General features: G+C 73.8%; 53 protein-coding genes (1 of these 53 running past the window's edge). 14 read left to right on the forward strand and 39 right to left on the reverse strand.

Translation table 11 applies throughout. The features are described from left to right. Window positions 1–31: 31 nt before the first annotated feature. From ACPFP2_RS25475 to hrcA, 3 genes are all read right to left on the reverse strand, one after another. Window positions 32–766 carry a 16S rRNA (uracil(1498)-N(3))-methyltransferase gene (locus ACPFP2_RS25475; RefSeq protein ID WP_424092133.1) on the reverse strand — a complete coding sequence of 245 codons (735 nt, stop codon included), beginning with the start codon at window positions 764–766 and terminating at the stop codon, window positions 32–34. A gap of 1 nt (window position 767) precedes the next feature. Then, window positions 768–1,910, reverse strand: a complete 1,143-nt coding sequence (gene dnaJ / locus ACPFP2_RS25480; protein WP_424092232.1) for a molecular chaperone DnaJ — start codon at window positions 1,908–1,910, stop codon at window positions 768–770. Window positions 1,911–1,986: 76 nt separating this feature from the next. Continuing rightward, window positions 1,987–3,009, reverse strand: a complete 1,023-nt coding sequence (hrcA, locus tag ACPFP2_RS25485) for a heat-inducible transcriptional repressor HrcA (RefSeq protein WP_424092135.1) — start codon at window positions 3,007–3,009, stop codon at window positions 1,987–1,989. A 250-nt stretch (window positions 3,010–3,259) separates the two neighbouring features. Between hrcA and ACPFP2_RS25490 the strand changes: the two genes are divergently transcribed. After that, on the forward strand, window positions 3,260–3,868 hold the full coding sequence (locus tag ACPFP2_RS25490) for a DUF4870 domain-containing protein (RefSeq protein WP_424092137.1): 609 nt from the start codon (window positions 3,260–3,262) through the stop codon (window positions 3,866–3,868). Window positions 3,869–3,908: 40 nt separating this feature from the next. On the opposite strand, the gene hemW is transcribed toward ACPFP2_RS25490, so the two are convergent. Beyond that, window positions 3,909–5,132 (reverse strand): radical SAM family heme chaperone HemW, encoded by a 1,224-nt coding sequence (gene hemW, locus ACPFP2_RS25495; RefSeq protein ID WP_424092138.1) that lies wholly within the window; start codon window positions 5,130–5,132, stop codon window positions 3,909–3,911. A gap of 19 nt (window positions 5,133–5,151) precedes the next feature. Here hemW and ACPFP2_RS25500 point away from each other — a divergent pair, with 19 nt between their 5' ends. Next, window positions 5,152–5,934 carry an enoyl-CoA hydratase-related protein gene (locus ACPFP2_RS25500; RefSeq protein ID WP_424092140.1) on the forward strand — a complete coding sequence of 261 codons (783 nt, stop codon included), beginning with the start codon at window positions 5,152–5,154 and terminating at the stop codon, window positions 5,932–5,934. A 94-nt stretch (window positions 5,935–6,028) separates the two neighbouring features. Continuing rightward, window positions 6,029–6,892 carry a hypothetical protein gene (locus ACPFP2_RS25505; RefSeq protein ID WP_424092234.1) on the forward strand — a complete coding sequence of 288 codons (864 nt, stop codon included), beginning with the start codon at window positions 6,029–6,031 and terminating at the stop codon, window positions 6,890–6,892. Here the strand turns inward: ACPFP2_RS25505 and ACPFP2_RS25510 are convergent, their stop codons facing one another. The 8 genes from ACPFP2_RS25510 to ACPFP2_RS25545 form a co-directional block, all read right to left on the reverse strand. Then, window positions 6,893–7,537, reverse strand: a complete 645-nt coding sequence (locus ACPFP2_RS25510) for an MOSC domain-containing protein (RefSeq protein ID WP_424092142.1) — start codon at window positions 7,535–7,537, stop codon at window positions 6,893–6,895. A gap of 77 nt (window positions 7,538–7,614) precedes the next feature. Continuing rightward, window positions 7,615–8,445: a carbohydrate ABC transporter permease gene (locus tag ACPFP2_RS25515; protein ID WP_424092143.1), complete on the reverse strand. Its 831-nt coding sequence runs from the start codon at window positions 8,443–8,445 to the stop codon at window positions 7,615–7,617. Beyond that, window positions 8,445–9,428 carry a carbohydrate ABC transporter permease gene (locus tag ACPFP2_RS25520; protein WP_424092145.1) on the reverse strand — a complete coding sequence of 328 codons (984 nt, stop codon included), beginning with the start codon at window positions 9,426–9,428 and terminating at the stop codon, window positions 8,445–8,447. Before ACPFP2_RS25520 ends, ACPFP2_RS25515 begins: the two co-directional genes overlap by 1 nt. Continuing rightward, the gene (locus ACPFP2_RS25525; protein WP_424092147.1) at window positions 9,425–10,714 is read right to left on the reverse strand and encodes a sugar ABC transporter substrate-binding protein; all 1,290 of its coding nucleotides are present in this window, start codon (window positions 10,712–10,714) and stop codon (window positions 9,425–9,427) included. The genes ACPFP2_RS25520 and ACPFP2_RS25525 overlap by 4 nt, the downstream gene beginning before the upstream one ends. A gap of 206 nt (window positions 10,715–10,920) precedes the next feature. Beyond that, window positions 10,921–11,208 (reverse strand): GlsB/YeaQ/YmgE family stress response membrane protein, encoded by a 288-nt coding sequence (locus ACPFP2_RS25530; RefSeq protein ID WP_210778208.1) that lies wholly within the window; start codon window positions 11,206–11,208, stop codon window positions 10,921–10,923. A 215-nt stretch (window positions 11,209–11,423) separates the two neighbouring features. Continuing rightward, window positions 11,424–11,711: a GlsB/YeaQ/YmgE family stress response membrane protein gene (locus ACPFP2_RS25535; protein WP_334615312.1), complete on the reverse strand. Its 288-nt coding sequence runs from the start codon at window positions 11,709–11,711 to the stop codon at window positions 11,424–11,426. Window positions 11,712–12,027: 316 nt separating this feature from the next. Further along, window positions 12,028–13,905: a translation elongation factor 4 gene (lepA, locus tag ACPFP2_RS25540; protein WP_424092149.1), complete on the reverse strand. Its 1,878-nt coding sequence runs from the start codon at window positions 13,903–13,905 to the stop codon at window positions 12,028–12,030. A gap of 306 nt (window positions 13,906–14,211) precedes the next feature. Beyond that, window positions 14,212–14,748, reverse strand: coding sequence for a DUF4240 domain-containing protein (locus ACPFP2_RS25545; RefSeq protein ID WP_424092151.1), 537 nt, complete (start codon window positions 14,746–14,748; stop codon window positions 14,212–14,214). A gap of 148 nt (window positions 14,749–14,896) precedes the next feature. Here ACPFP2_RS25545 and ACPFP2_RS25550 point away from each other — a divergent pair, with 148 nt between their 5' ends. Beyond that, entirely contained in the window at window positions 14,897–15,913 is a 1,017-nt protein-coding gene (locus ACPFP2_RS25550) for a phosphotransferase family protein (RefSeq protein ID WP_424092153.1), read from the forward strand. A 115-nt stretch (window positions 15,914–16,028) separates the two neighbouring features. Then, on the forward strand, window positions 16,029–16,295 hold the full coding sequence (gene rpsT / locus ACPFP2_RS25555; RefSeq protein WP_088975602.1) for a 30S ribosomal protein S20: 267 nt from the start codon (window positions 16,029–16,031) through the stop codon (window positions 16,293–16,295). A 165-nt stretch (window positions 16,296–16,460) separates the two neighbouring features. Here rpsT and ACPFP2_RS25560 read toward each other — a convergent pair whose 3' ends face one another. Then, window positions 16,461–16,937, reverse strand: a complete 477-nt coding sequence (locus tag ACPFP2_RS25560; protein ID WP_424092155.1) for a hypothetical protein — start codon at window positions 16,935–16,937, stop codon at window positions 16,461–16,463. Then, entirely contained in the window at window positions 16,934–17,914 is a 981-nt protein-coding gene (holA, locus tag ACPFP2_RS25565) for a DNA polymerase III subunit delta (RefSeq protein WP_424092236.1), read from the reverse strand. Before holA ends, ACPFP2_RS25560 begins: the two co-directional genes overlap by 4 nt. A 219-nt stretch (window positions 17,915–18,133) precedes the next feature. Here holA and ACPFP2_RS25570 point away from each other — a divergent pair, with 219 nt between their 5' ends. Beyond that, window positions 18,134–18,733, forward strand: a complete 600-nt coding sequence (locus ACPFP2_RS25570) for an NAD(P)H-dependent oxidoreductase (protein ID WP_424092156.1) — start codon at window positions 18,134–18,136, stop codon at window positions 18,731–18,733. Between the two features lie 129 nt (window positions 18,734–18,862). Here ACPFP2_RS25570 and ACPFP2_RS25575 read toward each other — a convergent pair whose 3' ends face one another. The 6 genes from ACPFP2_RS25575 to nadD all read right to left on the reverse strand — a co-directional run bounded on the left by ACPFP2_RS25575 (window position 18,863) and on the right by nadD (window position 25,473). Next, complete coding sequence (locus ACPFP2_RS25575) at window positions 18,863–21,253, reverse strand: ComEC/Rec2 family competence protein (protein WP_424092158.1); 2,391 nt, start codon at window positions 21,251–21,253, stop codon at window positions 18,863–18,865. Further along, complete coding sequence (locus tag ACPFP2_RS25580) at window positions 21,250–22,122, reverse strand: helix-hairpin-helix domain-containing protein (protein WP_424092237.1); 873 nt, start codon at window positions 22,120–22,122, stop codon at window positions 21,250–21,252. Before ACPFP2_RS25580 ends, ACPFP2_RS25575 begins: the two co-directional genes overlap by 4 nt. Before the next feature lie 713 nt (window positions 22,123–22,835). After that, entirely contained in the window at window positions 22,836–23,693 is an 858-nt protein-coding gene (locus ACPFP2_RS25585; protein WP_424092160.1) for a DegV family protein, read from the reverse strand. 48 nt (window positions 23,694–23,741) lie between these two features. Further along, window positions 23,742–24,371: a histidine phosphatase family protein gene (locus tag ACPFP2_RS25590; RefSeq protein WP_424092161.1), complete on the reverse strand. Its 630-nt coding sequence runs from the start codon at window positions 24,369–24,371 to the stop codon at window positions 23,742–23,744. Next, window positions 24,368–24,766, reverse strand: a complete 399-nt coding sequence (gene rsfS / locus ACPFP2_RS25595) for a ribosome silencing factor (RefSeq protein ID WP_088975607.1) — start codon at window positions 24,764–24,766, stop codon at window positions 24,368–24,370. The genes ACPFP2_RS25590 and rsfS overlap by 4 nt, the downstream gene beginning before the upstream one ends. A gap of 110 nt (window positions 24,767–24,876) precedes the next feature. Next, window positions 24,877–25,473: a nicotinate-nucleotide adenylyltransferase gene (nadD, locus tag ACPFP2_RS25600; protein ID WP_424092163.1), complete on the reverse strand. Its 597-nt coding sequence runs from the start codon at window positions 25,471–25,473 to the stop codon at window positions 24,877–24,879. Window positions 25,474–25,637: 164 nt separating this feature from the next. Between nadD and ACPFP2_RS25605 the strand changes: the two genes are divergently transcribed. Further along, window positions 25,638–26,276, forward strand: coding sequence for a PadR family transcriptional regulator (locus tag ACPFP2_RS25605; protein ID WP_424092166.1), 639 nt, complete (start codon window positions 25,638–25,640; stop codon window positions 26,274–26,276). 157 nt (window positions 26,277–26,433) lie between these two features. After that, complete coding sequence (locus ACPFP2_RS25610) at window positions 26,434–27,636, forward strand: FAD-dependent oxidoreductase (protein WP_424092168.1); 1,203 nt, start codon at window positions 26,434–26,436, stop codon at window positions 27,634–27,636. A gap of 109 nt (window positions 27,637–27,745) precedes the next feature. Here ACPFP2_RS25610 and pepN read toward each other — a convergent pair whose 3' ends face one another. Continuing rightward, the gene (gene pepN / locus ACPFP2_RS25615) at window positions 27,746–30,262 is read right to left on the reverse strand and encodes an aminopeptidase N (protein WP_424092169.1); all 2,517 of its coding nucleotides are present in this window, start codon (window positions 30,260–30,262) and stop codon (window positions 27,746–27,748) included. 66 nt (window positions 30,263–30,328) lie between these two features. On the opposite strand from pepN, the gene ACPFP2_RS25620 reads away from it, so the two are divergent. After that, window positions 30,329–30,547, forward strand: coding sequence for a DUF397 domain-containing protein (locus tag ACPFP2_RS25620; protein ID WP_088975611.1), 219 nt, complete (start codon window positions 30,329–30,331; stop codon window positions 30,545–30,547). A 14-nt stretch (window positions 30,548–30,561) separates the two neighbouring features. On the opposite strand, the gene ACPFP2_RS25625 is transcribed toward ACPFP2_RS25620, so the two are convergent. Beyond that, window positions 30,562–30,969, reverse strand: coding sequence for a hypothetical protein (locus tag ACPFP2_RS25625; protein ID WP_424092171.1), 408 nt, complete (start codon window positions 30,967–30,969; stop codon window positions 30,562–30,564). A gap of 224 nt (window positions 30,970–31,193) precedes the next feature. Here ACPFP2_RS25625 and ACPFP2_RS25630 point away from each other — a divergent pair, with 224 nt between their 5' ends. Beyond that, entirely contained in the window at window positions 31,194–32,441 is a 1,248-nt protein-coding gene (locus ACPFP2_RS25630) for a cytochrome P450 (RefSeq protein ID WP_424092173.1), read from the forward strand. Window positions 32,442–32,606: 165 nt separating this feature from the next. Here ACPFP2_RS25630 and ACPFP2_RS25635 read toward each other — a convergent pair whose 3' ends face one another. Together ACPFP2_RS25635 and ACPFP2_RS25640 are read right to left on the reverse strand one after the other, a co-directional pair. Beyond that, window positions 32,607–33,782 carry a zinc-dependent alcohol dehydrogenase gene (locus ACPFP2_RS25635; protein WP_424092175.1) on the reverse strand — a complete coding sequence of 392 codons (1,176 nt, stop codon included), beginning with the start codon at window positions 33,780–33,782 and terminating at the stop codon, window positions 32,607–32,609. Beyond that, window positions 33,779–34,420 (reverse strand): cyclase, encoded by a 642-nt coding sequence (locus tag ACPFP2_RS25640; RefSeq protein WP_424092177.1) that lies wholly within the window; start codon window positions 34,418–34,420, stop codon window positions 33,779–33,781. Before ACPFP2_RS25640 ends, ACPFP2_RS25635 begins: the two co-directional genes overlap by 4 nt. A 136-nt stretch (window positions 34,421–34,556) precedes the next feature. Here ACPFP2_RS25640 and ACPFP2_RS25645 point away from each other — a divergent pair, with 136 nt between their 5' ends. Further along, window positions 34,557–35,735: a glycosyltransferase gene (locus tag ACPFP2_RS25645; protein WP_424092179.1), complete on the forward strand. Its 1,179-nt coding sequence runs from the start codon at window positions 34,557–34,559 to the stop codon at window positions 35,733–35,735. 75 nt (window positions 35,736–35,810) lie between these two features. On the opposite strand, the gene ACPFP2_RS25650 is transcribed toward ACPFP2_RS25645, so the two are convergent. Genes ACPFP2_RS25650 through ACPFP2_RS25660 form a run of 3 tightly spaced genes read right to left on the reverse strand, consistent with a single transcriptional unit; the run spans window position 35,811 to window position 37,751 of the window. Then, window positions 35,811–36,461: a DUF3618 domain-containing protein gene (locus ACPFP2_RS25650; protein ID WP_424092180.1), complete on the reverse strand. Its 651-nt coding sequence runs from the start codon at window positions 36,459–36,461 to the stop codon at window positions 35,811–35,813. Further along, a complete protein-coding gene (locus ACPFP2_RS25655) occupies window positions 36,458–36,919 on the reverse strand; it encodes a phage holin family protein (RefSeq protein ID WP_424092182.1) in 462 nt (153 codons plus the stop codon). Before ACPFP2_RS25655 ends, ACPFP2_RS25650 begins: the two co-directional genes overlap by 4 nt. Window positions 36,920–36,950: 31 nt before the next feature. Beyond that, on the reverse strand, window positions 36,951–37,751 hold the full coding sequence (locus ACPFP2_RS25660) for a hypothetical protein (RefSeq protein ID WP_424092184.1): 801 nt from the start codon (window positions 37,749–37,751) through the stop codon (window positions 36,951–36,953). Between the two features lie 203 nt (window positions 37,752–37,954). Here ACPFP2_RS25660 and ACPFP2_RS25665 point away from each other — a divergent pair, with 203 nt between their 5' ends. Both ACPFP2_RS25665 and ACPFP2_RS25670 read left to right on the forward strand, forming a co-directional pair. Then, window positions 37,955–38,437 (forward strand): DUF4383 domain-containing protein, encoded by a 483-nt coding sequence (locus tag ACPFP2_RS25665; RefSeq protein ID WP_424092186.1) that lies wholly within the window; start codon window positions 37,955–37,957, stop codon window positions 38,435–38,437. Window positions 38,438–38,544: 107 nt separating this feature from the next. Continuing rightward, a complete protein-coding gene (locus ACPFP2_RS25670; RefSeq protein WP_424092187.1) occupies window positions 38,545–39,204 on the forward strand; it encodes a DUF6766 family protein in 660 nt (219 codons plus the stop codon). Window positions 39,205–39,223: 19 nt separating this feature from the next. Here ACPFP2_RS25670 and ACPFP2_RS25675 read toward each other — a convergent pair whose 3' ends face one another. The 12 genes from ACPFP2_RS25675 to ACPFP2_RS25730 form a co-directional block, all read right to left on the reverse strand. Then, window positions 39,224–39,673: a GNAT family N-acetyltransferase gene (locus ACPFP2_RS25675; protein WP_424092189.1), complete on the reverse strand. Its 450-nt coding sequence runs from the start codon at window positions 39,671–39,673 to the stop codon at window positions 39,224–39,226. Window positions 39,674–39,743: 70 nt separating this feature from the next. Then, a complete protein-coding gene (gene obgE / locus ACPFP2_RS25680) occupies window positions 39,744–41,222 on the reverse strand; it encodes a GTPase ObgE (protein ID WP_424092191.1) in 1,479 nt (492 codons plus the stop codon). A gap of 90 nt (window positions 41,223–41,312) precedes the next feature. Next, window positions 41,313–41,567 carry a 50S ribosomal protein L27 gene (rpmA, locus tag ACPFP2_RS25685; protein WP_088975624.1) on the reverse strand — a complete coding sequence of 85 codons (255 nt, stop codon included), beginning with the start codon at window positions 41,565–41,567 and terminating at the stop codon, window positions 41,313–41,315. 11 nt (window positions 41,568–41,578) lie between these two features. Beyond that, complete coding sequence (rplU, locus tag ACPFP2_RS25690) at window positions 41,579–41,893, reverse strand: 50S ribosomal protein L21 (RefSeq protein ID WP_018787289.1); 315 nt, start codon at window positions 41,891–41,893, stop codon at window positions 41,579–41,581. Window positions 41,894–42,059: 166 nt separating this feature from the next. After that, complete coding sequence (locus tag ACPFP2_RS25695) at window positions 42,060–42,551, reverse strand: hypothetical protein (protein ID WP_424092193.1); 492 nt, start codon at window positions 42,549–42,551, stop codon at window positions 42,060–42,062. Between the two features lie 117 nt (window positions 42,552–42,668). Next, window positions 42,669–45,746, reverse strand: a complete 3,078-nt coding sequence (locus ACPFP2_RS25700) for an Rne/Rng family ribonuclease (protein ID WP_424092194.1) — start codon at window positions 45,744–45,746, stop codon at window positions 42,669–42,671. Between the two features lie 132 nt (window positions 45,747–45,878). Next, a complete protein-coding gene (locus tag ACPFP2_RS25705) occupies window positions 45,879–46,598 on the reverse strand; it encodes a TIGR03936 family radical SAM-associated protein (protein WP_424092239.1) in 720 nt (239 codons plus the stop codon). 318 nt (window positions 46,599–46,916) lie between these two features. Then, window positions 46,917–47,498 carry a hypothetical protein gene (locus ACPFP2_RS25710; RefSeq protein WP_424092196.1) on the reverse strand — a complete coding sequence of 194 codons (582 nt, stop codon included), beginning with the start codon at window positions 47,496–47,498 and terminating at the stop codon, window positions 46,917–46,919. Then, window positions 47,410–48,894, reverse strand: coding sequence for an FAD-binding protein (locus tag ACPFP2_RS25715; RefSeq protein WP_424092198.1), 1,485 nt, complete (start codon window positions 48,892–48,894; stop codon window positions 47,410–47,412). The genes ACPFP2_RS25710 and ACPFP2_RS25715 overlap by 89 nt, the downstream gene beginning before the upstream one ends. Before the next feature lie 149 nt (window positions 48,895–49,043). Further along, window positions 49,044–52,448, reverse strand: a complete 3,405-nt coding sequence (locus ACPFP2_RS25720) for a BTAD domain-containing putative transcriptional regulator (RefSeq protein ID WP_424092200.1) — start codon at window positions 52,446–52,448, stop codon at window positions 49,044–49,046. 14 nt (window positions 52,449–52,462) lie between these two features. Next, window positions 52,463–52,948, reverse strand: a complete 486-nt coding sequence (locus tag ACPFP2_RS25725) for a GNAT family N-acetyltransferase (protein ID WP_424092202.1) — start codon at window positions 52,946–52,948, stop codon at window positions 52,463–52,465. A 109-nt stretch (window positions 52,949–53,057) separates the two neighbouring features. Next, window positions 53,058–55,049, reverse strand: coding sequence for a TIGR03960 family B12-binding radical SAM protein (locus ACPFP2_RS25730; RefSeq protein ID WP_424092204.1), 1,992 nt, complete (start codon window positions 55,047–55,049; stop codon window positions 53,058–53,060). A gap of 151 nt (window positions 55,050–55,200) precedes the next feature. Between ACPFP2_RS25730 and ACPFP2_RS25735 the strand changes: the two genes are divergently transcribed. After that, window positions 55,201–56,321, forward strand: partial view of a hypothetical protein gene (locus ACPFP2_RS25735; protein WP_424092206.1) — the 5' portion only. 463 nt of this gene lie beyond the right edge of the window; the window shows 1,121 of its 1,584 coding nt (coding positions 1–1,121); the start codon lies at window positions 55,201–55,203; its stop codon lies off the right edge, out of view.

A 56,321-nucleotide genomic window follows, 5' to 3' on the forward strand; every position in this document is an offset into this window, starting at 1 on the left:
GTGGGGGGTGGGGGGTGGGGGGTGGGGGGGGTTACCAGCGGGAGAGGCGGGTGGCGAGGACGGTGAGGGCGGCGACGCCGGCGGTGGAGGTGCGTAGCACCGACGGGCCGAGGCGGACGGGGCGGGCGCCGGCCTCGGTGAAGGCGGTCAGCTCGACCGGGGCGATGCCGCCCTCCGGGCCCACCACCAGCACGATCTCGCCGGTGGCGGGCAGCTCCACGGTGGTCAGCCGCTCGTCGGCCTCCTCGTGCAGCACGAACGCCGCACCCGCGCCGGCGATGCGGCGGGCCACCCTGGCGGTGGACTCGTCCGGTGCGCCGGCCACCACCGGCAGCCACGGGCGGCGGGCCTGCTTGGCGGCCTCCCGGGCGGTCGCCACCCACTTCTCCCGGGCCCGTACGCCCCGGTCACCGCGCCACTGCGTCACCGACCGGGACGCCGCCCACGGCACGATCTCGTCGACCCCGACCTCGGTCATCGCCTGCACGGCCAACTCGCCACGGTCCCCCTTGGCGATGCCCTGCACCACCACCAGCCGGGGGACGTCCGCATCGACGTACCCCCGGGAGGTGACGGTGAGGTCGAGGGCGCCCCGGCCGACGGCGCGGACCACCGCGGCGGCCGTGCCGCCCCGACCGTCGGCGAGCAGCAGCTCCTCGCCGACGCGCAGCCGCTGCACGGTGGCCGCGTGGTGGCCCTCCGGGCCGTCCAGGGTCAGCGTGTCACCGGTGGGCAGCGCCTCGACCAGGAACAGCGGCGCGGACACCTCAGGCGTGCCCGTTGAAGGCGTCGCGCATCCGGGAGAAGAAGCCGCCCTGCTTGCTCAGCTCGGCGACCTCCTCACCGCGGGTCTTGGCGAAGTCGCGGAGCATCTTCTCCTGGTCGGCGTCGAGCTTGGTCGGGGTCCGCACGTCGAGGTGGACGTAGAGGTCGCCCCGGCCGGTGCCGCGCAGGTGCGGCACGCCCCGGGCGCGCAACCGCAGCGTGCTGCCGGGCTGGGTGCCGGCCTTGACGTCGACCGTCTCCTCGCTGTCGAGGGTCTTGATGGTCAGTCGGGTGCCGAGCGCGGCGGCGGTCATCGGCACGGTGACCCGGCAGTGCAGGTCGTCGCCCTTGCGGGAGTACACGTCGTGCGGCCGCTCGTGGATCTCCACGTAGAGGTCGCCGGCGGTGCCGCCGCCCGGGCCGACCTCACCCTGCTGGGCGAGCCGGATCCGCATGCCGTCCTCGACCCCGGCGGGGATCTTCACGGTCAGCGAGCGGCGGGTACGCACCCGGCCGTCGCCGGCGCAGGTCGGGCAGGGGTGCGGGACGGTGGTGCCGTACCCCTGGCAGACCGTGCACGGGCGGGCGGAGACCACCTGGCCGAGGAAGGTCCGCTGCACCGACTGCACCTCGCCCCGGCCGCCGCACGCCTCGCAGGTGGCCAGGTGGGTGCCGGCCGCGGTGCCCGCGCCGGAGCAGGTCGTGCAGAGCACGGCGGTGTCGACGGTGATCGGCGCCTCGACGCCGAACGCGGTCTCGTGCAGGTCCAGCTCCAGCCGGAGGATCGCGTCGGCGCCCGGCCGGGTACGCGGACGCGGCCCTCGACCGGCGCCACCGGCGCCGCCGAAGAAGGCGTCCATGATGTCCTGGAACCCGACGAACGGGCCCGCCCCGCCCGGGCCGCCCGGGCCCGCGCCACCGCCGCCCGGGGCCAGTGGGTCGCCACCCAGGTCGACGATCTGCCGTTTCCGGTCGTCCGAGAGGACCTCGTACGCGGCGTTGATGTCCTTGAACTTCTCCTGTGCCTCCGGGTCCGGATTGACGTCCGGGTGGAACTGCCGCGCCAACTTGCGGTAGGCGCGCTTGATCTCGTCGTCGGAGGCCTCCCGGCTCACGCCGAGAATGCCGTAGTAGTCCCTGGCCACTGCGTTCGGTGTCCTCATGTTCGTCTCGCGTTGCGCCGGTCGTCGGCCGGAGCCGGCCACCGGCCCCTGCCCTGGGTCAGTTCTGGGCCAGCAGCTCGCCCACGTAGCGTGCCACGGCCCTCACCGTGGCGATGGTGCCGGGGTAGTCCATCCGGGTCGGGCCGAGCACCCCGAGGCCACCGACGATGGTCGCGCCCGGGCCGTACCCGGTGCTGACCACGGAGGCGGCGCGCAGGTTGTCGACCTCGTTCTCGTCGCCGATGAGCACCCGGGTGGTGCTCGGCTCGGCCTCGCCGATCAGCTTGAGGAGCACGACCTCCTCCTCCAGCGCCTCCAGGATGGGACGCAGCGAGCCCTGGAAGTCGAGCAGGCCGCCCCGGGTCAGGTTGGCGGTGCCGGCCAGCGCGATGCGCTCCTCGTGCCGCTCGACCAGCGTCTCCAGCAGCACCGTGGAGAGCGTGGTCATGGCCGGGCGCAACTGCGGGGCGGACTCCTCCACCAGCGCCTGGACCAGCGGCGGGGTCTCCGACAGCCGGCTGCCGACCAGCTTCTCGTTGACCAGCCGGCGCAGGTCGGTGACGTCGTCGGCCGGGATCGGCGCGGGCAGCTCGACCAGTCGCTGCTCGACCCGGCCGGTGTCGGCGATCATGACGAGCATCAACCGGGTGGTGGAGATCGGCACCAGCTCCAGGTGGCGCACCGAGGAGCGGGCCAGCGACGGGTACTGCACCACGGCGACCTGCCGGGTGAGCTGGGCCAGCAGCCGTACGGTGCGGTGCACCACGTCGTCCAGGTCGACCGCGCCGACCAGGAAGCGCTCGATCGCCCGGCGCTCGGCCGGGCTGAGCGGCTTGACCCGGGAGAGCCGGTCGACGAAGAGGCGGTAGCCGCGGTCGGTGGGCACCCGGCCGGCGCTGGTGTGCGGCTGCCGGATGTAGCCCTCTTCCTCCAGCACCGCCATGTCGTTGCGGACGGTGGCCGGCGAGACGCCGAGCTGGTGCCGCTCGACCAGGGCCTTGCTGCCGACCGGCTCCTGCGTGGCGACGTAGTCCTCGACGATCGCACGCAGCACGGCGAGCTTGCGGTCGTCGAGACCCATCTCCCCACCTCCTCCACGCACGCCGGCCCAGAGCGGCCGGGCCACCGGACCGCGCGGGCGGCCAACGCTCTGGCACTCGACTGTACCGAGTGCCAGTCTACGTCGGCGTCCCCGCCGACGCGATGATCAGCGACGGACCACGGCGGGTGCGGCCCGCCGACCGGACCGCCACGGTAGAGCCGATCAGCCGGACATCCTCGGGCGGTGTCGCTCTGGTGCGCCGTTGCGGACAGCACCTACCGTGACGTGCATGACTGAACCACCTCGCCCTCCCGGCGCGGGCGGGCCGGACGAACCGACCGCCCCCTTCGGCTCCTCCCACGAGCCGCCCACCGCACCACTGTCCGGGGCACCGGGCGCGGGCGGGTATCCCCCGCCCGGGGGCTATCCGCCCCCCACCGGCGACCAGCCGCCGACGGGCGGCTACCCCCCGCCGGGCGGTTACCCCCCACCCGGGGGCGCCGGCTACCCGACCGGCGGCGCGTACGGCGCTCCGGGCGGCGGATACGCCACCAGCGACGACAAGACCTGGGCGCTCATCGCGCACTTCGGCGGGCCGGTCGGCGTGATCGTCGGCGGCGGCCTGCTCGGCTGGGTGGCGCCGCTGATCGCGAACTCCGCCAAGGGCCAGCAGTCGCCCACGGTGCGGGCGCACGCGGTGCCCGCGCTGAACTTCCAGATCACCTGGGCGATCGCCAACGTGATCGGCTACGTCCTCGCCGTGGTCACCTGCGGGCTGCTCTTCTTCGTCCCGCTGATCACCGCGGTGGTGCCGATCATCTTCGGCATCATCGGCGGCGTGAAGGCCACCGAGGGTGTCGTCTACCGCTATCCGATGTCCGGCAACTTCGTGAAGTGAGCACCGGCCGGCCGCTCCCCCGGCCGGCCGGACCGTCCCGTCAGGGCAGCAGGTCGCGGACGACCGCGTCGGCGAGCAGCCGGCCGCGCAGGGTCAGCACGGCCCGTCCCGCCGCGTACGCGGCCGAATCGAGCAGGCCACCGGCGAGCGCCCGGTCGGCCCCCGCCCGACCGGCCGCCTCCAGCGCGTCCAGCGGCAGCCCGGAGGCGAGCCGCAGCCGCAGCATCACGTCCTCCATGTGCGCCTCGTCGGCGGTCAGGACCTCCCGGGCCAGTCCGGGTGATTCCCCCGCGGCGAGGCGCTTCGCGTACGCGGAGGGGTGCTTGACGTTCCACCAGCGCACCCCGCCGACGTGGCTGTGCGCCCCCGGGCCGAGGCCCCACCAGTCCGCGCCGGTCCAGTAGAGCAGGTTGTGCCGGCACCGGGCCGCCTCGGAGCGGGCCCAGTTCGACACCTCGTACCAGGCGAAACCGGCCGCGCCGAGGGCCGCCTCGGCGGCCAGGTAGCGGTCCGCCGCCACGTCGTCCGAGGGGTACGGCAGCTCGCCCCGGCGCATCCGGGCGGCGAGCCGGGTGCCGTCCTCCACGATCAGGGCGTACGCGCTGACGTGGTCGACCCCGGCGGCGACGACCTCGTCCAGCGAGGCGGCGAAGTCCTCCGCGCGCTCCCCCGGGGTGCCGTAGATCAGGTCCAGGTTGACGTGCGCGAACCCGGCGTCGCGGGCCTCCCGGGCGGCGGCGACGGCCCGCCCGGCGCGGTGCGTGCGGTCCAGCACCGCCAGCACCCCGGGGGCGGCGGACTGCATGCCCAGCGAGATCCGGGTGTATCCGGCCGCCCGCAGGGTCCGCAGCGACTCCGGGGTCACCGACTCCGGGTTGGCCTCGGTGGTCACCTCGACGTCGGCGGCCAGCCCCCAGGTGCGGTCGATGCCGTCGAGGATCCGGGCCAGGTCGTCGGCGGGCAGCAGGGTCGGGGTGCCGCCGCCGACGAAGACGGTGTCCACCCGGGGCGGCCGGGCGTCGCCGAGCACCCGGGCGGCGAGCGCCAGCTCGGCGAGGACGGTGTCCGGGTACGACTCGCGGTCCGCGCCGCCACCCAGCTCGGCGGCGGTGTACGTGTTGAAGTCGCAGTAGCCGCAGCGGCTGGCGCAGAACGGGACGTGCACGTACACGCCGAAGCCGCGCGCGCCGACCGCGCGCAGGGCGGTGGCGGGCAGCGAACCGTCGGCGGGAACGGTCTCGCCATCTGGAAGGACGCCGGGCATGGCCACTAGTGTGCCCGGCATGACCTCTCCCGACCGCCTCGTGCGGGTCGCCACGGCCCGCGGGGTGACCACGCTCACCCTGGACAGTCCGCACAACCGCAACGCGCTCTCCACCCCGCTGATGACCGAGCTGCTGGACGGGATCGCCGCGGCGGTCGCCGACGAGGCGGTCCGGGTGATCGTGCTGGACCACACCGGCCCGGTCTTCTGCTCCGGTGCGGACCTCAAGGAGACGGCGGCCGCGTACGCCAGCGGCACGGTGCCCGCCGGGATGCTCGGCGACGTGCTGGCGGCGGTCTGGGAGTGCCCGAAGCCGGTGCTGGCGAAGGTGGCGGGTCCGGCGCGTGCCGGCGGGCTGGGCCTGATCGCGGCGGCCGACCTGGCGGTCTGCGCCGAGGAGGCGACGTTCGCCTTCACCGAGGTGCGGATCGGGGTGGTCCCGGCGGTCATCTCCGCCACCGTGCTGCCCCGGCTGCACCCGCGCGCGGCGGCCGAGCTGTACCTGACCGGGGACACCTTCGACGGCCGGCGGGCCGCCGAGGTCGGCCTGGTGACCGCCGCGGTGCCGGCCGACGGGCTGGACGAGGCGGTGCGGCGGTACTGCGCCTCGCTGGTGCGGGGCGCGCCGAAGGCCCTCGCCGGGGCGAAGGACCTGCTGCGCCGCCCGGCCGCCACCGACCTGCGCGCCGAGATCGCCGGGCTCTCCGCGATCTCCACCGGCTACTTCCTCTCCGACGAGGGCCGCGAGGGCGTCCTGGCCTTCCGGGAGAAGAGGAACGCGGCCTGGGTGCCGGTGGACTGATCCCGTTTCGCAGCTTTGCTCCCGGGAACGTGAACCGGTCGGCCGACCCCGTTCGAGTTTTCGGGACGTACGCTTGGGGACCGTGAAACAGGAGGTGCGGGTGCGAAATCGGGCAATCGTGGCAGCCGGTGTCGTGGTCGCGGTGGTCGCCCTGCTCGGCGTCTACGCCGTCCGACAACTCGTCGGCAGCGGCCTCCGGATCCCCATCGCCAGCCGCACCTGCACCGTCCAGGCCGACGGCCGGGTGCTGCTCGACGCCGACCAGATGGCCAACGCCGCCACGATCGCCGCGATCGGCATCCAGCGCGAGATGCCCGAGCGGGCCGTGGTCGTGGCGCTGGCCACCGCGTACCAGGAGTCGGGCCTGCGCAACCTCTCGCACGGCGACCGGGACTCGCTCGGCCTCTTCCAGCAGCGGCCCAGCCAGGGCTGGGGCACCCCGGCGCAGATCCAGGACCAGCGGTACGCGGCGAACCGGTTCTACGCCGCGCTGAAGAAAGTCCGTGGCTGGGAGAAGATGCGGGTCACCGACGCGGCGCAGGCCGTCCAGCGGTCGGCCTATCCCACCGCGTACCAGAAGTGGGCGGACGAGTCGGAGGTGCTGACCCGCGCCCTGCTCGGCGAGGCGACCGGCGCGGTGGCCTGCACCGTGGGCCGTACCCCGGCGATGCGGGGCGAGGCGGCGGCCGCCGCGCTGACCCGCGGCCTCACGCTGGACTGGGGGCTGGCGGGCACCGGCCCGGCGGCTGAACTCACCGGGCTCACCGTGCCGGCCGCCGACCCCCGCGACGGCTGGCGGTACGCGCACTGGCTGGTGTCGCACGCCACCGACCACGGGGTGAAGCGGGTCCGCTTCGCCGGCCTGGAGTGGACCGCCGAGGACGGCACCTGGACCAAGGTCTCCGGCGGCCGCCCGGCCGACGCGCAGGTGCTGGCGGAGGTCTTCGCCGAGCGCTGATCAGGGACGGGCGCCGGTTACCCGGCGGCGGACCTTCTCCAACATCGGCTCGGGCAGGTCGGTGGCGTCGAGCAGCCGGGGCAGCAGCTCGGGCTCCAGGCCCATCGCCCGGAACACCTCACCGATGGTGACGCCGTGCGCGGGCCGGTCCAGCACCTCGACCGGGTCGCCCGCGCCGATCTCCCCCTCGCGCAGCACCCGCAGGTACGCCCCGGGCGCCGCCCGGACGGTGAACCGCTTGATCAGGTCGGGCACGCCCCAGAAGCCGGCGAAGGTGGCGCACGGGGTGCGCGGCTTGGTCACCTGGAGCACGGTCGAGCCGATCGCCCAGCGTTCCCCGATCACCGCGCCGGTCACGTCCACCGCCCAGGTGGTCAGGTTCTCGCCGAGGCCGCCGGGCGGTACGGTGCGGCCCAGCTCCGCCGACCACCACTCGGCGTCCTCCGCCGCGTACGCGTAGACCGCCTGGTCGGGGCCGCCGTGGTGGGCCCGCTCGCCGATGAAGTCGCCGTCGACCCCGGCGAAGCGCACCGCCACCGGCCCGTCGGCCGGTCGCTTGTCGATCCCGCTGCGGCCGCTCGCGTCGCCCGCCCACTGCGCCTCGGTCACCACGCCGAGGTTCACCGCCGCCACCCTGCCCGTCATGGCCGAGAGCCTAGCCACGACCGCCGGTCCCCGTGACCCCACCCGCGCCGGCCGTCGTCAGCCGGGCGTCGGCGGGCTCAGCCCTTGACCGCGCCCGCGACCAGCCCGGAGACCATCCGGCGCTGCACCAGCAGGAAGAAGACGATCACCGGGAGGGTGAAGAGCGTCGAGGCGGCCATCACCGAGCCCCAGGCGGTGTCGTCCCGCCCGAAGAAGAACGTCATCGCCACCGGCAGGGTGTAGCGGTCCTGGTCGTTGACGAAGGTCAACGCGAAGATCAGCTCGTTCCAGGCGGTGATGAAGGAGAAGATGCTGGTCGCCACCAGTCCGGGCGCGACCAGCGGGAAGAGGATCCGGCGGAAGGTCTGTGCCCGGCTGGCCCCGTCGATCGCCGCCGCCTCCTCCAGTTCCTTGGGCACCGCGGCGACGAAACCGCGCAGCATCCAGATCGCGAAGGGCAGCGAGAAGCCCAGGTACGTCAGGATCAGGCTGGGCAGGGTGTTGTAGAGGCCGAGCCGCTGGATCATCAGGAACAGCGGGATGACCAGCGCCTCCAGCGGGATCATCTGCACCACCAGCAGCATGATCAGGAAACTGGTGCGCAGCTTGAACCGGAACCGGGCCACCGCGGTGGCGGCCAGCAGCGCGACCAGGCCGCTGAGCACCACCGTGCTCACCGCGACGATGACGCTGTTGAGGAAGAAGTCGGCGAAGGTCACGCCGGGGATCAGGTTGCCGGTGAGGATCTCCCGGTAGTGCGCCAGTGTCGGCTCGGCCGGCACCGGCCGCGGCGTGGTCGAGAAGATCTCCTCGTTCGGCTTCAGCGACGTGGCGATCATCCAGTACACGGGGAACGCCGCGAAGAGCGCCACCAGCAGGCCCGCGCCGTTGAGGGCGACCTTCTTCACTACTCGTCCTCCTGCTTGAGCACCATCCGGACGTAGAGGCCGGTCACCACCAGCAGGATCAGCGTGAGGATGACCGCGATCGCCGAGCCCACGCCGTACTTGGGCGGCGGCGAGAACGCCTCGGCGTACGAATAGATGGAGAGCATGAACGTGGGCCGGTCCTGGGTGCCGCCGGCCAGCACGAACTGCTGGGTGAAGACCTTGAAGTCCCAGATGGTGGAGAGCACCACCAGGATGCCGAAGACCGGTCGCAGCAGCGGGAAGGTGATCTTCCAGAAGACCTTCCACGGGCCCGCGCCGTCGACCCGGGCCGCCTCGTGCAGCTCGCTCGGCACGCTCTTCAGCCCGGCCAGCACGCTCACCGCGATGAACGGGAACGAGTGCCAGACCACCACCAGGGTGAGGATGGCGAAGAAGAGCAGCGGCGAGTTGAACCAGCCGTAGCCGGTCCAGTCGCTGCGCCCGAACAGCGCCTGCGACAGCCCGTCGGGCAGCTTGTTGAACAGCCAGGTGACCAGGCCGCTGGTGTCGTCGAAGATCCACTTCCAGACGATGGTGCCGGTCAGCGCCGGGGTCGCCCAGGCGAGCATCACGCAGCTCGCGACGAAGGTGGCCATCTTCCTGCCGAGCCGGTTGAGCAGGAGCCCGACCAGGGTGCCGAGGATCATCGTCAGCGCCACGTTCGCCGCGGCGAACAGCACCGTGTTGCGCAGCACCGTACGGAAGAACGGGTCGGCGAGGATCTGGGTGTAGTTGGCCAGCCCGACCCAGGGCCACTCGCGGTCGCCGCGCAACTGCCGGACGCTGTCCAGCTTGTAGAACGACATCGCCACCACCTGGCCCAGCGGCCAGAGCAGCAGCACCCCGATGACCACCAGGCAGGGCAGCAGGAGCAGATACGGCAGGCGGTCCACCCGGGGCCGCCGCCGCGCGGGGGTCTCCCGCGCGGCGGCCGTCCCGGTGTCCTCGGTCAGCGTGGTCACTTGGCGTTGAGGATGCTTTCCATCTCGGCGGCCGCGTCGGTGGTGGCCTGCTCGACCGTCTTCTGCCCCTTCATCACCGAGCTGTTCATCGCCTGGGTCACCGTCTTGGTCCGGCTGACCTCGACCCACTTCGGGGTGAGCGGGGTGACCTTGGTGTTCTGCATGGTGGTGGCGAACGCCGCCATCAGCTTGTCGTTGGCGTAGTTCCCGCCGCTGACCAGGTCCGAGTAGACCGGGAAGAAGCCGAGGCTGCCGGCGAAGCTCTGCGCGTTCTTCTTGTTCAGCAGGACGGTCAGGTAGTCCCAGGCCAGGTCCTGCTTCTTGCTGTCCTGCCAGAGGGCGATGTCCGAGCCGCCGGCGAAGGCCGGGGCCGGCCTGCCGTCCGGGCCGGGGATGGGGAAGGTGCCCCAGACCTTCTCGATCTCGGGGTTGTCCTTCTTGATCGCGTTGGCCTGCCAGCTGCCCGCGAAGGCCATCGCCGCCTTGCCGGTGGCGAACTGGGTACGGGCGTCGATCTCGTTCCAACCGGCGGCGGCCGGCGGAGCGATCTTGTGCACGGTCACCATGTCGGTCCAGAACTTGACCGCCTTCTGGGCCTCCGGGCTGGTGTAGCCGGACTTCCAGCTGCCGCCCTGGTTGGTGGCGATCTCGCCGCCGGCGCCCCAGAGGAAGGAGTAGAAGGGCAGCTCGGAGTTGCCGGGCAGGGCGATGCCGTAGGTGCCCGGCTTCTTGGCCTGCACCGCCTTGGCGGCGGCGACCAGCTCGTCCCAGTTCTTCGGCGGCTGCACGCCGGCCTCGGCGAACCAGTCGGTGCGGTAGTAGATGGCCCGGACGCCGGCATACCACGGGACGCCGTACTGCTTGCCGTCGAGCTGCGCGTTGCGCACCAGGTCGGGCAGGATGTCCTTGCTCTCCGCCCAGCCGGACATCCGGCCGCTGACGTCGGCGAGTGCCTCCTGGGCCGCCCAGCCCTGGGTCTCGGTGTTGCCCAGCTCGGTGACGTCCGGGCCCTCACCGCCGGCGAGCGCCGCCTGGAACTTCTTCGGCGCCTCCAGCCAGGGGATGTACTGCACCACCACGTCGGTGTCCGGGTGCTTCTGCCGGAACTCGGTCTCGACGCCGTCGAGGAACTTCGTCTGGGCGTCGCTCCCCTCGCCCATCATCCAGACCGTCAGCTTGCTGTTGTCGGCCGCCTCGTCGTCGCCCGAGCCTCCGCATCCGGCGAGCACCATCGCGGCCGAGGCCACGACGGCGGTGACCGGAGCCAGCCGCTTCCACCTGTTCACGCCACTTCTCCCTCGCGCCGTCTGGCACTAACCTTCTCTGCCGCACCCTAGTAGGAAAAATTCCTTTACGACAGGGGTGGCGACGGGCGAGGCGACCGTACCGCAGCCGGCGAGGCACGGGGCAGGCCCGCGAACCACCCTCCGGGTACGCGGAACGGGCGCCCGACCTGACGGTCGGGCGCCCGTTCGACGAGCGTTTCGCTTGCTTACCGGTGGGTGACGCTCCGGCGGCGACCCACGCCGGCCACCAGGGCCACGGCGATGGCGGCGAGCACGACCTGCACCAGCAGTTCCATCCAGTCGATGCCGGCGGTCTCGGTGGCGATGCCCATGGCACGGGCGAGCACGGTGCCCAGCAGGGCGGCGCCGACGCCGATCAGCATGTGCAGCCAGATCGGCATGTTCTGGCGGCCCGGCACGACCAGGCGGCCCAGAGCGCCGACGATGAGACCGACCACGATGGCGGTGATGATGCCCCAGACGGTGAGCTCCACGACCGTCCTCCTTCTCTAGGTATGTCACACGATGTGTGGTTCCTGTCGTGATCGATAGGTTCCCGATGCCGCCGAATCCCAAACCGGCCCCCGGGGACGATCGACGCAGGAGGCGCACTCCCGCCCGCCGCCGAGGACGACGAGCACCGGCGCGGACGCGAGCGGGCGCCCGTCCCCGAGGGGTACGGGCGCCCGCCGAGCGTGCGCTGCGGTGATTACCGGTGGGTGACGCTGCGGCGGCGACCCACGCCGGCCACCAGGGCCACGGCGATGGCGGCGAGCACGACCTGCACCAGCAGCTCGCCCCAGTCGATGCCGGCGGTCTCGGTGGCGATGCCCATGGCACGGGCGAGCACGGTGCCCAGCAGGGCGGCGCCGACGCCGATCAGCATGTGCAGCCAGATCGGCATGTTCTGGCGGCCCGGCACGACCAGGCGGCCCAGAGCGCCGACGATGAGACCAACAACGATCGCGGTGATGATGCCCCAAACGGTGAGCTCCACGGTCGCCCTCCTCCTCAAGATTGAGTCACACGGTGTGTGTGGTTCCTGTCGTGACCGCTAAGTTCCCGACCGCCCGAAAAACCAAACCGACTCACCCACCCATGGGTCGTCCGCTGTCGATCCATCCGGCCCGCGTCGCTTGCTGCGGTGCACGCGCAATCGCAGCTCAGGGGTGGTGTCGAGGCGCACCGGCAGGACCACCGGGCGGCTGAAAAAAACCTGGGAGAGCTGAGAGGAAGCTGAGAGCACGGATCGGAAACGGCCGGCACCCGCCCGCTCGGGGGGTGCCGGCCGTGACTCGTCGTATCGGTGGGCGTTACTTCTTGCCGGGCGCCTTGCCGTCCCCGGAGTCGGAGGAGAGGGCGGCGATGAAGGCTTCCTGGGGAACCTCCACCCGGCCGACCATCTTCATCCGCTTCTTGCCTTCCTTCTGCTTCTCCAGCAGCTTGCGCTTACGGCTGATGTCACCGCCGTAGCACTTGGCGAGCACGTCCTTGCGGATGGCGCGGATGGTCTCCCGGGCGATCACCCGGCTGCCGATCGCCGCCTGGATCGGCACCTCGAACTGCTGGCGCGGGATCAGGTTGCGCAGCTTCGCGGCGATCGACGTGCCGTACGAGTACGCCTTGTCCTTGTGCACGATCGCGCTGAACGCGTCCACCGGCTCGCCGTGCAGGAGGATGTCCACCTTGACCAGGTCGGACGCCTGCTCGCCGGAGGGCTCGTAGTCCAGCGACGCGTACCCCTTCGTCCGGCTCTTGAGCTGGTCGAAGAAGTCGAAGATGATCTCCGCCAGGGGCAGCGTGTAGCGCAGCTCCACCCGGTCGGCGGAGAGGTAGTCCATGCCCATCAGGTTGCCCCGGCGGCCCTGGCAGAGCTCCATCACCGCGCCGACGTAGTCGTTCGGGGTGAGCACGGTGGCCCGCACCGTCGGCTCGTACACCTCGGCGATCTTGCCGGTCGGGTACTCGCTCGGGTTGGTGACCACGACCTCCTCGCCGTCCTCCTGGATCGCCCGGTAGACCACGTTGGGCGCGGTGGAGATGAGGTCGAGGTTGAACTCACGCTCCAGCCGCTCCCGGATGATCTCCAGGTGCAGCAGGCCGAGGAAGCCGCAGCGGAAGCCGAACCCGAGCGCGCCCGAGGTCTCCGGCTCGTACACCAGCGCCGCGTCGTTGAGCTTGAGCTTGTCGAGCGCGTCGCGCAGGTTCGGGTAGTCCGAGCCGTCGATCGGATAGAGACCCGAGTAGACCATCGGCTTCGGGTCCTTGTAGCCGCCCAGGGCCTCGGCCGCCGGCCGGGAGTTGATGGTGACCGTGTCACCGACCCGGGACTGACGGACGTCCTTCACGCCGGTGATCAGGTAGCCCACCTCGCCGACGCCGAGCGCGTCGGCCTTCACCATCTCCGGCGAGATGACACCGATCTCCAGCAGCTCGTGCACCGCGGCGGTGGACATCATCTTGATCCGGTCACGGGCGCTGATCCGCCCGTCGATCACCCGGACGTAGGTGACCACGCCACGGTAGACGTCGTACACCGAGTCGAAGATCATCGCCCGGGCGGGCGCCTCGGCGTCGCCGACCGGCGGCTTGAACTGCCGGACGATCTCGTCGAGCAGGTACGGCACACCCGCGCCGGTCTTGCCGGAGACCTTGATGCAGTCCGCCGGGTCGCCGCCGATCAGGTGCGCCAGTTCCTCGGCGTACTTCTCGGGCTGGGCGGCCGGCAGGTCGATCTTGTTGAGCACCGGGATGATGTGCAGGTCGTTCTCGAGCGCCAGGTAGAGGTTGGCCAGCGTCTGCGCCTCGATCCCCTGGGCGGCGTCGACCAGCAGGATCGCGCCCTCGCAGGCGGCCAGCGAGCGGGACACCTCGTAGGTGAAGTCGACGTGGCCCGGGGTGTCGATCATGTTGAGCACGGCCTGCTCACCGGCCCGCTCACCCTCCCGGATGGTCCACGGCATCCGGACGGCCTGGCTCTTGATGGTGATGCCACGCTCGCGCTCGATGTCCATCCGGTCGAGGTACTGCGCGCGCATCAGCCGGGGATCGACCACGCCGGTGAGCTGCAGCATCCGGTCGGCCAGGGTCGACTTCCCGTGGTCGATGTGGGCGATGATGCAGAAGTTCCTGATGCGCGCCGGGTCGGTGGCACCAGGAGCGTTCGCGCCGGGATCGAGCGTCGGTGGCACAGCGGTCCGTTCTGGTCGGCTGACGTGAGCGGGCCGGCGCGCCGCCGGCCCCCTCTATGCTCCCACGTCGCTCGGGACGCGGTCCGATCACTCCTGGGTGCCGCGCCCCGTGCCGGGTCGGCCGGTACCCGCGGCGGCCGTGCGGTCCCACGGCGAGGGCACGCGACCGGCCGGCGGCCTCGCCGCATGGGCCGGCCACCGCGGCGGCCGCCCGGCATGGGCGGCCACTTTGCCGACGGCCCGGCTCACCCCGCAGCCGCCCGGCCCACCCCCGCAGGCGCTTGCCTCACTCCGCAGGCGCTTGGCTCACTCCGCAGGCGGCTCGACGAAGAGGGCCGCCAGCCGGGGCAGCCGCCGTCGGGCCTCGTCCTCGTCGTCGAAGTCCCAGAAGTCGTTGAGGTCCGGCACCGCGACCGGGTCGCGCTCCGCCGGCAGTTCCGCCGCGGTCGCCTTCCGGTACGCCTGCCAGGGCACCGCCAGCATGTCCTCGCACTCGAACTCCTCGCCGCTGAGCGAGGCGGCCCGGACCCGCGGCAGCTCCGCCAGCGAGTCGGGGTCGCCGACCGCCCGGGCGAAGACCGCCCGGCCCTGAGTCATCAGCCAGCCCCGGAAGTACTCGAAGCCGTCGTCGGAGGCGCCGCCGTTGATCAGGTAGGCCGCGCCCCACAGGTCGACCTTGTACGAGGCGGCGAGCACCCGCCGCTGGTGGTGGGCGTACCCGACGATCTCCTCCGGGTCACGCTCGGCGAGCAGGGCGACCGCGCGGGCGGCGACCGCGTCGGGCTCGCTCCCGGCGCCGGTCCGGGCCTGGTCGATCAGGTGCCAGAAGTCGTCGGTCCTCATGGCCTGGCAGTCTCCCAGACCCACTCCCGGCCCCGCCCCGACCCGGGCAACGGGAACCTCCCGGCGAGTCGCGGGCACCGCCGGTCGGTCACGGACGAGGACCGGTGCCGCAGGCGACACCGGCCGGGCGACCGGGCAGCATGGTGACGTGCCCGCGATCCCCGTGCCGTACCACGCGACGGCCGTACGGCCGACCTGGTCGGCCCTACCGGCCGGGCTGCGCGAGGCGGTGACCGCCCGGCTGGGTTCGCAGGTGGTGGCGACACGGCCCGCGACGGCGGGCTTCACCGGCGGGTTCGCCGCCGTGCTGGAGACCGCCGACGGAGGCCGGGTCTTCGTCAAGGCCGCCGACCTCGTCCACCAGGGCCACCTCGCCGACTGGTACGCCCGGGAGGCCGCCGTCCTCGCCCGGCTCCCGGCCGGCCTGCCGGTCCCCCGCCCCCGGTGGGCGCTGGACGCCGCCGGCTGGCACGCGCTCTGCCTGGACGCGATCGACGGGCGGATCCCGCGCCTGCCCTGGGCCCCCGCCGAGCTGGCCGCCGTCCTCGCCGGCTACGCCGAGGTCGCCGCCGCCCTGGCGGAGCCGCCCGCCGGACTGGTCGCGCCGGGCCTGCCGCACCTGGCCGACCTGGTCCGCGACGACGTCCTGTGGTGGGGCGAGGTCGCCGCCGGCCGGGAGCCGATGCCGCCCGCGTCCGAGACGGCCCGGGCCCGGCTGACCGACCTGGTCGCGCTGGAGTCCCGCCTGCCCGGGTACGCCGCCGCCGGGCGCGGCCTGGCCCACGGCGACCTACGGGTGGACAACGTGCTGCTGGACGGGGCCGGCCGGGCCTGGTTCTGCGACTGGAACTGGCTCTGCCACGGCCCCGCCTGGTTCGACCTGGTCGGTCTGCTGCTCACCGGGTACGCCGACGGGCTGCCGGTGGACGACCTCTTCGCCGCCCATCCGGCTGCGGTCGACGCCCCGCCGGACGCCCTGGATGTGACGTTGGCCGCGTTGGCCGGGTACTTCCTGACCTCGGCCGCCGCCGTCGCGCCCGGTGTGGTGGGGCCGGCCGCCGCGACCGCCGCCACCCCGCCGGTCTCCCCGTACCTGCGGGCGCACCAGCGCTTCAGCGGGGAGCAGGCGCTCGGCTGGCTGGCCCTCCGGCAGGGCTGGGCGTGAGCCGTTTTGGCTCGTCCCGACGGACCTGGTAACCTGGCTCTTCGCGCAGCGATGACGCATGCTCGTCGCGCGCTGAAGCAGACCGAAACCCGAGCTATCAAGACGAGGCTGTCGCGTGGCGAACATCAAGTCCCAGATCAAGCGCAACCGGCAGAACGAGAAGCGCCGGCTGCGTAACAAGTCGGTCAAGTCGTCGCTGAAGACCGCCATCCGGAAGTTCCACGAGGCTGCGGAGGCCGGCGACGCCGAGAAGGCCACCGTCCTCATGCGTGAGGCCACCCGCAAGCTGGACAAGGCCGCCAGCAAGGGCGTCATCCACGCCAACCAGGCGGCGAACCGGAAGTCGGCGATCGCCAAGCGCGTCGGCTCGCTCTCGGTCTGACCGAGCGACCTCCAGACCCGACCGGAAACCCCGGGGCCACCGCCCCGGGGTTTCCGGCTGTCCGCATCCGGGAGCAGGGCGGTGCGTCCACCGGCTCAGGGCTGACCGGTCAGTAGGTCGGAGATCGGGCCGGGGGCGGCAGCGGATCGTCGGAGCCGGTGCGGATCAGGCGTCGCGGTTCCCACCCGGGCGGGCGAAGCCGCGCGCCACCGACGGCGCCTGCTCCGACGGCCCCGACCGCCGGTCCCACGACGGGCCGGGCACCACCTCGCCGGCGACCACGACGCCGGGCAGTGCCCGGGGCACCCGGGCCCGACCGACCACGGGCTCCACCTGCCGACGGAACCGGTCCCGCTCCTGCTCCGGGACGAGGGCCGCCGACCGCACCACCCGCTCGGCCACCAGGTCGTTGAGTTTCACCATCACCGCCACGGCGAGCGGCAGCAGCGGTACGGCCCACCAGCTCACCAGTTCGGCCAGGGCGAGCAGCACGGCGAGCGCCACGGCGCCCTCGAAGAAGACGAAGCAGAGCACCCCACCCGGATTGACGAAGCGCAGTCCGAGCGCCCGGGCGTAGAGCGGTCGGTACCGCTCCTCCTCGGTCGGCACGGTGCTCCACGCCGTACGGGTGGGGCCGGTCACCGGGCGCCGCCCCGCCGGGCGGCCGCGACCGAGAAGACCGCCTTCTCCAGGGCGTACGCCCGGTCGTCCGCGCCGCCCTTGACCGCCGCGTTGCACTCGGCGGCCGCCCGCATCGCCTCGACCAGGCCCTCCGGGGTCCAGCCCCGGGCCCGTTGCTGAGCGTTCTTGATCTTCCAGGCGGGCATGCCGAGGCTGCTGGCGAGCTGGTACGGGTCACCCCGGCCGGCGGCGGCCACCCGGGCCACGGTGCGGACACCGTCAGCGAGGGCGTCGGCGATCGGCACCGGGTCGACCCCGACGTGCAGCGCCCAGCGCAGCGCCTCCAGCGCCGCCGGGACGTCTCCGACCATCGTGGCGTCGGCAACCGTGAAGCCGGTCACCTCCACCCGGCCCCGGTAGTACCGGGCGACGGTGTCCGCGCCGATCCGCCCGTCGGTGTCGGCGAGCAGTTGCGAGCAGGCGGCGGCCAGCTCCCGCAGGTCACCGCCGACGGCGGCGATCAGCGCCTCGGCCGCGTCCTCGGAGCACTTGCCACCGCCCCGGCGGATCTCGTCCCGGACGAAGGCGACCCGCTCGCGGTGCCCCTTGAGCTTCATCGCGGGCACCACGGTCGCGCCCGCCGCCTTGAGTCCGTCGGCGAACGCCTTGCCCTTGGCGGCGCCCAGGTGCAGCACCACGAGTTGGACGTCCGGGTCGGGGTTCCTGGCGTACGCGAGCAGCGCGGCGACCAGGTCCTTGCGGGCGTCCTGCCCGGCGCGCAGCACCAGCAGCCGACGCCCGCCGAAGAGTGAAGGGCTGAGCGCCTCGGCGATCTCGCCGGGGGTCAGCGTCCCGCCCTGGTACTCCCGGACGTCCACGTCGGGGTCGACACTGCGGGCCCGCGCGACGGCCTCGCCGACCGCGCGCGTGGCGAGCAGCTCCTCATCGCCGAGGACGAGCAGAATGGGAGCGAGGCTGGCGGCGGTCACGCCGCCCATCTTGGCACGGCCCACGACGCGATCGGGCCTGGTCATCGGCGGCTGCGACGGCGCACCCCGCACTCAGCGCAAATCCAGACATTTATCCTCTTTGCCGGGCGCAAGCCGCCAATGTTCGCCGCAATCCTCAGCGAGGTGCGTGATCGCCTCCTGGAGTTCGGAGCGGGCCGAACACCGAAGCGCCGGACAGTCGGCGAGTGCCTGACGGACGATGCCGGGGTGACCCACCAACCAGAGGGCGGCCGTCGCATCCTCGTCATCGACGGGCATCCGGACGCCGGCAGCTTCAGCGACGCCCTGGCCCGCGCGTACGTCGAGGGTGCCCGCTCCGGCGGCCACGACGTCCGCCTGCTCCGCCTGCGGGAAATGCGGTTCGATCCGGTGCTGCACGGCGGATTCGCCCATCCGCAGCCGCTGGAACCCGTGCTGGTGGAGGCACAGCAGGCGATCCGCTGGTGCCAGCACCTGGTGATCGTCACGCCGTGCTGGTGGTGGTCGGTCCCGGCGCTGCTCAAGGGGTTCATCGACCGGGTCTTCCTGCCCGGTTTCGGTGTCGTGTACCTCGACCGCTTCCCCTACCTGCGCAAGCTGTTGAAGGGACGCTCCGCCCGGGTCATCTACACCCAGAACTCGCCACAGCTCCTCGCGCTGTTCGCCCGTGAGGACCTGTTCTGGCGGTTCATGCGACGCGGATTCCTCCGCCACTGCGGGTTCCGCCCGGCCCGGCGCACCGTGCTGGCCGGCATGAAGAACGCCGGTCCCCGCCAACGGGAACTCTGGCTGACGCGGGTCCGCCGGCTCGGGGCCCAGGGTCGGTGACCGTCGCGGCGCCCGGCGACCCGCCGGCGTCGAGCGCCGCCAGGACAACGGCGAGTCGATCGCCCGACGCCGAGCGCCGCCACGACGACGGGGAGTCACTCCCCCTGGCCGGTACGGTCAGCGCGACGATCACCGGCTCGCCGGATCGGGGCCCCGCGTCACGACGGCCAGCCCGTGCCGCCCGGCGACCACCGCCACGTCGCCGTCGGTGTCGGTACGCAGCACCCGGACCCCGCCCCGCGCCAACCAGGCCAGGACCGACGGGCTGGGGTGGCCGTAGTCGTTGTCGGCACCCACCTGCACCACCGCGACGGCGGGCCGGACGGCGTCCAGGAACGCCGGATCCTGGTAGGCGCTGCCGTGGTGGGCGACCTTCAGCACCTCGGCCCGCAACGCCTGTGGCGGTGACCGCTCCAGCAGGGCCCGCTGCTCCTCGGTCTCGGCGTCCCCCGCCAGCAGGACCCGCACCCCGGCCACGGTGGCCCGCAGCACCAGCGAGTTGTTGTTCGGGTCCGACCGGGTGCCGCGCAGCGGGTACGGCGGGCCGAGGATCACCAGTTCCACCCCACCGGCCCGGTACGACCACCCCGCCACCCCCGCCTGCGGCGTCACCGCGCCCGTGGCGGCGGCGACCAGGTCCCGTCCCGTCGCCGGCTCGGCGAGCGACGGGGTGACGATCCCACCCACCCGCCGGCCCCGCAGCACCCCGGCGACCCCGCCCACGTGGTCGGCGTGGAAGTGGCTCACCACCAGCAGCGACACCTCCCGTACGCCCAGCCGCCGCAGACAGCCGTCGACCAGGGACGGCTCCGGCCCGGCGTCGACGACCACGGCCCGGCCGGCCGCCACCGGCAGGACCAGCGCGTCCCCCTGCCCCACCGCGCAGCCGACCAGCACCCAGCCGGCCGGTGGCCACCCGTCGGCGAGGATGCGCACCGGCAGGGTGCCGAGCATCACCGCGACGACGCCGACCGCCACCAGTCGCCGGACCACCGGCCGCCGGGCGGCCAGGAGCAGCGCCACGGTCAGCCCGGCCAGCAGCAGCGCCCCCGGCACCCCACCGGGCCAGGGCAGGGTGCCGGCCGGCAGTCGTGCCCCGACCCGGGCCACCGTCACCAGCCACCAGGCCGGCCAGCTCGCCAGCCATGCCACGAACTCCGCACCGGCCGGCCAGAGCGGCGACCCGGCGGCGGCCAGCACGCCCAGCACCGTGGCGGGCGCGATGGCCGGCACCGCCAGCAGGTTGGCCGGCACCGCGACCAGGCTCACCGTGCCGGAGATCGCGGCCACCACCGGCCCGCAGGCGACCTGCGCCGCGGCCGGGACGGCCAGCGCCTCGGCCAACCCGGCCGGTACGCCGCGCCGCCGCAGCGCGTCGCGCCACCCGGGGGCCAGCAGCAACAGCCCGCCGGTGGCCAGGACGGAGAGCGCGAACCCGGCGTCCCCGGCCAGCTCCGGATCGACCAGCACCAGGACAGCCACCGCGGCGCTCAGCGCGGGCAACGCGGCCCGGGGTCGCCCGGCGGCGAGCGCGGCCAGCCCGATCGCGCCCATGGTGGCGGCCCGCACCACGCTCGGCGACGGACGGACCAGGACGACGAAGCCGACCAGGGCCAGCCCGCAGAGCACCGCGCCCGCCCGGGGACCGGCCCGGGCCCAGCGGGCGAGCAGCAGTACCGCGCCGACGACGATCGCGACGTTGGAACCGGAGACCGCGTTGAGGTGCGTCATCCCGGTGGCCCGGAAGTCCTCCTCCACGGTGGCCGGCAGCGCGCTGGTGTCCCCCACGACCAACCCCGGCAGCAGGCCACCCTGCTCGTCGGGGAGCGGCGCGCAGGCCCGTTGCAGGCCGGCGCGGAGCGTACCGGCGGCACGCTGGAGCCACGGTGGCGGCCCGTGCGGCGCGGGTGGACCCGGCACGGTCAGCACCGCCGCGGTGAGATCGCCGCCGCGCGGGGCGGTCAGCCGTCCCTCGGCGGTGAGCCGCTGCCCCGGTAGCCGCCCCCGCCATGCCGGGTCGGTGGCGAGCACCAGCACCCGCGCGGGGGCGCTCACCCGGCGGCCGTCGGGACCGGTGAGGTGCACCAGCTCGGCGGCGACCAGCAGAGTCGCCGGCCGGCCCGGCGCGCCGCGTACCGGACGGGGGTCGTCCCGGATGATGAGGTCGGCACTGACCCGGGCCCGCTCGTCGACCAGCGCGCGCAGCGGGGCGGCGTCGCGCACGTGCAGCCGGGCGGCGGTGGCGCTCGCGCCGCAGACGACGCCGATCAGCGCCGCGACGGCGATCCAGCCGTACCGCCGCAGCGGTGCGCAGGGCCGGCCGAGGCGGCCGAGCAGGTGGGCGGCGGCCACGGTGGCGAGGCCGGCGGCGACGGCCGCCAGCAGCGTCGCCGCCGTCGCGGTGAGGTGCAGGCAGGCCAGCGCGGCGAGCCAGGCGGCCACGGCCAGCCCGGCCAGCCGCAGGTCCGGCGCCTCGGCAGCGGTGTGGACGACGCTGTCACCCGGGGTCCGGCGGCTCACACCGTCACCAGGTCCTTGAGCTGCTCGTACCGGGCGTCGCCGATCCCCTCGACCTGCCGCAGGTCACCCACCGACCGGAAGCCGCCCTGTTGGTCCCGGTGGGTCAGGATGCGCTGGGCGAGCACCGGGCCCACCCCCGGCAGCGCGTCGAGCTGCGCCAGCGTGGCCGTGTTCAGGTTCAACGGCTGGCCGGGAGCGGGAGCCGTACCGGCGGCCGGCGGGGCTGCGGCGGGCTGGCCGGGTGGCGCCGCGACGCCGACCAGGATCAGCTCACCGTCGGTGACCTTGCGGGCCGGGTTGAGCAGGGCGACGTCCACACCGGGGAGCGCACCGCCGGCCGCCTGCACCGCGTCGGCCACCCGCGCGCCGGACGGCACCCGGACCAGGCCCGGACGACGTACCTTGCCGGCGACCGCGACGACCAACTCACCGGCGGGGCTCGCGGACGCGTCGGGCCCGCTCGACGTCTCCGGAGCGGTGACCTGCACCGCCTGCCCCGGGGGACGGACCGGCTCGGCGCGGGGGCGGGACCGCCAGGCCCAGAAGCCGGCGCCGAGCACCACGACCACGGCGACGGCGGCCAGCGCCCGCACCCCCCGCCGCCCCGGGTCGAACGCCCCCGGTCCGGGGAGCCGGGAGTGCACCCGGACCGGCGCTCCACCCCCGAGCACCGGGGCGTCGCCGGCCGACACGGCCGGGCGCTCCCCGCCGAGCAGGGTGCGATCGCCGGGCGCGGCCGGACGGTCGCCACCGAGCAGGGTGCGATCGCCGGGCGCGGCAGGGCGGTCGCCGCCGGGCGGACCCGTCCGGCCGGGGTGACCGGAGGGCGTGGCCACCCCACCGCCGGTCGGGCCGACCGGATCGGCCACCTCCGCCGGCCAGGCCGTTTCGTCGTCCGCCGCCGCGTGGCGGACCGTCCCGGTCGCCGGGGCTGGGCCACCCGGTCCGCCCGCGCTGTGCGAGCCCTCGGCCGAGGGCGGTGACGCGGACAGCACCGTGGCGGCGGCCGGGAGCGGCCCGCCCAGGTCGCCGCCCCTGCCCACCCAGGGCCATCCCGTGTCGCGGTCCCCGGGCCCGCTCGGCCTGGCAGGGGGCGTGCCGGTGGCGCCGGCGGCGGGTTCACCCGGTCTCCGTCGGGGCGAGCCGGCGGCGACGGTCGGCGCTGCCCGACCGATGGATCCCCGGGGCCCGTCTGTGGCACCTGACGCCGGCAGCGGCGCACCCGGGCCCGGTGGCGGCGCCGCTACTCCCCCGGGCACCGCCTCGGCCAACCGGAGCAGCCGCCGCCGCACCATCGTCTCCTCGTCGTCCGACACGGGGCGAGGCTACGAAAGCCGCGACGGTCGTCACCGGCCGTCGACCGCCCCCTGTGGACGGCCGGACGCCCTGTGGACAACCGCCTGATCAAGCGATGATGTGCTACGAGGCCAGCCGCCTTCCGGTCCGGGCCCGCGTCTCTGTCGCACCGCAGGCTCCCCGTTGACCCAGTCGGCGGCCACGCAACCGGCTGAGCAGCCCGGCCGGACCGGCGACCGGCGGGTCGGCAGGTCAGGCCGGATCAGAGCGGCGGCGGGTCGGTAGGTCAGGCCGGATCGGGGCGGCGGTGGACGACCACACTGGCCAGGCCGGGCCCGGCGTGCGCGGCGACCACGGCACCGGCCTCGGAGACGTACGTGTCGTGCAGCCGGTCGCCGAACCGAGCGGTGAGCGCCTCGAGGAGCTGCTCGGCGCGCTGCGGTGCGGCGAGGTGGTGCACGCCCAGGTCGACGTCGGCGTCCCCGGCCGCCTCGACGGCCAGGTCGACCAGGCGGGCCACGCCCCGGCTGGCGGTGCGCACCTTGTCCCGGAGCACGATCGCCCCGTCCGGCATGTGCATGATCGGCTTCACTGACAGGGCGGTGCCGAGCAGCGCCTCCGCCGCGTTGATCCGACCGCCCCGGCGCAGGAACTCCAGCGTGTCGACGTAGAAGAAGATGGTGGTCCGGCCCACGGCGTCGGCGGCCGCGTCACGGACGGCGACCAGCTCGGCCCCGGCCTCGGCGGCCGCGGCGGCGGCGAGCACCGGGAAGCCCAGGCCCATGCCGGTGGAGCGGCTGTCCACCACCTCGATCCGGTCGCCGATCTCGGCGGCGGCGAGCCGGGCCGCCTCGACGGTGCCGGAGAGCTCCGCCGACAGGTGCACCGAGACGATCCCGTCCACGCCGGCCGCCAGCAGCTCCCGGTACGTCCGGGCGAACTGCTCCGGGGCGGGGCGGGACGTGCTGACGGAAACCCGCCGGCCACCGAGCACCCGGGTGGCGTCGGCCGGGAAGACCTCCACCCCCTCCAGCCCTACGGCGCCGTTGAGCACGACGGTCAGTGGCACCACGGTCAGCCGGTGCGCCTGCACCAGCTCGGGCGGGAGGTAGGCGGTGGAGTCGGTGACGACCGCGACGGGCATGCCCGGCACGCTAGCCGATGTCGCGGTGCAGCGCCCGGGCCGGACGACTCAGACCGGCTCGGCGAGTGCCGGGCGGGTGATCAGGCCGACATTGTGCGCCCGCAGGTGCCAGCCCCGGGCGTCGTTGTTGCGCAGCTCGGTCCAGTGGCAGTTGGCCAGCGAGCCGATGGCGCGCAGCACCGAGTGGTCCCAGCCGATCAGGTTGCCGACGCCCTGACGGGCGCTGCCGCCGTGGGTTGCGACCACGACAGTGCCGCCGGCGACGAGGTCGGCGGCGTCGGAGAACGCCTCGCCGACCCGCTTGCCGAGGTCGTCGAGGCTCTCGATGCCGGCGCCCGGGTCGGGGTCACCGGCCCGCCAGCGGGCGTGCTCCTCGGGGAAGCGGGCGGCGGCGTCGGTGAGGAGCAGCCCCTGCCACTGGCCGAAGTGCCGCTCCCGCAGCCGGGCGTCGGTGCGTACCGGCAGCCCGGTGACCTCGGCGAGCGCGGCGGCGGTGTCCGCGGCCCGGCTGAGGTCGGAGGCGACGATGGCGTCCGGCCGCAGCGCCGCGAGCAGGGGGGCCGCGGTGCGGGCCTGCTCGCGGCCGAGGGCGTTGAGGGGTACGTCGGTCTGCCCCTGGACCCGGCTGGCGGCGTTCCAGTCGGTGTTGCCGTGCCGCCAGACGATCAGGCGGGTCATTCGGCGGCGGAGGCGTCGGCCTCGACCAGGTCCCGGTCGACGAACGGGACCTGGGGGCAGTCCTTCCAGAGCCGGTCGAGGGCGTAGAACTCGCGCTCCTCGGTGTGCTGGACGTGGACCACGATGTCGACGTAGTCGAGCAGCACCCAGCGGCCGCCCCGCTCGCCCTCGCGGCGAACCGGCTTGGCCTTCTCCGGCAGCTCCAGCAGGCGTTCCTCGATGGCGTCGACGATGGCCAGCACCTGACGCTCGTTCGGCGCGGAGGCGACCAGGAACGCGTCGGTGATGGCGAGCTGGTCGCCCACGTCGATGATGACGATGTCCTGCGCCTTCTTGTCGGCCGCAGCCTGGGCGGCGGCCATCGCCAGCTCGTGAGCGCGTTCGGAAACTGTCACCGTTCTCCTTCGATCATCCGTGCGACCCTCCAAGCGTCTCACACCCGGCGGCGAGACGACTTGTCAGTTCTGGTCGGTTTCGGGGACGAAGGCACCCGTACCGGGCGGATTCACTCCTGGTAGAGGGCACGTTTCGCGATGTACTGCACCACACCGTCGGGCACCAGGTACCAGACCGGCTCGCCCCGGGCGACCCGGGCGCGGCAGTCGGTGGACGAGATCGCCATCGCCGGCACCTGCACCAGGCTCACCGTGTCGGCCGGCAGGTGCTGGTCGGTCAGCTCGAACCCGGGCCGGGTGACCCCGATGAAGTGGGCCAGTTCGAGGACCTCGTCCAGGTCCTTCCAGGAGAGGATCCGCTCCAGCGCGTCCGCGCCGGTGATGAAGTACAGCTGCACCTTCGGGCCGTACAGCGCGTGCAGGTCGCGCAGGGTGTCGACCGTGTAGGTGGGGCCGCCCCGGTCGATGTCGACCCGACTGACCTGGAAACGCGGGTTGGAGGCGGTGGCGATCACAGTCATCAGGTACCGGTCCTCGGCGGGGCTGACCGGCTCGTCCGCCTTCTGCCACGGCTGACCGGTCGGGACGAAGACCACCTCGTCCAGGCCGAACCGGTCGGCCACCTCGCTGGCGGCCACGAGGTGGCCGTGGTGGATCGGGTCGAAGGTGCCGCCCATGATCCCGATCCGCCGGATGTCTTCCTCCACCCGATGATCGTAGGCCGGGTCCGGCCGGCGACCGGGCGGGGTCACCGGACCGTCCCGTCCACCGGCCACCGCGCCACGCGCCGGGAACGGGGTTCCGCACCGTCGCCCCACGCTCATATACTCGTCGACAAGTAATCGCGTACGAGCATCGACGGGAGTGGGTCGTGACCCAGCAGCGGAAGGTCGGGAACCTGCTCGCCCTGGCCGTGCTCTCCGTCCTCACGCAACGGCCGATGCACCCGTACGAGATCGCCACCACGCTGCGGGCCTGGGGCAAGGACCAGGACATGGAGATCAAGTGGGGGTCCTTCTACACGGTCGTCCGCAACATGGACCGACATGGTCTGATCGCGGCCGTGCAGAGCGTGCGCGAAGGCCGCCGGCCCGAGCGCACCGTCTACCGCATCACCGACTCCGGCCGGGCGGAACTGGTCGACTGGGCCCGGGAACTGGTCTCCACCCCGGGCCCGGAGCAGTCCCGGTTCCGCGCCGGACTCTCGGTGCTCGCCGCCCTGCACCCGGACGAGGCGGTGACCCTGCTACGACAGCGGCTGACACTGCTGGCGGACGGCATCCGGGCCGGCCGTGCGGCGCTCGCCGAGCACCTGCGCACCGTGCCGCGGCTGTTCCTGGTCGAGTCGGACTACGACCTGACCGTCAAGGAGGCGGAAGCCGCCTGGATCCGTGCCCTGCTGGCCGAACTCACCTCGGGCAGCTACCCGGGTCTGGACGAGTGGCGGGCCTTCCACGAGACCGGGGGCCGGTCGACGGACGCCCCGGAAGGGAGCGACACCACCGAGTGATGGACGGCCCCGGCACGGTGCGCCAACACCAGGCCGGGGCCCTTACCCCGAACCGCACCTGGAGAGGTGACCGGCCCGAAGCGGCAACCACGAGGATAGCCGGGCTCTCTCCAGGTCGGTTCGCCACGCGCGACAACCGACGAGTCCTGGAGGGACCATGACAGTCAAGACCGCGATCGTGATCGGCGGCGGCATCGCCGGCCCGGTCACCGCGCTGGCGCTGCGCCGCGCCGGCATCACCGCCACCGTCCACGAGGCGTACCCCAGCACCACCGACGGCATCGGCGGCACCCTCGCGCTCGCCCCCAACGGCCTCGCCGCCCTGCACGCGGTCGACGCGGACCGGGCGGTGGCCGCGATCGCCACCCCGATCCACCGGACGGTGCTGGCGATCGGCCGCCGCCGCATCGCGCTGCCGAGTCTTCAGGGCGTGCCCCCGCTGCACGTGGTGCACCGCAACGACCTGCACCGGGTGCTGCACGAGCGTGCCGCCGCCGAGGGTGTGGTCGTCGAGCACGGCCGGCGCCTGGTCGGCGTACGGGAGACGGAGACCGGCATCACGGCCCAATTCGCCGACGGTGGCACGGCCACGGCCGACGTCCTCATCGGGGCCGACGGCGTACGGTCGACCGTCCGCGCCCTGATCGACCCGGACGACCCCGGCCCCCGGTTCACCGGGCTGCTCGGCTTCGAGGCGGTGGCCCGGCACGCGGTCGACGTCGAGCCCGGCACCATGACCTTCACCTTCGGCCGGCGTGGCTACTACCTCTACTGGCCCGAGCCGGGCGGCGGCACCCGGTGGGGGGTCAACCTCCCGCAGGAGCGGCCGATGAGCCTCACCGAGGCCCGCGCGGTGTCCCCGGCCGACTGGATGCGGACCCTGCGGGCCGCCCACTCCGACGACGAGCCGGGGCGCGACCTCATGCTGACCAGCGACCCCGGCGAGTTGCAGGTGGTGGGCTCGTTGCACATCATGCCGTCGGTCCGGCGCTGGCATCGCGGACGCATGGTGCTGGTGGGCGACGCGGCGCACGCGCCCTCGAACAGTTCCGGGCAGGGCGCCTCGCTGGCCATCGAGAGCGCCGTGCAGCTGGCCCGCTGCCTGCGCGACCTGCCCGACGCCCGGTCGGCGTTCACCGCCTTCGAACGGCTGCGGCGCGACCGGGTGGAGAGGGTCGCCGCCCGGGCCGCGCGGATCAACCAGGCCAAGGCGCCGGGCCCGCTGGCCCGGGCGCTGATGCCGCTGCTCATGCCGCTGTTGGTGAAGACCGCGATGAAACCGGAGAAGACGCTCGGCCCCGAGCAGCGCTACGTCATCGACTGGGACGCCCCGGTCACGTCGGGCCCGACCGGACGCTGAACCGACGCCCCGGGGTGGCGCGCACGGCGACGCGCCACCCCGGTCCGGTCGAGGTGCCACCGGACGCACCGGCTGCGGCGGGTCGGGCGCCGCAGCCGGTGCGCGGCGGTCAGGCCGACGCGGCGGCCACCGCCGTCCGGGCCACCAACGCGCGGCGCATGTCGTCGTCCAGGTCGGTGACCCACCGGCGCAGCCCGGGCGTGAGGTCGTCGCGGGCCAGCAGCGTCGCGGCCGACTCCCGGGTCGGCTGCGCCACGGCGTAGCGGGGGAAGGCCAGCCTGGTGATCCCGTCGGCCACCCAGGCGGTACGCAGCCGCGCGGCGGCCGGCATGTCGGCGAAGTACCTGGCCACGTACGGTGCGGTCAGCTCGGCCTGCTCCGGCTGCCAGAAGCCCTCCGCGGTCGCCTCCACCAGGCGGTTGGATAGTTCGGTGCTGTGCGTGACGATCTCCCAGGCGGCCCGCTTGGCGTCGGCGTCCGGCAGGGCGGCGCGGCAGCAGGCGGCCCGTTCCGCGCCGACGGCGCTGCGGTCGGCGGCGGCCTCGGCGGCGATCTCCGGCTCGCCGGCCGCGCCGAGCACGACCAGGCGCAGCAGCAGCGCCCAGCGCAGGTCGGCGTCGACGGCCAGCCCTTCGGGCACGCCGTCACCGGCCAGCCAGCCGGCGAGCAGCCCGGTGTCGGTGCTGGCGGCGATCAGGCCCCGGGCGGCGGCGAGCTGCAACGACCCTCCGGCCGGGGCTCCGGCGAGCAGCGCGGCGCAGGCCCCGGCGACGCGCAGCAGGGCGGCCTCCCGGGCGAGCGGGTCGAGGTAACGGTCGATCAGCCCACGGCTGAGGCCGAGCACCTCCTCCGCGATGATCACCTCGGTCTCGGCGGGCAGCGCCGCCGCGATCAGCGAGACCAGCGCGGTGACCGGCCGTTCCCCGTCCCGGGCGGCGTCGAGCGTCTCACCCCAGAGCAGCGCCCGGGCCAGCTGGTCGGTCAGCCCCGGCAGCACCATCGGCACCACGTCGGCGGAGGCCGGGTCCAGCCGGATCTTGGCGAAGGTCAGGTCGCCGTCATTGGGCAGCAGCAGGCCGGTGGCCGGCTCGCCGACCAGCTCGGCCAGCTCGGTGCGCCCCTTGTCGACGTCCGGGTCGAGATCCACCTCGATCCGGGTCACCGTGCCGTCGGCGGCGTACCGGCCGACACCGACCCGGTGCGGTCGCAGCACCGGGTACGCCTCGGGAGCGGTCTGCACCACGGCGGCGGAGACCCACCGCCCGTCGGCGTCCACCGAGGTCTCCATTCGCAGCGTGTTGACCTGGGGCCGGCGCAGCCAGCACTGCGCCCAGTCGGTGAGGTCGCGGCCACCGGCGACGCTGAGGGCGTCGAGCAGGTCGGCCAGGGTGGCGTTGCCGAAGCGGTGCGCGGCGAAGTGGGCGTTGAGCCCGGCGAGGAAGGTCTCGTCGCCGAGCCAGGCGACGAGCTGGCGCAGCACGCTGGCGCCCTTGGCGTACGAGATGCCGTCGAAGTTGAGCAGCCCCTCGGCGGCGTCGGCGACCTCCTCGGGGGCCACCGGGTGGGTCGAGGGGCGCTGGTCGGCGGTGTAGCCCCAGGCCTTGCGGCGGATGGCGAACGTCGTCCAGGCCCGGTCGAAGCGGGTCGCCTCGGCGGTGACCCGGGTGCCGAGGTACTCCGCGAAGGACTCGTTGAGCCACAGGTCGTCCCACCAGCGCATGGTGACCAGGTCGCCGAACCACATGTGCGCCATCTCGTGGGCGATCGTGGTGGCGCGCAGCTCCCGTTGGGTGTCGGTGACCGCCGAACGGAAGATGTAGTCGTCGCGAAGGGTGACCAGGCCCGGGTTCTCCATCGCGCCGGCGTTGAACTCGGGCACGAAGGCCTGGTCGTACTTGCCGAACGGATAACGCTCGGCGAAGAGCTGGTGGAACCGGTCGAGGCACTGCTTGGTGACGGTGAGGATCTCGTCGAGGTCGGCGTCCAGGTGCGCCGCGAGTGAGCGGCGGCAGTAGACCCCCAGCGGGATGCCGTCGTGGGAGTCGCGGCGCACGTGCCAGGGGCCGGCGATGAGCGAGACGAAGTACGTGGCCAACGGCGCGGTGGCGGCGAATTCCCAGCGCCCTGGCCGGGGCGTGTCGGCGAGCTGCCCGTTGGCGGCGACCGTCCACTCCGGTGGGGCGCTGACCGACAGGGTGACCGGGGCCTTCAGGTCCGGCTGGTCGAAGGCGGCGAAGATGCGCTGCACGTCGTCCAGGAAGGACATCGCGTAGAGGTAGGTCTCGCCGTCGGCCGGGTCGACGAAGCGGTGCATCCCCTCGCCGGTGTTCGAGTACGCCATCTCGGCGGTGACGGTGAGCGTGTTCGCCTCGGCCAGCCCGGTCAGCGGCAGCCGGTTGTCGACCAGCGTGGCCGGGTCGAGGTCGCGGTCGTTGAGGCGTACCTCCCGCAGGGCCGCGGGCTTGACCTCGACGAAGGTCTCCGCCCCGGGGGTGGCCCGGAAGCGGATGGTGACGGTCGAGTGGAACCGCTCGCCGCCGCCGGTGAGGTCGAGGTCCACTTCGTAGGACTCGACGGTGATCAGCGCGCGACGCGCGGTCGCCTCTACACGGGTCAGGCTCGGCATCCGCTTATCCTGCCGGACGGGGAGCCGGACGGGCTTCCCATTACGCGTGGCGATGGAGGACCAACAATGGGTCAGCACCCCAAGGGCGATTTCGACCTGTCCCGGGCGGTCTGGCAGCGGGCCGAGGGCGACACCTCCGACAGTGCGGTCGAGGTGGCCTTCGTCGACGACCTGATCGGCATGCGCAACTCCGCCGAGCCGGACGGCCCGGTGCTCGTCTTCACCCAGGCCGAGTGGGACGCCTTCGTGGCCGGCGCCCAGGACGGCGAGTTCGACCTGAGTTGACCGGCCCGCCCGGCTCACCCGTCCCCCTCGCCCCAGCCCAGTCCGCCGGGGCCGGGGGCGTGGTGGAAGCCGGGATGGCCGGCGACGTCGGCGCACCGTTCGCCGTCGGGGCCCGGCGCGTCGCAGAAGAGCCGCTCGGCCCGGTGCCAGGCGTCGGCCGGCGACAGGGCGGCCGCGGCGAGCGCCAGCTCCGGGCGGAGCAGGCTCAGCGCCTCGGCGTACGCCACGGCGAGTTCGCGGGCCTGCTCCGGGCCGGCGGCCTCGAAGCCCAGATGGGCGGTGAAGTGCCGGGGCGGCCGGGGCACCCGTCGGGGCGGCGCCAGCAGCGGCGCGTCCGCCGGGTCGGGGCCGGTGCCGGCGGCCCGCGCCATCGCCTCCGTCACCCGCCGCTGACGCCAGTACGGCGGCCTGTTCTCCCGCATCGGTCCTCCCCGTGGTGACCCGGTGGCCGGCCGTCGTGGCCGACCCGGGGACGAGCCAACCAGGTTCCCGGTGCCCTGGGAGGGGCCAGCACGGTGGCGGCCTGCGGGGCCCACACCCCAGGGCCGGCCCCGCCGGGCTCGCGGGATTGGGCGGCGCGGACCGGGGTAGACGGCGACGGGCCGACCCGCGCGGCCACCCGCCGTCACCGTGTCAGGAGAGCCGGATGTCCGCCACTCCCGCCGACCGCAGCCCGGAGAGCACGCTGGCGTTCCTCCGCGAGGGGTACCGGTACGTCAGCTCCCGCTGCGAGCGCTACGGCAGCGACATCTTCACCGCCCGGTTGCTGCTGGAGCGGACCATCTGCCTGCGCGGCCGACCGGCCGCCGAACTCTTCTACGACACCGGGCGCTTCCGCCGGGCGGGGGCGATGCCGAAGCGGGGGCAGCGGACGCTGACCGGCCGGGGCGGCGTACAGGGGCTCGACGGATCGGCGCACACCGACCGCAAGGCCATGTTCCTGTCGCTGATGACGCCCGGCGCGGTCCGGCACCTGGGCCAACTCTTCGCCGACGAGTGGCGGGCCCGGATCCCGGTCTGGGAGGCCGACGGCCCGGTGGTCCTCTACGACGAGGTCGCCCGGATGCTGATGCGGGCGGTCTGCGCCTGGGCGGGAGTACCGCTGGCCGAGCCCGAGGTGGCCCGCCGCACCGCGCAGATGCACGCGATGATCGACAGCGCGGCGTCGATCGGCCCGCGCTACTGGCGTGGCCGGCACGGCCGCCGCCGTGCCGAGCACTGGATCGCCGGCATCGTGGAGCGGGCCCGGGTCGGCACCCTGCCCGCGCTCGAGGGCAGCGCGCTGCGCGCCGTCGCCGAGCACCGCGACGACCAGGGTCGGCTGCTCCCCCGCCGGATCGCCGCCGTGGAGCTGCTCAACGTGCTGCGCCCGACCGTGGCCGTCGACCGGTACGTGGTCTTCGCCGCGCTCGCCCTGCACGACCACCCGGCGTGGCGGGACCGGGTCCGGGGCGACGACGACGCGACCGAGTGGTTCGTGCAGGAGGTTCGCCGCTACTACCCGTTCTTCCCGGTGGCTGCCGCCCGGGTCCGGCAGTCCTTCGACTGGCAGGGCCACCACTTTCCCCGGGGCCGGCGGGTGCTGCTCGACCTGTACGGCACCAACCACCACCCCGACCTGTGGCCCGAGCCGGAGCGGTTCCGCCCGGAACGCTTCACCGGCTGGCGCGACGACCCGTACGGCTTCGTGCCGCAGGGCGGCGGCGAACACCTCGGCGGGCACCGCTGCGCCGGTGAGTGGATCACCATCGAGCTGATGAAGCAGGCGGTGACCCTGCTGACCACCGCGATGCGCTACGAGGTGCCGCCGCAGGACCTGGCGCTGGACCTGAGCCGGATGCCGACGCTGCCGCCGAGCGGCTTCCTCGTCGACGACGTACGGCGCACCGACTGACCGGCGAGCGTGCGGAAGGAACACCGACCGACCGGCCCCTCGCACCCGGGGCCGGCGTGCTCGCACCGGGCGGGCGACGACGACCCGGGAAGGGCGTCTCGTCGGCGCGGTCGGGTCGGGGCCGGCACCCCGCCACCACGCACCGAGTCGACGCCCGTCCCACGGTCAGGCGGCGGGGTGCAGGACGCTGCGCAGGCAGGCGTCCTGCTTCTTCTCGAACAGCTCGTACCCGCGCACGCCGTCCTCCAGCGACATCGGATGGGTGGCCAGGTAGCCGGGGTCGATCTCGCCGACGGCCAGCCGGTCCAGCAGCATCGGGATGTAGCGCTGGGCGTGCATCTGCCCCATCCGCAGCACCAGGGCCTTGTTCATCGCCGCGCCGAGGGGGAACTTGTCGACCAGGCCGCCGTAGACGCCGACGATGCTGACCGTGCCGCCCTTGCGACAGGCCATGATCGCCTGGCGTACGGAGGTGGGCCGGTCGGTGGTGAGCCGGGCGGTCTGCTTGGCCTTGTCGTACGCGTGGATCGGACCGACGTCGTGCGACTCCATGCCCACCGCCTCGATGCAGGCGTCCGGGCCCCGGCCGGCGGTCATCTCCCGCAGCGCCTCCAGCACGTCGGTCTCGGCGTAGTTGATCGTCTCCACGCCGAGGCGGTCGGCGGCGGTGGCGAGCCGCTCGGGCAGGCGGTCGATGACGATGACCCGTTCCGCGCCGAGGATCTGCGCGGAACGGGCGGCCATCTGACCGACCCCGCCCGCGCCCCAGACGGCGACCACCTCGCCGCCCTTGAGCGCGCAGAAGTCCGCCGCCATCCAGCCGGTGGGCATGGCGTCGGCGGCGAAGACCACCGCGTCGTCGGCCACCCCGTCCGGGACCTTGAACGCGCCGACGTCGCCGAAGGGCACCCGGATGTACTCGGCGTGGCTGCCGGAGTAGCCGCCGGCGGCGTGTGAGTAGCCGAGGATGCCGGCCGGCGAGTGACCCCAGAGCTTCTCGGTGAGGACCGGCTGCGGGTTGGAGTTGTCGCAGAGCGAGTACTGCTCGGTACGGCAGTACCAGCAGCCGCCGCAGGCCACCACGGAACCGACCACCACCCGGTCACCGACCCGCAGCCGCTGCACACCCGGTCCGGTCTCCACGACCTCGCCCATGAACTCGTGGCCGAGGATGTCGCCCTCCCGCATCGCCGGCAGGTAGCCGTTGATCAGGTGCAGGTCGGAGCCGCAGACGCTGCTGGCCCGGACCTTGACGATGATGTCCCCCTCGGCGCGGATGCCCGGCTCGGGCACGTCCCGCACCGCGAGCTTGCCGACCCCTTCCCAGCAGAGCGCCCTCACGCCCGTCCCCCCGTCGTCAACCGCTCGCGGACCTTGTCGGTCACCTTCTCCTGCGCCGCGTCACGCCCGGACGGGTCGTGCCGGGTGTCGATCATCTGGCCGGTCTCGACCAGCGACTTGATCCGCCGCAGCGCGTCCCGCAGCCCCAGGTCGGGCTCGTCCCCGCCGACCAGGCCGAGGAGCCGGCGCAGCGGGCCGCCGGCGCGGTAGCGCAGTTCGGCCCGGATCTCGGTGCCGCGGCCCTGCGGCGCGGGCACCAGGTCGACGTGCCCCTGCTGCGGCACCGGCCCCTCGTCGACCCGCCAGCTCAGCCGGCCCGGCCCGTCGACGGCGATCTCGGCGCGCCACTCGGTGCCGCCGCCGGCCGGGTCGCTCGCCACGCAGCGCCACCGGTTGTCGTCGAGTTGTTCCAGGGTGGCCCACTCGGCCAGGGCCCGGTCCAGCCGTTCCCGGTCCGTCCAGAAGCCGATGACGGCGTCCATCGGCCGGTCCACGGTGATTCCGCGCCGCACCACGTACCAGCCACCCTGCCGGTCGGGCTGGTGGCGCCGCCGTCTGCGGGCCACCGCCCGGCCGACGCCGAGCGCGGTCACCGTGGTGGCGCCGAGCAGCGCCCACCTCGTCGCGTTGCTGGTCATCACGTCTCCTCCACCCGGGCGCCCGGGATGGACACCCGCATGACGGAGCGCTACCCGTCCACGATCGCTCGAAACGAACCGGTTTGACCGGTCCGGCCGTGGGCATGCCGCAGCACCACGGCTTCAGGAGGCGACGGTGCCCTTCGACGCGAGCGAGTACGGCCGGCACATCCCCGCGGACGTCCACGACACCGCCTTCGCCCACCTCGATCCGGACGCCGCCGTGGACCGGCTGGTGGCCCTCGCCGACGGCGGACCGGCCTGCGAGTTCGACACCACCAGGATCCATCTCACGCCACGGCTGCCCGTCGAGTACGTCCTGCCGCTGCGCTGGTCCGACGACACCGGCCTGGCCGAGCTGACCGGTTACCTCCGGCGGCTGTCCCGCCTGGTCGACGTCACGGTGGTGGACGGCTCCCCGCCGCAGGCCCACGGCCGGCACGCCGCCGCCTGGCGCGGCATCGTCCGGCACCTGCCGGTCGACCCGGCGCTGCACGGGATCAACGGCAAGGTGCTCGGCGTGCTGACCGGGGTCGCCGCGGCCCGGCACGAGCACGTGGTGATCGCCGACGACGACGTCCGGTACGACGAGCCGGCGCTGCGCGCCGCGCACCGGCTGCTGGACGAGTTCGATCTGGTCCGCCCGCAGAACTACTTCGACCCGCTGCCCTGGCACGCGTGGTGGGACACCGGCCGGACGCTGCTCAACCGGGCGCTGGCCGCCGACTGGCCGGGCACCCTGGCGGTGCGCCGGAGCACCTTCCGGGCAATGGGCGGATACGACCCGGACGTGCTCTTCGAGAACCTGGAGCTGGTCCGCACCGTGCGGGCGTACGGCGGCACCGAGACCGCCCCGGCCTGGCTGTTCGTCCGCCGGCTGCCGCCGACCGCGGCACACTTCCGGGGCCAGCGGGTCCGCCAGGCGTACGACGACCTGGCCCAGCCCGGGCGGCTGCTGGTCTCGCTGGCGGTGCTCCCCGGCGTGGCGGTCGCGCTGGCGGCCCGACGGCCCGGCCTGCTGCTGACGGCTGCCGCGACGGCGGTGGCGGTGGCCGAGGCGGGCCGGCGTCGGGGTGGCGGGGCCCGCGTCTTCCCCGCCCGCACCTCGCTGGCGGCGCCGGTCTGGCTACTGGAGCGGGGTCTGTGCTCCTGGCTCGCGCTGGGCCGGCGGCTGCTGCGCGGCGGGGTCCGGTACGCCGGCCACCGGGTCCGCCGGCCCGCCCACTCGACCCGGCTGCTGCGCCGCCGGCTCACCCCGGTCGAGTCCGGCGACCTCGTCGCCTGGGTCGGCGCCGACCTGGTGACCCGCGCCTGACCCGGTACACGCGAAAGCTCGCGGCCACGCCCCGGCGGACGCCGGGAGTGGCCGCGAGCTGTGCGGTGCTTTCCTTCAGTAGCGGACCTGTTCGCGGGACTGCTGGGCCTGGTCCCTGACGTCGTGCGCGGCGGACTTCGTGTCGTCCTTGACGTTCTGCACGGCGCCCTGGGCGGTGGAGCGGACCGACTCGGTGGCGTGCTGCGCCGGCTCGCGCAGCTCCTCCTTCAGCTCGGTGGCGACCTCGCCCAGCTTCTCCTTGACCACGCCGCTGTGCTCGGTGGCCTTCTCCTTGACCTGGGCGGCCAGCTCCTGCTCACGGCGGGTCGCCGGGACCAGCGAGGAGACCAGCATGCCTACGCCGAACGCGATCAGGCCGGCGGCCAGCGGGTTGCCCTCGGACTTCTGCCGGATCACCTGCGGCGCCCGGTGCGCGGCGTCACCGACGGTGGCCGCCGCCGAGTGCGCCTTGTCGCTCACCGTGGAGGCCGCCGAGGAGGCGTGGCCCCCCACCGAGTGGGCGGCGTGGCCGGTGCTGTGGCCGAGGTCGGAAGCGCTTCCCATCACCTTGTCCTTAACGTTGTGCAGGGCGCTGCGCACCCGCTGCTTGCGGTCGTCGACGATGCGGCCGGGGCTCACCTTGTACGCCAGGGCGTCCACGTCGGAGCTGAGGCTGTTACGGGTGGCCTCGATCTCCCGGCGGATCTGGGCGGGATCGGTGCTCATCGGGTGACTCCCTCCGGGTGGGGCTTGAGCGCGTCGGGGATGCGCTGCACGCTGTCGTTGGTCTGCTTGAGGCCGCGGATGCGCTCCGCGTTCTTCTTGGCCTTCGAGTAGAGGACGGCGGCGACCCCGGCCCAGACGACGGCCACGATCAGCGCCGCCAGGCCCGAGTCCATGACGTTGTCCAGGAACTGCCACACGGCGATCGACACGAACAACGCCACCATGTAGCCGCCGAAGCCGGCGCCGCCGTAGAACCCGGCGGCCTTGCCCGCCTTCTTGCCCTCCTGGCGGATCTCGGCCTTGGCCAGCTCCACCTCCTGACGCATCAGGGTGGACAGGTCGGTGGTGACCGACCGCATCAGCTCACCGAGGGAGCTGCCCCTGACCTCGTCCGCGGTGTGCGGGGCACCCGCGGGGTGGTGTCCGGTGTCCATTCCGGACTGCGTCGGCACGCTCATGCCGTCGCCTCCCTTCGGATGTCTCGGTCGCTCACGGACGGGTGGTGCCGCTGGACGGCACGCCCGGCAGCGGGTCGGTCTGGGTCACCGGCGGCAGCGGCTGGCCGACGCCGCCCGCCGGGTCGGCGTAGCTGGTGCTGGTGCCGCGGTCCGGGTAGGCCGAGTAGCCGGGGTCCGGCTCGGCGTAGCTGCCCGGGGTCGGGTCGAGGTAGCCGCCCGGCGGGGTCGCGTCCGGCACCGCGCGCGGCGCGGGGGGCGTCGGGATCACCGCGGTGCGGTCCGGGTCGTAGCCGTTGGTCGAGCCGTAGCCGCCGGTGGAGTCGTCGGAGGCCGAGGTGAGGCCCTTGGTGAGCCGGCCGGCGACCACGCCGAGCAGGGCCGCGCCGACCAGGAAGGTGCCGGGGTTGCGACGGGCGTAGGTCTTCACCTCGTTGAGCAGGTCGCCCGGCTCACGCGCCTCGAGCCAGCCGGCGACGCCGTGCACCCGGTCGGCGGCCTGGTGGGCGAGCTCGGTGACCGGGCCGGCCTGTCCGCCGTTCTGGGCCATCGAGCGCATCTCCTCGGCCAGCGAGCGGAGCCCGCCGGCGGCCCGGCGCTGCTGGTCGCCGGCCTGGCTGGCGACCTGGGTACGGGCCTCGCCGTAGAGGTTGCGGACCTGGCGCTGGGCCTCCCCGACGACCTCCTTGCCCTGCTGCTTGGCGGTCTGCGCGACCGCGCCGCCCGCGTTGGCGGCCTCGGAGCCGACCTGACGGGCCTGGTCCCGGACGCCACCGCCGTTGGTGCTGTGCTCGTGCCCGTACGTGGAAGACGTGGGCGAGAGATCGTAAGTCATGGTTTCCCTTCCGCTCGGACGTTTCGTCGCGGTTTGTGCGCTGGGGGGATCTCGCCGACCGTCACGTCGGCGCGACTCTTCACCTACCCCCGGCCGTCTGGTCCATGCCTGATTCGCCATTTCTCCACAGCGAGCGGTCCGTCGGTCACAGAATGTGAGGAGTGTCCGGCTACCGTCGGCAGCGCTCACGGAGGTGATCAGCGATGGCACGTGACGTGCGTGGGCGCGCGCCGGCCGGCCCGAAGCCCAGGCTCCGGACGGCCGCCACCGCGGTGGCCGCGATCTTCGTCCTGATCGGCGTGCTCGGCTTCGTCCCGGGCGTCACCACCGGGTACGGGGACATGACCTTCGCCGGGCACCACTCCGACGCGAAGCTGCTCGGCCTGTTCCAGGTGTCGGTCCTGCACAACCTGCTGCACCTGCTGTTCGGCCTGGCCGGGCTGGCGCTGGCCCGTACCGTCGCCGGCGCCCGGCTCTTCCTGGCCGGCGGCGGCGCGCTCTACCTGGCGCTCTGGCTGTACGGCTTCGCCATCGACCGGGAGAGCGCGGCCAACTTCATCCCCGTCAACGACGCCGACAACTGGCTGCACCTGGTGCTCGGCTTCGGCATGCTCGCCCTCGGCCTGCTGGTGTCCAACGACGCGGGCACCGGCGGCCGGCTCGACACCCCGATCGACCGCCCCTGAGCCGCCGGCCCGCCACGCCCGCCCGGAGCGCCCGGTGTGTCCGAGTTTGATCGGATCGTCGGCGGGGCACCGGGAAGCCGACGAGGCGTGGCGACGAGGAGGTCACGATGCCACGGTGGATCCGGGACAACGCGTTGAGCGTGACGATGCTGGGGGCGTTCGTCGTCTTCCTGGCGTTGCAGAGCGTCTTCGGCTGGCAGACCCACAACGAGGAGCTGACTGAGTACGGCGCCGCGCCGATCGACTGGCTGGCATACCTCGGCAGTGGGCACTTCGCCGAGTCCGTCTTCGAGAACTGGGAGTCGGAGTTCCTCCAGATGGGCGGGTACGTGCTGCTCACCGCCTACCTGGTGCAGAAGGGCTCGGCCGGGTCCAAGCCGGAGGACCAGACCGACCGCCCCGAGGACGACGCCCGCCGGGCCGGCCCGGGCTCCCCCTGGCCGGTACGCGTCGGCGGCCTCCCGCTGGTCGTCTACCGCAACAGCCTCTCCCTGGCTCTGCTGCTGATCTTCCTCGGCTCGTTCGTCGGCCACCTGCTCGGCGGGCTGGCCGAGTACAACGAGCAGCAGGCTCTCTCCAGCGGCGCAGCGCCGATCAGCGCGTGGGAGTTCCTCGGCAGCAGCGAGTTCTGGTTCCAGTCGATGCAGAACTGGCAGAGCGAGTTCCTCGCCGTCGGGGTGCTGATCCTGCTGAGCATCGTCCTTCGTCAGCACGCCTCGCCGGAGTCCAAGCCGGTCACCGCGGCGCACGCGCAGACCGGCGCCTGAGCCGGCGGCTGCCCGTCGCTCAGGCGGCCACCGGCAGCCGCTTGGCGAAGCAGACGCTGTACGGGTTGTCGACGTACTCGCCGTAGACCGGGATGGGCTCGTACCCGCAGGAGGTGTAGAGCCCGATCGCGGCCGGCAGGTACACGCCGGTCTCCAGGCAGACCACCGAGTGCCCCTGCTGGAAGGCCAACTCCTCCAGCGCGGTCAGCAACTGCCGGGCGATCCCCCGCCCCCGGTAGGCCGGCCGGACGTACATCCGCTTCAGTTCGCCGGTGGTGGCGTCCAGCGACTGGATGCCACCGCAGGCCACCGCCCGGCCGTCGACCACCACCGCCAGGTAGCGGATGTCGTCGTGGGTGACGGTGACCTGTCCGTCCAGCCCTCCGTCGGCCTCGCGCAGCTCCCGCTGCTGGGCGACGACGAGGGTGTCGATCTCGGGATCGGTGGCGGGACGGGACTCGATCAACATCCGCTCACGGTAGGTCGCGTCCGTTTCGCGGAGGTTTCCGGCGGGCGACCCGGACGCGACGGGGACCGGGCTACTCCCAGTCTTCGTCTTCGTCGTCGTCGGCGGCGTCCGCCTCGGCCGCCGGTGCGGCCTCCACCTCGTCCTCGGGACGCTGCCGGCGCGCCTTGCGGGCGGCCAGCCGCTCCGCCGCCGACGCCCGGGTCGACTTCTCCTCCAGCCGGACGTCGGTGCCCCGGTTGCCGGGGACGAAGTCGGCGCCGGCGTAGAGGGTGGGCTGCCAGTCGAACTCGCGCTCCCCGATGCGCACCAGGTCGCCGGGTTGGGCGCCGGCCTTGGCCAGCTTCTCCTCCACGCCGAGGCGGGCCAGCCGGTCGGCGAGGAAGCCGACGGCCTCGTCGTTGTCGAAGTTGGTCTGCCGCACCCAGCGCTCGGGCCGCACACCCCGCACGGTGAACGAGCCGTCCGGCTCGGCCTCGATGGTGAAGCCCTGGTCGTCGACCGCCTTGGGGCGGATCACGATCCGGGTCGGCTCGGCCGGCGGCGCGGCGGCGCGGGACTGCTCGACCAGTTCGGCCATCGCGTACGTGAGCTCCTTGAGCCCTTCCCGGGTGGCCGTGGAGACCTCGAAGACGCGGAAACCGCGGGCCAGCAGGTCGGGCCGGACGATCTCCGCGAGGTCGCGCCCGTCCGGCACGTCGATCTTGTTGAGCGCGACGAGACGGGGCCGGTCGGTGAGTCCGCCGTACTCGGCCAGCTCGGCCTCGATGGTGTCGATGTCGGCCAGCGGGTCACGGCCGGGCTCCAGCGTCGCGGTGTCGACCACGTGCACCAGCACGGCGCAGCGCTCGACGTGGCGGAGGAACTCCAGGCCCAGACCCTTGCCGGTCGCCGCGCCCGGGATCAGGCCCGGCACGTCGGCGACGGTGAAGGTGTGGTTGTCCACCCGCACCACGCCCAGGTTGGGCACCAGGGTGGTGAACGGGTAGTCGGCGATCTTCGGCTTGGCCGCCGAGATCACCGAGATCAGCGAGGACTTGCCGGCGGACGGGAAGCCGACCAGGCCGACGTCGGCGACGCTCTTGAGCTCCAGCACCACGTCCAGCCGGTCGCCGGGCTCGCCCAGCTCGGCGAAGCCGGGGGCCTTGCGCCGGGCGTTGGCCAGCGAGGCGTTGCCCCGGCCGCCGCGCCCGCCGCGGGCCGCCTCGAAGGTGGTGCCCACGCCGACCAGGTCGGCCAGGACCGTGCCGTCGAGGGTCTGCACGACGGTACCGTTCGGGACCTTGATCACCAGGTCGCGGCCGTTGGCCCCGTCCCGGTTCGAGCCGGCCCCGCCCTTGCCGTTCTCGGCCTTGAGGTGCGGGCGGAAGTGGAAGTCGAGCAGCGTGGTCACCTGCGCATCGACCACCAGCGAGACGCTGCCGCCGTGCCCGCCGTCGCCGCCGTCCGGTCCACCGAAGGGCTTGAACTTCTCCCGGTGGATGGAGACACAGCCGTGCCCGCCGTCGCCGGCCTGCATGTGCAGGACGACCCGGTCAACGAACGTCGTCACGACGCCAATCCTTCCAGCGAGGTTCTCCCCCGCACGCGAAAATGCGAAGCGGGCCGGGACCCGAGGTCCGCGGCCCGCAACGCTTCAGAACTACTGCTGCGGCACGATGCTGACGGTCTTGCGACCACGCTTGGTGCCGAACTGGACCGCACCGGCGGCCAGCGCGAAGAGCGTGTCGTCGCCACCGCGGCCGACCAGGTCACCGGGGTGGAACTTGGTGCCACGCTGACGGATGAGGATCTCACCCGCGCTGACGACCTGACCACCGAAGCGCTTCACGCCGAGTCGCTGGGCCGCGGAGTCACGGCCGTTACGCGAGCTGGACGCACCCTTTTTGTGAGCCATTGGAGGACGACCTACTTCCCGCTGGAGATGCCGGTCACCTTGACCTGGGTCAACGGCTGGCGGTGACCCTGGCGCTTGTGGTAGCCGGTCTTGTTCTTGAACTTGTGGATCCGGATCTTCGGGCCCTTGGTGTGCGCGGCGATCTCGCCGGACACCGCGACCTTGGCAAGCTTCGCCGCGTCGGTCACCAGGTCGTCACCGTCGACGAGGAGCACCGCGGTGAGCTTCACCGCGTCGCCGGGGGCACCGGCGAGCTTCTCGACCTCGATCACGTCGCCCTCGGCGACCTTGTACTGCTTGCCGCCGGTCTTGACGATCGCGTACATCGGAGGCGGACTCCCTGTCGTTGAGGCTGCTGGCGGTCGTTCCCACGGCGACTCGCCGGGTAGCAGTGACACCGGCGGCGCGGGCACGCGGGAACTCGGCACACCAAAGTGCGCCGCAGGAAAGAGTACGCCATGGACCGGCCGACACCCAAACCGGCCCCGCCGGTCAGCGGCCGCAGAGCTGGTCGAGCCGCTGCTGGAGGCGGTCCAGCTCGGTCTCGTCGATCGACTCGACATCGGTGCCGAGCGTGCCCACCTCGGTCGCGAGGTCGGTCAGCAGGGTCTTCAGCTGCGGGTCGGTGGCCTTGGCGGACTGCTGCCGCAGCGCCGTCCGCCACGTGGTCAGCGCCGATTCCGCCCGCTTCCGGGCGGTTTCCGCCCCGGTGCTGTCGTTCGCGCCGACCGCCGCGATCATCTTGCCCAACTCCTCGACGTACGTCCGCACAGCCGTCGAGGAGGCCGCCTCGGCCTCGGCACAGACCTGCGGGCCGTTGCCACCCGCCGGCGCGACACTGACCGGGGCGGACGGCAGGACGGTCGAGACGGTGGACGGCCCGGCGGGGCCGGCGGGGGCGGCCTCGTCGGCCCGGTCGCCGGAGCAGCCGGAGCCGGTCAGCAGGACGGTGGTCACCACGGTGGCGGCGAGCAGGCGGCGCATTGTCTTCTCCTAGCCGGGGGTGACCGATCGTAGCCGGGCCGGCCGGACGCGACAGGGCCCCTCCCGCCGGCACTGCTGCCGGGGAAGGGGCCCTGTCGGACGTCGTGCGTCAGCCGGTCACGGGCGGGTACGCCGACGGGCGCCGCCGCGGCGGGACCGACGCCGGCCGGTGCCGCCCTCGCCGCTCTCCTCGTCGGTGTCGCCGTCGCCCAGCGCGTCCGGGTCGTCCGCCCCGGCCAGCCGGGCCGACTCGCCCTCCTGGGCGTCCGCGACGGCCGGCGCGGCCGCTGTCTCCGACTCGTACCGGGACAGGTCGTAGCCCATGGTGTCGTGGTACTCGGCTTCGGTGGCGGGGGCGGCGACCTCGGGGGCCTCGGTCGTCTCCACCACCGTCCGCTCGGCCGCGGCGCCCTTGCGGGCGCGTCGACGCGTCGTCGTGGCGGGCTGCTCGGCCGACGTGGGGGCCGCCGACGAGGCGACCGCCTTGACCTTCTCCCCCACGCCGCCGGAGCGCGGCTTCTCCGGCACCGGCTCGGTGTGGATGACCAGGCCGCGGCCCTTGCAGCACTCGCAGGGCTCGCTGAACGCCTCCAGCAGCCCGGCGCCGATCCGCTTGCGGGTCATCTGCACCAGACCGAGCGAGGTGATCTCGGTGACCTGGTGCTTGGTCCGGTCCCGGCCCAGGCACTCGGTCAGCCGGCGCAGCACCAGCTCACGGTTGGACTCCAGCACCATGTCGATGAAGTCGATCACCACGATGCCGCCGATGTCCCGCAGCCGGAGCTGGCGGACGATCTCCTCGGCCGCCTCCAGGTTGTTGCGGGTGACCGTCTCCTCCAGGTTGCCGCCGGAGCCGGTGTACTTGCCGGTGTTGACGTCGACGACGGTCATCGCCTCGGTCCGGTCGATCACCAGCGAGCCGCCCGAGGGGAGGAAGACCTTGCGGTCCAGCCCCTTGATGATCTGCTCGTCGATGCGGTACTCGGCGAAGACGTCCGAGGTGCCGACGTGCCGGCGCAGCCGGGCGACCAGATCGGGAGAGACGTGCGACAGGTACGACTCGACCATGTCGTACGACTGCTCGCCCTCGATGACCAGCTCGCGGAAGTCCTCGTTGAACAGGTCCCGGACGACCCGGATGACGAGGTCGGGCTCCTCGTAGAGCAACACCGGGGCGCCACCCTCGGTCGCCTTGGCCTGGATGTCCTCCCACTGCGCCTGGAGCCGCTTGACGTCCCGGGCCAGCTCGTCCTCGCTGGCGCCCTCGGCAGCCGTGCGGACGATCACCCCGGCGCCGTCCGGCACCAGCTTCTTCAGCACGTCGCGCAGCCGCTTGCGCTCGGTGTCGGGCAGCTTGCGGCTGATCCCGGAGGCGTTGCCGTTGGGCACGTAGACCAGGTGCCGGCCGGAGAGCGCGATGTGGCTGGTCAGCCGGGCGCCCTTGTGCCCGATCGGGTCCTTGGTGACCTGCACCAGCACCGAGTCGCCGGAGCGCAGCGCCTGCTCGATCGAGCGGGCCCGCCCCTCCAGGCCGGTGGTGTCCCAGTTGACCTCACCGGCGTACAGCACGGCGTTGCGGCCGCGCCCGATGTCGACGAAGGCCGCCTCCATGCTGGGCAGGACGTTCTGCACCTTGCCGAGGTAGACGTTGCCGGCCATGGTGCCGGAGGAGTTGCGGGTGACGTAGTGCTCGACCAGCACACCGTCCTCGAGGACGGCGATCTGGGTACGGTCGCCGCGCTGACGCACCGCCATCACCCGGTCGACCGCCTCCCGGCGGGCCAGGAACTCCGACTCGCTGAGGATCGGCGGGCGGGTACGCCGCTGCTCGCGACCGTCCCGGCGGCGCTGGCGCTTGGCCTCCAGTCGGGTCGAGCCGGAGACGCCCTGCACCTCGTCGACTGCCTTGCGCGGCTCGCGGATCTTGACGACGGTCGGCACACCGTCGTCGGCGCCCCCCTCGGCGTCCCCGGCGCCCCGGCGGCGGCGACGGCGCCGGCGGCGGGTCATCCCGTCGCCCTCGCCCTCCTCTTCCTCGCCCTCCTCGGTCTCGGCCTCCTCGGCCTCGACCTGGGCGGCCTCCTCGCCCTCCTCCTCGTCGGCCTCGTCGGCGCCACCCTTGCCACGGCCACGGCCCCGGCGACCACGACGACGACGGCGACGACCGGCGGCGGTCTCGTCCTCGTCCTCGTCCTCGGTGGCGGCCTCCTCGTCCTCGGCGGTGGGCTCCTCCTCCTCGACCTCGGCGGCCTCCACCGGCTCGGCCTCGCGACGGCCACGGCGGCGACGGCGGCCGGTCTCGGCCGGCTCCTCCTCGGCGACCTCGGCCACCGGGCCGGGCTCGACCACCCGGAAGGTCGGCAGCTCCTCCGGCTGCGGGGCCATGAAGAGCACGGTCGGCGCGGCGATCGCGGCCCGGCGCCGGCGGGTACGCGGCTCCGGCTCGGTCCGCTCCGCCGGCTGCTCGCCGCCGGGCACGCTCACGCCGGGCGGGACCTCGCCGGCCCGGCTCTCGGCGCCGGACGCGGCGACGGCCGGCACGGCGGCCCCCGAGTCGGTGGCGGCCGGCTCGGTGGCCTCGGCCTGCGCCGCGGTCCCGGCGAGCTCCTCCTCGGTGAGTTCCTCGTCGGCGGCGGTGGGCTCGGTGGGGGCCGCTGCCTCGACGGCCGGCTCCTCGGTCTCCACCGCCGGGGTCACCACCTCGACGGGCTCGCCGGACGGGGCGAGGACCTCGGCGGTCGACGGCGCCTCGGCGGGGGTCTCCACGGCCGGGGCGGCGGTCTTGCGCCGCCGGGTACGGGTCACCTTCACCGGCGGTACGACCTCGGCGGAGGTCTCCTCGGCGGAGGTCGCCACGACCGGCTCCTCGGCCGCCTTCGCGGGTGTCGCCTTGCGCCGGCGACGGGTGGTCTTCGGCGCGGTGTCCAGTTCACCGGCGACCGGGGCGATCACCTCGGCCTGGCGCGTCTCGTCCGTGGCGGACGCGGCGGCGGTGGGCGCCTCGGCGGGCGCCTCCGCCGGCTCCGGCTGGCTCAGCGGGGCGACCTTGCGCCGGGTGGCGCGGCGACGCTTGGGCGCCTCCGCGGCCTCGGTCGGCGGGGCCTCCGGGCTGCTGCCGGTGGTGGTGCTGTCGGCGGTGTCGCCGGCCGGCTGTGAACCGGTCCGTTCGCCACCCTCGGGCTCGTTCTCGAGCATGGAGGTTCTCCAGTTCTGGCTGCCCCGGGCGCGGGTGAGCGCTGCCACGCAGGGTCGCCGCAAAAGTGTTTCCGCCGGGCGCGCGAGGTGCGCGACCGCCGAAGTCTGCCTGCCTGGAACACCGACCGACGGTCAGTGTTCCCCGATGGATGCCCCGTCGCGGTCCGCGTCCAACGGATCCACGATCTCGCCCTGCGCGGTCAACGTGCCCTGCGCCAGCCGGATCACCCTGGGCGAGACCGGCGGCTCCAGGTCGGCCACCACGCGGAGGCCGGAAAGGACGTCATCGGGCCGTACGGACGGGGTGACCTGCCGCACGACCAGTTCGAGTATCGCACACGACACGCCCGGGGCCCCGGAAGGCGTCTCCGCAGAGCCGATCACATCGATGCTCATGACGGCGGCTCGGGCGTCGAAGGTGCGTCGGCCCTGCTTGGTCATCCGCTCGACCGACACCTCTTCGGCGGCGGTGAAGGCGGCCACCGCGCGCTCCAGCACGGCCCGCTCCACCTCCGGCAGCTCGATCCGCCAGTGCGAGGCCTCGATCCGGTCGGCCAGGCTGCCCCCTTCGGCGACCACCGCGTCGAGCACGTCCAGGCCGGGCGAGAGCGCGGCGTCCAGCGCGGCGCGCAGCTGCTGCGGGTCGACCGGCTCGCGCAGGCCGATCTCCAGGTACTCGGCCTCGCTGGCCACCCCGGTGGGGGCGGCGCTGGCGTACGAGATCTTGGGGTGCGGGGTGAATCCCTGGGAGAAGGCGATCGGCACCCCGGCCCGCCGCAGCGCCCGCTCGAAGGCGCGGGCGAAGTCCCGGTGCGAGGTGAACCGCAACGGCCCGCGCTTGGCGTACCGGATCCGGACGCGCTGGACGACCGGCGCCTGCCCGCCCTCTGGTTGAGGCTTTCTGGCGATCGTGAACTCCTCGGGTGCTACCTGCGTGTCCGCCCTATCCTGGCGCAGTCGTCCGTCCGACCCGTAGCCGGGGCGGTCGGAAATCCCGGGAAGTCCGGGAAACCGGTCGTCGGGTACATCCGGACGCGCTCGTGGCCGGCACGGTGACGCAGAGGTCACGGTGCCGGCCACGAGTGGGACGCCGGCTCGGCCCGTCAGGAGGCCCGCCCGACGGCGGGCCGTGTCCCGGTGCGGGCGCTCCCCCGCCGGCGACCTCCGGGATCAGCCCTGGTCGCAGCTCAGGCGCGGGTTCCAGACGGCGAACATCCCGTCCGGGTTGTCCAGCCAGAGCCAGACGTGCAGGTCGTAGTGGACCGGCATGCCGGGCTCGTGGCCCGGCATCGGCCCGTCGAACGGCACCCCGTACAGCGTGGGACGGTCGTCGTCGGTGGCCAGGTCCTGGTCCGCGTCGACGCTCATGTACTCCACCCCGGCCAGCCGCAGCCCGGCGGGGCCGGGGGAGTAGAGCAGGATCTCCGGCCGGGTGATGTCGAAGACCCCGTCGTGCATGTTCGCCTCGTTGACGTAGTGGTAGCCCATCCCCCCGACGCCGGGCAGTTCCGCGCAGTGCGGAGCGGGTGCGAAGCCCTCGGCGACCGCGGTGGCCACGTCGTGGTAGCGGGCGGTCGCCGCCCTGGTCACCGCCAGGTCGACCGACGTGCTGCCGGGGGCGGTGCGGCCGATCGGGCCGCCCGGGTTGGTGGGTGCGGCGTGCTCAGCGTGAGCGGAGGCCGAGGAGGCCCCGACCGCGGCGGCGGTGGCTCCCAGGCAGACGGCGAGCAGGCTCGACGTGATGCGGTTCATCAGTGCTCCTCATCGATTCGTGGACGTGGTCGGGGGTCGGGGCCGGGCCGAACCGGCCGGCCGGGTCGTAGCTGCCGCTGATCCGGGCGAGGCGGGCCCGCTCCACCGGCCCCCAGGCGGCGTACGCGGTGCCCGGTTCGGCGGCCGCGCCGTGGAAGTTGGCCAGTGCGGTGGCCGCCGCGTACGGCTGCACCGCGTCGATGACGTCGCGGACCACCGCCGGCACCACCTGTTCCAGCCCCGGCATCAGCGGCGCGGTGGTGAACAGCGAGAAGGCGCCCTCGCGCCCGCTGACCGCGTTCGGCACGGCGGCGGGTCGGGCCATCGCACCCCCCAGCAGCCGAAGCTCCACCATCGCCAGCGGAACGTCGACATCGGGGCCGGCCACCGTGAGAAGGGCGTCGACCGCCTCCGCCGGCAGGTCCCGGAGCACCACGCCGGCCTCGTGCGTCGGCATCGGGTCGGTGGGGTCGGCGTGGATCGCCGCCATCTCCGTGAACGGCATCTCCACGACGGTGTCGATCAGCGCGGTGCCGGCCGACCGCATCGGCGCCAGCAGCCGGGCCCCCTCCGCCTCGTCTCCGAGGTGGGCGAAGCGCAGGTGGACCACGAACTGGCCGCGCAGCGGCTCGGGCAGGTGCGGCAGCGGCGGCAGGCGGAGCAGGGCGATCGAGGTGCTGGCCTGCTCCGGCAGGGTCGGCGCCCACGACCGGAAGGCGTGCAGGACGTCCGCGGCGGCCGTGGCCGGGAAGTAGATCCCGCCCCCGTACAGGCGCGACACCGGCACCAGGTCCAGTTCGACCGCGGTCACCACGCCGAAGCGGGCCTTCCCCGCCCCGCGCAGCGCCCAGAACAACTCCGGATCGTGGTCCGCGTCGACCGTCCGCAGCTGCCCGTCCGCGGTCACCACCTCCAGCCGCCGGACGTGGTCGGCGGCGAAGCCGTACGCCCGGGACAGCACCCCGAGCCCGCCACCGAGGGTGAAACCGACCGCGCCCACCAGCGGGGACGAGCCGCAGAGCGGGGCCAGGCCGTGCCGCGCCGCCGCCTCGATCACCGGCTGCCAGGTCACCCCGGCCTCCAGCCGTACGGTCCGGTGCTCGGGGTCCACCCGCAACCCGGTCATCCGGCGGGTGCTGATCAGGACGCCACCGTCCGCCGCGGCCAGTGGCCCGTGTCCGGTGGCGTGCACCGCGACGTGCAGGCCCTGCCGGCCCGCCCAGCGCACGGTGGCGACGACATCGGCGGCGTCGACTGCCCCGACGACCACGGCCGGGCGGTGGACGACGCTGGTGTTCCAGGCGGCGATCTCCGGCTCGAAGCCGTCGTCCCTGGGCAGGTACACGGGTCCGCGGACCCGCTCGGCCAGGGCGGCGGCGTCGACGAACGTTGACACGATTGCTCCTCGGGGTCGGGGCGCCGGTCGAGATGGACCGGGACGCCGGATGACCCTGACGGTGTCAGCCGCCTCTTGGACCCACCTTGCCGTCGGCTAGGGCCGCCGCTCCAAGTACGGGCCAAGCGTCGCCGGAGGGACCGCCGAGCTCAGCCGAGGTCGTCGAGCTGCCGACGGCTCGCCTCGATGAGGTGGGCGACCCCGAGCCCGCGGTGGGCGGCCAGGCCGGCGCGCGCGTGTGCGAGGGCCTCCTCCGCGCGCCCCATCCGCCGGGCCAGGCCGGCGAGGACGTAGCGGTTCGAGCCCCAGGTGACTCCGCCCGTGCCGACCGTGACGAACGCGTCGCGGAACGGCAGCAGCGCGTCGTACCGCACGGCGGGATCGGGTACCCCCATCCGGGCGGCCACCAGCGCCCACTGGTAGCTGACGATGTCCCACGCCCAGTCGCGGCGGACCGCGGTGCCCCACCGGTCCATCAGCTTGCCGGCCAGCGGCTCGTCACCCGACTCACAGGCGGCCAGCACCACCGTGGGGCGCAGCAGCTCCAACCCCGGCTCGTCGGCCGCGACCACCAGCTCGTCCAGCAGATCGCCCGGGCGGCCCTGGAACCGGCGGCTCGTGTAGAGCAGCATCAGCCGGATCCACTGCGCCCCCCACATGCTGGTCCGCCGGTGCTCGCCGACCGCATCGGCGATCAGCCGTTCGGCCTCGGCCCACCGGCCGTCGACGAGGGCCCGACCGGCGGTGGCGTAGGTGACCTGAGCGACCAGCTCCGGCATCCGGACCTCGGCGAGCAGATCCCGGCAGCGAGCCAGATCGATGTCGTACGCGGACAGCTCGCCCCGGTTCATCAGCACCATCATCCGGTGCATCCGCGCGATGATCTCCACCCGACGGGGCAGCGGCCCCAGGGTGAGCATCTCGCTCGCGGCCCGCAGTCGCGGCTCACCGCGGTCCGGCGTCCACGCTGCCACGCAGTAGTTGTTCAGCGTCCGCGCCAGCAGTTCGACGTCCCCGCTCTCCCGGGCCAGCGCCACGGCCTCCTCGGCCATCCGCTCCCCGTCCGGTTGCCGGTCGCCGTAGAAGAGCTCCACGCCGAGCGTGCCGAGCAGTTCCGCCCGGCGTACCCGCTCGGTCGGGTCGAGCCGGTCGACCTGACGCTCCAGGATGGTGACCATGCGCTGGTCGACGTGCCCGTAGGACCGCCAGTTCCAGAGCGTGACGCCGCCGAACACGGTGGCCGCCTCGGTGACCAGCGCGTCGTCGCCGAGCCGGGTGCCCAGCCCGACCGCCTCGTCCAGCACCGCCCGCGCGCCGACGACATCACCGGTCAGCCGCCGGGCCCGGCCCAGCTCGATCAGCACCTCGCAGCGTTGCCGCGCCGCGTCGGCCACCGTCGGGTCGAGGGCGCCGAGGGCAGCCTCCAGGAACGCGACGGCCTCGTCGTAGGCGAGCTGGGCCGCGGCCAGGCGGGCGGCGCGCCGCCCGTAGGTCACCGCCTTGTCGGCCGCGCCGATCCGGGCGGCAGCGGCGAAGTGGTGGGCCAGCAGGCCGGTGACGGCCGGTTCGTCGGCCGTCGGCAGCGTCTCCAGGGCCTCGCCGACCCGCCGGTGGATCCGGGCCCGCTGCAACCGGTTCAGCTCGGCGTAGAGCGCGTCGCGCACCAGCGCGTGCGCGAAGCGGTAGTCCCACCGGCCGGGCACCTCGACCAGCAGCCCGGTCGCCACCGCCGGCTCCAGCAGGCCCATGACCTGCTCGTTGTCGATGCCGGCGGTGGTCTCCAGCAGGACCACGTCGACGTCACGGCCGATGACCGCCGCCGCGCGTAGCAGCGCCTGCGTGCCGTCCGGCAGCCGGGCGACGCGGCGGCTGATGACATCGCGGACACTCTCCGGTACCGCCGACTCGGCCGCCACGTCGGCGCTGCCCCAACCGTCCGGATGCTCGCTGCTCAGCAGGCGCAGCAGTTCCTTCAGGTAGAACGGGTTTCCGCCGGTGCGCTCGTGCAGCGCCCGGACCACCTCCGGACGGGCCGCCACGCCGGTGTCGAACCGCAGGTAGTCGGCGACGTCCCGGTCGGTGAACGGCTGCAGCCCGATCCGTTCGACCCCCCGCACGTTGGCCAGTGCCCCGAGCACCTCGCGCAGCGGCTGGCCCAGGTCGCCGGGTTCGGAGCGCAGGGTGGCGAGGACGAGCACGGGCAGCCGGTTCAGTTCCCCCGCGACGTGCCCGAGCAGCAACAGCGAGGCGGCGTCGGCCAGGTGCAGGTCGTCGATCACCAGCAGCAGCGGACCGTCGGCCGCGGCCGCCCGGAGCACGTCGGCGACCGTCTCGTGCAGGGCGAACCGGGCGGCGTCCGGGTCCTGGGCTCGCCACGGCGACTCCGCCCGGCCGGTCAACGCGTCCACCAGCGGCTCGGCGCCCAGCCCGGGCCGTACCGCCCGGAGGATCTGGATCCAGGGCCAGAAGGCGGGCGCGGCACTGCCCTCGACGCACCGGCTCCACACCGTCGTCAGTCCCTCCTCGGCGGCCTGGTCGGCGGCCCGTTCCGCGAAGACCGTCTTGCCGACCCCGGCGCGGCCGGAGACGAGCAGCAGACCGCCGCGTCGCGTCCGGGTGGCGGCGAGCCGCTCGGCGACCCACTCCAACTGGGTCGCCCGGCCCACCACGTCTGCCGGTCCCGACGGGGAGGTCACCTCCCGCGCTCCCGCGGCGGCCTGCACGGCGGGAGATCGGGGTGCGGCGGCGACGGTCAGGTCGGGGTCCTGGCGCAGGATCGACTCGTGCAGCGCACGCAGCGGGGGCCCCGGCGGCAGCCCCAGTTCCTCGTCCAACACCTGCCGTGCCTGCCGGTACGCGTCCAGCGCCTCGGCCTGCCGACCGTCGCGGTACAGCGCCAGCATGAGCTGGGCCCAGGACCGTTCCCGGAACGGGTCCCGGTCGAGCAGCGTACGGGCCTGGGCGGCCGCCGGACCGTTGCGCCCCAGGCACAGCCACGCCTCGGTCAACTGCTCGGTGGCGTCGTCCCGGAGGCTGTTGAGCCGGCTGATGGTCGGCCGGGCGAACGCCTCGTCGGCGAACTCGGACAGCGGGTCGCCACGCCACTCGTCGAGCGCCGCCAGCAGGGCCTCGCTGGCCGGTCCGGTCGCACCGGACTCGAGCAGGCCGCGGGCCACCTCCAGCCGGTCGGTGAAGCGGAGCGCGTCCACCTGCCCGGGTTCGACGGAGAGCAGGTAGCCGGGCTCCCGGGTGAGCAGCACGCGGGGCGCCGACCGGGGCGGCCGGTCCGGTTCCAGGATCCGGCGGAGCTGGGAGATGTACGCCTGAAGCGTGCCGGTCGCGCTGGACGGCGCCTCGTCCGCCCAGAGACTGGAGATGATCCGGTCCAGCGGGACCACCCGCCCCGGGTCGAGGAGCAGGACCGCGAGCACCGCCCGCTGTTTGCGGGTGCCGAGGTCCAGCGGCTCGCGGCCGGGTCCGAGCACCGCCAGCGGGCCGAGCAGCCGGAAGTCCAGCGACGGACAAGGCGCCTCGGCTGCGCCTCCTCCCGGCATCCCGGCCCCTTTCGTCAGAGTTCACTGACCAGCCAGTGCCGGAGCGACCCGTCTTGCCTGGTGGCGGCAATGTTATGCCGGCCCGGAGGGGGCCCGGTAGCGGCCGTGAAGCCGTGCGCGGCCAGCCAGGTGGCCGGTCCCGGACAGTCCCCGGTGATCCGGACGAAGAGCTCCCGCGCACCATCCGCGCGCAGCGCCCGGCAGAGATCGGCCAGCAGCCGGCGGCCGAGGCCCCGCCGACGGAACGGGACGTCCACCGCGAACGCCGGCACCCACGCGGACGGTTCGCCCAGTCGGTGGATCAGCAGGCAGGCGGCGGCCGGCGCCTGGCTGCCGTCGCTGGACACGTCGGAGAGGGTGACCACCCGGACGCCGGTGGGCGGGATCGGGCGGATGCCGCCCAGGCACCGGTCGAGCATGCCGAGGGCGGCCGCCGCCTGGCCCGGTTCATGGGTCCGCAGCAACAGCGTGCTCGCCTCGGGTACCTCGTCGTGGCGCATGCCCGACACGGTGCCGGCCGCCGCTTGGGCCGCACTTGTACGGCGGCTGTGGTGATCAGCCGGTACGACGGCCCGAACGGCACCACCGACCACCACCGGCCACGCCGTACTACCCGGCGGCGCGGTCCCCGGCGGGCACCTTCAGACCGTTGACCGGGGTCAGCGGGAGCAGCTTCCTCCCGGTCGGGCCGATCTGGATCTCGGTGTCCATCGACGGGCAGACGCCGCAGTCGAAGCACGGGGTCCAACGGCAGTCGTCCTGCTCGTACTCGGCGAGGGAGTCCTGCCAGTCCTGCCAGAGCCAGTCCTTGTCCAGGCCGGAGTCGAGGTGGTCCCAGGGCAGGACCTCCAGCTCGTCGCGCTCCCGGGTGGTGTACCAGTCGAGGTCGACACCGAAGGTCGGCAGCACCTCGTCGGCGGCCTCCACCCAACGGCGGTACGAGAAGTGCTCGCTCCAACCGTCGAAGCGGCCGCCGTTCTCCCAGACCTTGCGGATCACCGCGCCGACCCGGCGGTCACCGCGGCTGAGCAGGCCCTCGATCAGCGACGGCTCGCCGTCGTGGTACCGGAAGCCGATCGCCCGGCCCAGCGACCGGTCCGCGTTGATGGCCTGCTTGAGCAGCTTGAGCCGGCCGTCGATGACCTCCGGCCGCTCCATCGACGCCCACTGGAACGGGGTGTGCGGCTTCGGCACGAAACCGCCGATGGAGACCGTGCAGCGGATGTCCTTCGAGCCGGTGGCGGCCCGGCCAGCCCGGATCACCTCGTGCGCCATGTCCGCGATCTCGAGGACGTCGGCGTCGGTCTCGGTGGGCAGGCCGCACATGAAGTAGAGCTTCACCTGCCGCCAGCCGTTGGTGTACGCGGTCACGACGGTACGGATCAGGTCTTCCTTCGACACCATCTTGTTGATCACCTTGCGGATCCGCTCCGACCCGCCCTCCGGGGCGAAGGTCAGACCGGTGCGCCGCCCGTTGCGGGACAGCTCCTGCGCCAGGTCGATGTTGAAGGCGTCCACCCGGGTCGACGGCAGCGACAGGGAGACGTTGGTGCCCTCGTACTGCTGGGCCAGGCCGGAGCACATGTCGCCGATCTCCGAGTGGTCGGCCGACGACAGCGACAGCAGACCCACCTCGTGGAAACCGGAGAACTCCAGCCCCTGCTGCACCATCTGGCCGACGGTGGTGATCGAACGCTCCCGCACCGGGCGGGTGATCATGCCGGCCTGGCAGAACCGGCAGCCCCGGGTGCAGCCACGGAAGATCTCCACCGCGTACCGCTCGTGCACCGTCTCGGCCAGTGGGACGAGGGGCTTCTTCGGGTACGGCCAGGCGTCCAGGTCCATCGTCGTGCGCTTGTGCACCCGGAACGGCACGTCCGGGCGGTTCGGCACGACCCGCTGGATCCGGCCGTCGGGCAGGTAGTCCACGTCGTAGAAGCGCGGCACGTAGACGCTCTCGGTGCGGGCCAGCCGCAGCAGCAGCTCGTCCCGGCCGCCCGGCGAGCCCTCGACCTTCCACTGCCGGACGATCGTGGTGATCTCCAGGACCGCCTCCTCGCCGTCACCGAGCACGGCGGCGTCGACGAAGTCGGCGATCGGCTCCGGGTTGAACGCGGCGTGGCCGCCGGCGACGATCACCGGGTCGGCGTCGGTACGGTCGGCGGCGAGCATCGGGATGCCGGCCAGGTCGATCGCGGTGAGCAGGTTGGTGTAGCCCAGCTCGGTGGAGAACGAGACGCCGAACACGTCGAAGTCGCGCACCGAACGGTGGGCGTCGACGGTGAACTGCGGCACGCCGTGGGCGCGCATCAGCTTCTCCAGGTCCGGCCAGACCGCGTACGTCCGCTCGGCGAGCACGTCGGGCAGCTCGTTGAGCACCTCGTAGAGGATCTGGACGCCCTGGTTGGGCAGGCCCACCTCGTACGCGTCGGGGTACATCAGCGCCCAGCGCACGGTCGCCGCGTCCCAGTCCTTGACCACCGCGCCCAGCTCGCCGCCGACGTACTGGATGGGCTTGGTCACCTGGGGCAGCAGCGGCTCCAGCCGGGGCCAGATCGAATTGGCCGCGGCGGGGCGCGGCGTCGTGGACGGGGCACTCATGATGCCCAAGGGTACGCGTCCACCGGCCGGCGACCACGGCGCACCGTACGGCCCTGTCGGGGGGCCGACGGCCGGGCCGGGGCGGGACGCGGATCGCGGAGGTTGGCACGCCGGTACTAACCTCGGACCGGCGCGAGAGGAGATTGCCGCGATGCCGCAGCCGCAGCCGGGTCCGGACCGGCCGGCCGAGGGGAGCACGCCGGCCACCGACCCGGGCCGGGAGCCGGCCGTCGCCGACGAGCCGACGCCCTCTCCCGTACCCCCGCAGGCCGGGCCCGGCACGGGCCCGGAGGGCACCCGTGAGCTGCCCGCCGACCAGGTCGGGGCCACGTCGCCGGCCGACGCGCGGCCGACCGCGCCGGTGCCCGCCGAGCCGGCCGACGGGCAACCCGACCGGCCGGACGAGCCCGTCGCCCCGGAGCCGAGCCGGGCCGAGCCCGTCTCCCCGGCCGCACCCGCGCCCACCCGCGTCGACGCCGCCGTCCCACCCGACGCGCCGGACCCCACCCGGGTCGAGCCCGTCTCCCCCGCCGCACCCGCACCGACGCGTGTCGACGCCGCCGTCCCGCCCACCCGGGTCGAGCCCGCGCCGGACGGCACCCGGGTCGATCCGGAGCCGCCGCCCGTGCCGCGCTGGAGCGGCTCGGCCCCGGTGCCGCCCCCGCCGCCGCGCAAGCGCACCTGGGGCGAGTCGGCCGAGCCCACCCCGGTCCCGCCGCCACCCCCGACCGACCTGCCCGAGCACCGCGCCCCGGTCGATCCGTGGGCAGGCGCGGACACCGGCTCCTGGGAGCTGGACCACCCGCTCCCACCGCTGCCGCCCACGCTGTCCTATCCGACGCCGCCGGCCACCCGCCCCTACCAGGCCACGCCGCACCACCAGGCCACGCCCGCGCCGCACCACCCGGTGTCACCGCCCGCGCCGCACCACCCGGTGTCACCGCCCGCGCCGCACCACCCGGTGTCACCGCCCGCGCCGCACCGGGCCGCGCCACCGCCGGCCCACCCGTACCCGGCTCCGCCGGTGCCCCGTCCGGTCTCGCCGCCGCCCCGACCGGCGCCGCCCCCTCCCGCACCGCCGGCGACCCGGCCGCCGAAGCAGCGCCGTGGTCGGCGTCCGGAGCCGGTGACGCCGCCGCCGGGCTGGCAGGCCCCCAAGGGGTACGTCCCGGTGCCGGTGCGCAAGCGGCGGCGCTGGCCCTGGGTGCTCCTGCTCAGCCTGGCCTGCTGCTGCGGCTGCCCGGCCTGGTTCGGCAAGCCGATGTGGGATCA

This window comes from Micromonospora citrea (assembly GCF_049629545.1).
Classification (GTDB): domain Bacteria; phylum Actinomycetota; class Actinomycetes; order Mycobacteriales; family Micromonosporaceae; genus Micromonospora; species Micromonospora citrea_A.

What these genes read in the sequence shown, in the direction of transcription:
- hemW (WP_424092138.1), bottom strand. Translation starts at nt 5,132, where the DNA reads ATGCCCGGCGTCCTTCCAGATGGCGAGACCGTTCCCGCCGACGGTTCG.
- ACPFP2_RS25675 (WP_424092189.1), bottom strand. Translation starts at nt 39,673, where the DNA reads ATGTTGATCGAGTCCCGTCCCGCCACCGATCCCGAGATCGACACCCTC.
- ACPFP2_RS25585 (WP_424092160.1), bottom strand. Translation starts at nt 23,693, where the DNA reads ATGCCCGTCGCGGTCGTCACCGACTCCACCGCCTACCTCCCGCCCGAG.
- ACPFP2_RS25670 (WP_424092187.1), top strand. Translation starts at nt 38,545, where the DNA reads ATGCCACGGTGGATCCGGGACAACGCGTTGAGCGTGACGATGCTGGGG.
- rpmA (WP_088975624.1), bottom strand. Translation starts at nt 41,567, where the DNA reads ATGGCTCACAAAAAGGGTGCGTCCAGCTCGCGTAACGGCCGTGACTCC.
- ACPFP2_RS25655 (WP_424092182.1), bottom strand. Translation starts at nt 36,919, where the DNA reads ATGAGCGTGCCGACGCAGTCCGGAATGGACACCGGACACCACCCCGCG.
- ACPFP2_RS25695 (WP_424092193.1), bottom strand. Translation starts at nt 42,551, where the DNA reads ATGCGCCGCCTGCTCGCCGCCACCGTGGTGACCACCGTCCTGCTGACC.
- hrcA (WP_424092135.1), bottom strand. Translation starts at nt 3,009, where the DNA reads ATGGGTCTCGACGACCGCAAGCTCGCCGTGCTGCGTGCGATCGTCGAG.
- ACPFP2_RS25630 (WP_424092173.1), top strand. Translation starts at nt 31,194, where the DNA reads ATGTCCGCCACTCCCGCCGACCGCAGCCCGGAGAGCACGCTGGCGTTC.
- ACPFP2_RS25710 (WP_424092196.1), bottom strand. Translation starts at nt 47,498, where the DNA reads ATGAACCGCATCACGTCGAGCCTGCTCGCCGTCTGCCTGGGAGCCACC.
- holA (WP_424092236.1), bottom strand. Translation starts at nt 17,914, where the DNA reads ATGGGCGGCGTGACCGCCGCCAGCCTCGCTCCCATTCTGCTCGTCCTC.
- ACPFP2_RS25610 (WP_424092168.1), top strand. Translation starts at nt 26,434, where the DNA reads ATGACAGTCAAGACCGCGATCGTGATCGGCGGCGGCATCGCCGGCCCG.
- ACPFP2_RS25640 (WP_424092177.1), bottom strand. Translation starts at nt 34,420, where the DNA reads ATGACCAGCAACGCGACGAGGTGGGCGCTGCTCGGCGCCACCACGGTG.
- ACPFP2_RS25545 (WP_424092151.1), bottom strand. Translation starts at nt 14,748, where the DNA reads ATGAGGACCGACGACTTCTGGCACCTGATCGACCAGGCCCGGACCGGC.
- ACPFP2_RS25510 (WP_424092142.1), bottom strand. Translation starts at nt 7,537, where the DNA reads ATGACGGGCAGGGTGGCGGCGGTGAACCTCGGCGTGGTGACCGAGGCG.
- ACPFP2_RS25620 (WP_088975611.1), top strand. Translation starts at nt 30,329, where the DNA reads ATGGGTCAGCACCCCAAGGGCGATTTCGACCTGTCCCGGGCGGTCTGG.
- ACPFP2_RS25625 (WP_424092171.1), bottom strand. Translation starts at nt 30,969, where the DNA reads ATGCGGGAGAACAGGCCGCCGTACTGGCGTCAGCGGCGGGTGACGGAG.
- ACPFP2_RS25490 (WP_424092137.1), top strand. Translation starts at nt 3,260, where the DNA reads ATGACTGAACCACCTCGCCCTCCCGGCGCGGGCGGGCCGGACGAACCG.
- ACPFP2_RS25700 (WP_424092194.1), bottom strand. Translation starts at nt 45,746, where the DNA reads ATGCTCGAGAACGAGCCCGAGGGTGGCGAACGGACCGGTTCACAGCCG.
- ACPFP2_RS25650 (WP_424092180.1), bottom strand. Translation starts at nt 36,461, where the DNA reads ATGAGCACCGATCCCGCCCAGATCCGCCGGGAGATCGAGGCCACCCGT.
- ACPFP2_RS25660 (WP_424092184.1), bottom strand. Translation starts at nt 37,751, where the DNA reads ATGACTTACGATCTCTCGCCCACGTCTTCCACGTACGGGCACGAGCAC.
- ACPFP2_RS25725 (WP_424092202.1), bottom strand. Translation starts at nt 52,948, where the DNA reads ATGCGCCACGACGAGGTACCCGAGGCGAGCACGCTGTTGCTGCGGACC.
- ACPFP2_RS25720 (WP_424092200.1), bottom strand. Translation starts at nt 52,448, where the DNA reads ATGCCGGGAGGAGGCGCAGCCGAGGCGCCTTGTCCGTCGCTGGACTTC.
- ACPFP2_RS25665 (WP_424092186.1), top strand. Translation starts at nt 37,955, where the DNA reads ATGGCACGTGACGTGCGTGGGCGCGCGCCGGCCGGCCCGAAGCCCAGG.
- rplU (WP_018787289.1), bottom strand. Translation starts at nt 41,893, where the DNA reads ATGTACGCGATCGTCAAGACCGGCGGCAAGCAGTACAAGGTCGCCGAG.
- pepN (WP_424092169.1), bottom strand. Translation starts at nt 30,262, where the DNA reads ATGCCGAGCCTGACCCGTGTAGAGGCGACCGCGCGTCGCGCGCTGATC.
- ACPFP2_RS25500 (WP_424092140.1), top strand. Translation starts at nt 5,152, where the DNA reads ATGACCTCTCCCGACCGCCTCGTGCGGGTCGCCACGGCCCGCGGGGTG.
- ACPFP2_RS25730 (WP_424092204.1), bottom strand. Translation starts at nt 55,049, where the DNA reads ATGAGTGCCCCGTCCACGACGCCGCGCCCCGCCGCGGCCAATTCGATC.
- ACPFP2_RS25590 (WP_424092161.1), bottom strand. Translation starts at nt 24,371, where the DNA reads ATGACCCGCCTGATCGTCTGGCGGCACGGCAACACCGACTGGAACGCC.